General features: G+C 73.7%; 50 protein-coding genes and 4 tRNA genes (2 of these 54 running past the window's edge). 7 read left to right on the forward strand and 47 right to left on the reverse strand.

Annotation, left to right across the window (positions count from 1 at the left end; translation table 11 throughout):
- The 20 genes from ACI78R_RS00355 to ACI78R_RS00450 all read right to left on the reverse strand — a co-directional run.
- On the reverse strand, nucleotides 1-2552 hold the 5' portion of the coding sequence (locus tag ACI78R_RS00355; RefSeq protein WP_073421329.1) for a DNA-directed RNA polymerase subunit beta'. 1354 nt of this gene lie to the left of the window's left edge; only the first 2552 of its 3906 coding nucleotides appear in the window; it begins with the start codon at nucleotides 2550-2552; the stop codon falls past the left edge of the window.
- Between the two features lie 97 nt (nucleotides 2553-2649).
- On the reverse strand, nucleotides 2650-6159 hold the full coding sequence (gene rpoB / locus ACI78R_RS00360) for a DNA-directed RNA polymerase subunit beta (RefSeq protein ID WP_083628769.1): 3510 nt from the start codon (nucleotides 6157-6159) through the stop codon (nucleotides 2650-2652).
- A gap of 357 nt (nucleotides 6160-6516) precedes the next feature.
- Nucleotides 6517-7332: a hypothetical protein gene (locus ACI78R_RS00365; RefSeq protein WP_457039279.1), complete on the reverse strand. Its 816-nt coding sequence runs from the start codon at nucleotides 7330-7332 to the stop codon at nucleotides 6517-6519.
- 5 nt (nucleotides 7333-7337) lie between these two features.
- Nucleotides 7338-7967, reverse strand: coding sequence for a hypothetical protein (locus ACI78R_RS00370; RefSeq protein ID WP_457039280.1), 630 nt, complete (start codon nucleotides 7965-7967; stop codon nucleotides 7338-7340).
- Between the two features lie 58 nt (nucleotides 7968-8025).
- A complete protein-coding gene (locus ACI78R_RS00375; RefSeq protein WP_457039281.1) occupies nucleotides 8026-9294 on the reverse strand; it encodes an MCE family protein in 1269 nt (422 codons plus the stop codon).
- Entirely contained in the window at nucleotides 9291-10553 is a 1263-nt protein-coding gene (locus ACI78R_RS00380) for an MCE family protein (RefSeq protein WP_457039282.1), read from the reverse strand. The genes ACI78R_RS00375 and ACI78R_RS00380 overlap by 4 nt, the downstream gene beginning before the upstream one ends.
- Nucleotides 10550-11791, reverse strand: a complete 1242-nt coding sequence (locus ACI78R_RS00385) for an MCE family protein (RefSeq protein WP_457039283.1) — start codon at nucleotides 11789-11791, stop codon at nucleotides 10550-10552. Before ACI78R_RS00385 ends, ACI78R_RS00380 begins: the two co-directional genes overlap by 4 nt.
- On the reverse strand, nucleotides 11788-12822 hold the full coding sequence (locus tag ACI78R_RS00390) for an MCE family protein (RefSeq protein ID WP_457039284.1): 1035 nt from the start codon (nucleotides 12820-12822) through the stop codon (nucleotides 11788-11790). Before ACI78R_RS00390 ends, ACI78R_RS00385 begins: the two co-directional genes overlap by 4 nt.
- Complete coding sequence (locus ACI78R_RS00395; protein WP_457039285.1) at nucleotides 12822-13859, reverse strand: MCE family protein; 1038 nt, start codon at nucleotides 13857-13859, stop codon at nucleotides 12822-12824. The genes ACI78R_RS00390 and ACI78R_RS00395 overlap by 1 nt, the downstream gene beginning before the upstream one ends.
- Complete coding sequence (locus ACI78R_RS00400; RefSeq protein WP_457039286.1) at nucleotides 13856-15244, reverse strand: MCE family protein; 1389 nt, start codon at nucleotides 15242-15244, stop codon at nucleotides 13856-13858. Before ACI78R_RS00400 ends, ACI78R_RS00395 begins: the two co-directional genes overlap by 4 nt.
- 7 nt (nucleotides 15245-15251) lie before the next feature.
- On the reverse strand, nucleotides 15252-16121 hold the full coding sequence (locus tag ACI78R_RS00405; RefSeq protein WP_457039287.1) for an MlaE family ABC transporter permease: 870 nt from the start codon (nucleotides 16119-16121) through the stop codon (nucleotides 15252-15254).
- 4 nt (nucleotides 16122-16125) lie between these two features.
- Nucleotides 16126-16941: an MlaE family ABC transporter permease gene (locus ACI78R_RS00410; RefSeq protein ID WP_457039288.1), complete on the reverse strand. Its 816-nt coding sequence runs from the start codon at nucleotides 16939-16941 to the stop codon at nucleotides 16126-16128.
- On the reverse strand, nucleotides 16938-18053 hold the full coding sequence (locus tag ACI78R_RS00415; protein ID WP_457039289.1) for an ABC transporter ATP-binding protein: 1116 nt from the start codon (nucleotides 18051-18053) through the stop codon (nucleotides 16938-16940). The genes ACI78R_RS00410 and ACI78R_RS00415 overlap by 4 nt, the downstream gene beginning before the upstream one ends.
- A 223-nt stretch (nucleotides 18054-18276) precedes the next feature.
- Nucleotides 18277-18672 (reverse strand): 50S ribosomal protein L7/L12, encoded by a 396-nt coding sequence (gene rplL / locus ACI78R_RS00420; protein WP_073421315.1) that lies wholly within the window; start codon nucleotides 18670-18672, stop codon nucleotides 18277-18279.
- A 16-nt stretch (nucleotides 18673-18688) separates the two neighbouring features.
- Nucleotides 18689-19291 (reverse strand): 50S ribosomal protein L10, encoded by a 603-nt coding sequence (rplJ, locus tag ACI78R_RS00425; protein WP_073421313.1) that lies wholly within the window; start codon nucleotides 19289-19291, stop codon nucleotides 18689-18691.
- 342 nt (nucleotides 19292-19633) lie between these two features.
- Nucleotides 19634-20353, reverse strand: a complete 720-nt coding sequence (gene rplA, locus ACI78R_RS00430) for a 50S ribosomal protein L1 (RefSeq protein WP_073421311.1) — start codon at nucleotides 20351-20353, stop codon at nucleotides 19634-19636.
- A 117-nt stretch (nucleotides 20354-20470) separates the two neighbouring features.
- Nucleotides 20471-20902: a 50S ribosomal protein L11 gene (rplK, locus tag ACI78R_RS00435; protein WP_073421309.1), complete on the reverse strand. Its 432-nt coding sequence runs from the start codon at nucleotides 20900-20902 to the stop codon at nucleotides 20471-20473.
- Between the two features lie 89 nt (nucleotides 20903-20991).
- Nucleotides 20992-21900, reverse strand: a complete 909-nt coding sequence (gene nusG, locus ACI78R_RS00440; protein ID WP_457039290.1) for a transcription termination/antitermination protein NusG — start codon at nucleotides 21898-21900, stop codon at nucleotides 20992-20994.
- Nucleotides 21901-21943: 43 nt separating this feature from the next.
- Nucleotides 21944-22492: a preprotein translocase subunit SecE gene (gene secE, locus ACI78R_RS00445; protein WP_073421307.1), complete on the reverse strand. Its 549-nt coding sequence runs from the start codon at nucleotides 22490-22492 to the stop codon at nucleotides 21944-21946.
- Nucleotides 22493-22655: 163 nt separating this feature from the next.
- Nucleotides 22656-22728 (reverse strand) — tRNA-Trp (locus ACI78R_RS00450).
- A gap of 274 nt (nucleotides 22729-23002) precedes the next feature.
- Here ACI78R_RS00450 and ACI78R_RS00455 point away from each other — a divergent pair.
- Entirely contained in the window at nucleotides 23003-24247 is a 1245-nt protein-coding gene (locus ACI78R_RS00455) for a pyridoxal phosphate-dependent aminotransferase (RefSeq protein ID WP_336028222.1), read from the forward strand.
- On the opposite strand, the gene ACI78R_RS00460 is transcribed toward ACI78R_RS00455, so the two are convergent.
- The 7 genes from ACI78R_RS00460 to ACI78R_RS00490 form a co-directional block, all read right to left on the reverse strand.
- Nucleotides 24244-25704, reverse strand: a complete 1461-nt coding sequence (locus ACI78R_RS00460; protein WP_457039291.1) for a M1 family aminopeptidase — start codon at nucleotides 25702-25704, stop codon at nucleotides 24244-24246. The two genes, ACI78R_RS00455 and ACI78R_RS00460, sit on opposite strands and share 4 nt — an antisense overlap.
- Entirely contained in the window at nucleotides 25701-26129 is a 429-nt protein-coding gene (locus ACI78R_RS00465; RefSeq protein ID WP_457039292.1) for a MaoC family dehydratase, read from the reverse strand. The genes ACI78R_RS00460 and ACI78R_RS00465 overlap by 4 nt, the downstream gene beginning before the upstream one ends.
- Nucleotides 26126-26572 carry an FAS1-like dehydratase domain-containing protein gene (locus tag ACI78R_RS00470; RefSeq protein WP_457039293.1) on the reverse strand — a complete coding sequence of 149 codons (447 nt, stop codon included), beginning with the start codon at nucleotides 26570-26572 and terminating at the stop codon, nucleotides 26126-26128. Before ACI78R_RS00470 ends, ACI78R_RS00465 begins: the two co-directional genes overlap by 4 nt.
- A gap of 32 nt (nucleotides 26573-26604) precedes the next feature.
- Entirely contained in the window at nucleotides 26605-26769 is a 165-nt protein-coding gene (gene rpmG, locus ACI78R_RS00475; RefSeq protein ID WP_073421301.1) for a 50S ribosomal protein L33, read from the reverse strand.
- Between the two features lie 106 nt (nucleotides 26770-26875).
- Nucleotides 26876-26949, reverse strand: a tRNA-Met gene (locus tag ACI78R_RS00480).
- A gap of 45 nt (nucleotides 26950-26994) precedes the next feature.
- A tRNA-Thr gene (locus ACI78R_RS00485) sits at nucleotides 26995-27067 on the reverse strand.
- A gap of 70 nt (nucleotides 27068-27137) precedes the next feature.
- Nucleotides 27138-29678, reverse strand: coding sequence for a putative bifunctional diguanylate cyclase/phosphodiesterase (locus ACI78R_RS00490; RefSeq protein ID WP_457039294.1), 2541 nt, complete (start codon nucleotides 29676-29678; stop codon nucleotides 27138-27140).
- 529 nt (nucleotides 29679-30207) lie between these two features.
- Here ACI78R_RS00490 and ACI78R_RS00495 point away from each other — a divergent pair.
- Nucleotides 30208-30648: a pilus assembly protein TadG-related protein gene (locus ACI78R_RS00495; protein WP_457039295.1), complete on the forward strand. Its 441-nt coding sequence runs from the start codon at nucleotides 30208-30210 to the stop codon at nucleotides 30646-30648.
- 78 nt (nucleotides 30649-30726) lie between these two features.
- Here ACI78R_RS00495 and ACI78R_RS00500 read toward each other — a convergent pair.
- Nucleotides 30727-30808 (reverse strand) — tRNA-Tyr (locus tag ACI78R_RS00500).
- A 90-nt stretch (nucleotides 30809-30898) separates the two neighbouring features.
- Here ACI78R_RS00500 and ACI78R_RS00505 point away from each other — a divergent pair.
- Nucleotides 30899-31390 (forward strand): YajQ family cyclic di-GMP-binding protein, encoded by a 492-nt coding sequence (locus ACI78R_RS00505; protein ID WP_073421299.1) that lies wholly within the window; start codon nucleotides 30899-30901, stop codon nucleotides 31388-31390.
- A gap of 83 nt (nucleotides 31391-31473) precedes the next feature.
- The gene (locus ACI78R_RS00510) at nucleotides 31474-31956 is read left to right on the forward strand and encodes a GtrA family protein (RefSeq protein ID WP_457039296.1); all 483 of its coding nucleotides are present in this window, start codon (nucleotides 31474-31476) and stop codon (nucleotides 31954-31956) included.
- Between the two features lie 12 nt (nucleotides 31957-31968).
- On the opposite strand, the gene ACI78R_RS00515 is transcribed toward ACI78R_RS00510, so the two are convergent.
- Nucleotides 31969-32817, reverse strand: a complete 849-nt coding sequence (locus ACI78R_RS00515) for a M48 family metalloprotease (RefSeq protein WP_457039297.1) — start codon at nucleotides 32815-32817, stop codon at nucleotides 31969-31971.
- A gap of 236 nt (nucleotides 32818-33053) precedes the next feature.
- Here ACI78R_RS00515 and ACI78R_RS00520 point away from each other — a divergent pair, with 236 nt between their 5' ends.
- On the forward strand, nucleotides 33054-34982 hold the full coding sequence (locus tag ACI78R_RS00520) for a 2-oxoacid:acceptor oxidoreductase subunit alpha (protein ID WP_457039298.1): 1929 nt from the start codon (nucleotides 33054-33056) through the stop codon (nucleotides 34980-34982).
- On the forward strand, nucleotides 34979-36091 hold the full coding sequence (locus tag ACI78R_RS00525) for a 2-oxoacid:ferredoxin oxidoreductase subunit beta (protein ID WP_457039299.1): 1113 nt from the start codon (nucleotides 34979-34981) through the stop codon (nucleotides 36089-36091). Before ACI78R_RS00520 ends, ACI78R_RS00525 begins: the two co-directional genes overlap by 4 nt.
- A gap of 48 nt (nucleotides 36092-36139) precedes the next feature.
- On the opposite strand, the gene pdxR is transcribed toward ACI78R_RS00525, so the two are convergent.
- Complete coding sequence (gene pdxR / locus ACI78R_RS00530; protein WP_457039489.1) at nucleotides 36140-37552, reverse strand: MocR-like pyridoxine biosynthesis transcription factor PdxR; 1413 nt, start codon at nucleotides 37550-37552, stop codon at nucleotides 36140-36142.
- 90 nt (nucleotides 37553-37642) lie between these two features.
- Here pdxR and ACI78R_RS00535 point away from each other — a divergent pair, with 90 nt between their 5' ends.
- Nucleotides 37643-38302, forward strand: a complete 660-nt coding sequence (locus ACI78R_RS00535; protein ID WP_457039300.1) for a pyridoxamine 5'-phosphate oxidase family protein — start codon at nucleotides 37643-37645, stop codon at nucleotides 38300-38302.
- A gap of 118 nt (nucleotides 38303-38420) precedes the next feature.
- Here ACI78R_RS00535 and ACI78R_RS00540 read toward each other — a convergent pair whose 3' ends face one another.
- From ACI78R_RS00540 to ACI78R_RS00620, 17 genes are all read right to left on the reverse strand, one after another.
- Complete coding sequence (locus ACI78R_RS00540) at nucleotides 38421-39638, reverse strand: PQQ-dependent sugar dehydrogenase (protein WP_457039301.1); 1218 nt, start codon at nucleotides 39636-39638, stop codon at nucleotides 38421-38423.
- Nucleotides 39639-39681: 43 nt separating this feature from the next.
- On the reverse strand, nucleotides 39682-40737 hold the full coding sequence (locus ACI78R_RS00545; protein WP_457039302.1) for a polyprenyl synthetase family protein: 1056 nt from the start codon (nucleotides 40735-40737) through the stop codon (nucleotides 39682-39684).
- Nucleotides 40737-42284, reverse strand: coding sequence for an NADH-quinone oxidoreductase subunit NuoN (gene nuoN / locus ACI78R_RS00550; protein WP_457039303.1), 1548 nt, complete (start codon nucleotides 42282-42284; stop codon nucleotides 40737-40739). Before nuoN ends, ACI78R_RS00545 begins: the two co-directional genes overlap by 1 nt.
- The gene (locus tag ACI78R_RS00555) at nucleotides 42284-43987 is read right to left on the reverse strand and encodes an NADH-quinone oxidoreductase subunit M (RefSeq protein ID WP_457039304.1); all 1704 of its coding nucleotides are present in this window, start codon (nucleotides 43985-43987) and stop codon (nucleotides 42284-42286) included. The genes nuoN and ACI78R_RS00555 overlap by 1 nt, the downstream gene beginning before the upstream one ends.
- Nucleotides 43988-44024: 37 nt before the next feature.
- Nucleotides 44025-45929: an NADH-quinone oxidoreductase subunit L gene (gene nuoL, locus ACI78R_RS00560; RefSeq protein ID WP_457039305.1), complete on the reverse strand. Its 1905-nt coding sequence runs from the start codon at nucleotides 45927-45929 to the stop codon at nucleotides 44025-44027.
- Nucleotides 45930-45946: 17 nt separating this feature from the next.
- Nucleotides 45947-46246, reverse strand: a complete 300-nt coding sequence (gene nuoK, locus ACI78R_RS00565) for an NADH-quinone oxidoreductase subunit NuoK (RefSeq protein WP_073421291.1) — start codon at nucleotides 46244-46246, stop codon at nucleotides 45947-45949.
- Nucleotides 46243-47055 carry an NADH-quinone oxidoreductase subunit J gene (locus tag ACI78R_RS00570; protein ID WP_073421290.1) on the reverse strand — a complete coding sequence of 271 codons (813 nt, stop codon included), beginning with the start codon at nucleotides 47053-47055 and terminating at the stop codon, nucleotides 46243-46245. Before ACI78R_RS00570 ends, nuoK begins: the two co-directional genes overlap by 4 nt.
- On the reverse strand, nucleotides 47052-47690 hold the full coding sequence (gene nuoI / locus ACI78R_RS00575) for an NADH-quinone oxidoreductase subunit NuoI (protein WP_457039306.1): 639 nt from the start codon (nucleotides 47688-47690) through the stop codon (nucleotides 47052-47054). The genes ACI78R_RS00570 and nuoI overlap by 4 nt, the downstream gene beginning before the upstream one ends.
- Nucleotides 47683-49185, reverse strand: a complete 1503-nt coding sequence (nuoH, locus tag ACI78R_RS00580) for an NADH-quinone oxidoreductase subunit NuoH (RefSeq protein ID WP_457039307.1) — start codon at nucleotides 49183-49185, stop codon at nucleotides 47683-47685. Before nuoH ends, nuoI begins: the two co-directional genes overlap by 8 nt.
- The gene (locus ACI78R_RS00585; RefSeq protein WP_457039308.1) at nucleotides 49185-51644 is read right to left on the reverse strand and encodes an NADH-quinone oxidoreductase subunit G; all 2460 of its coding nucleotides are present in this window, start codon (nucleotides 51642-51644) and stop codon (nucleotides 49185-49187) included. Before ACI78R_RS00585 ends, nuoH begins: the two co-directional genes overlap by 1 nt.
- 11 nt (nucleotides 51645-51655) lie before the next feature.
- Entirely contained in the window at nucleotides 51656-52984 is a 1329-nt protein-coding gene (gene nuoF / locus ACI78R_RS00590) for an NADH-quinone oxidoreductase subunit NuoF (protein WP_073421288.1), read from the reverse strand.
- A gap of 3 nt (nucleotides 52985-52987) precedes the next feature.
- The gene (gene nuoE, locus ACI78R_RS00595; RefSeq protein ID WP_457039309.1) at nucleotides 52988-54007 is read right to left on the reverse strand and encodes an NADH-quinone oxidoreductase subunit NuoE; all 1020 of its coding nucleotides are present in this window, start codon (nucleotides 54005-54007) and stop codon (nucleotides 52988-52990) included.
- Nucleotides 54004-55326, reverse strand: a complete 1323-nt coding sequence (locus ACI78R_RS00600) for an NADH-quinone oxidoreductase subunit D (RefSeq protein ID WP_073421287.1) — start codon at nucleotides 55324-55326, stop codon at nucleotides 54004-54006. The genes nuoE and ACI78R_RS00600 overlap by 4 nt, the downstream gene beginning before the upstream one ends.
- Entirely contained in the window at nucleotides 55323-56060 is a 738-nt protein-coding gene (locus ACI78R_RS00605) for an NADH-quinone oxidoreductase subunit C (RefSeq protein ID WP_457039310.1), read from the reverse strand. Before ACI78R_RS00605 ends, ACI78R_RS00600 begins: the two co-directional genes overlap by 4 nt.
- A complete protein-coding gene (locus ACI78R_RS00610; RefSeq protein ID WP_073421285.1) occupies nucleotides 56057-56734 on the reverse strand; it encodes a NuoB/complex I 20 kDa subunit family protein in 678 nt (225 codons plus the stop codon). The genes ACI78R_RS00605 and ACI78R_RS00610 overlap by 4 nt, the downstream gene beginning before the upstream one ends.
- A gap of 34 nt (nucleotides 56735-56768) precedes the next feature.
- Complete coding sequence (locus ACI78R_RS00615; protein WP_425432421.1) at nucleotides 56769-57131, reverse strand: NADH-quinone oxidoreductase subunit A; 363 nt, start codon at nucleotides 57129-57131, stop codon at nucleotides 56769-56771.
- A gap of 153 nt (nucleotides 57132-57284) precedes the next feature.
- Nucleotides 57285-57671 carry the final stretch of a geranylgeranyl reductase family protein gene (locus tag ACI78R_RS00620; protein ID WP_457039311.1) on the reverse strand. Its footprint extends 903 nt past the window's final position, so the window shows 387 of its 1290 coding nt (coding positions 904-1290); its start codon lies off the right edge, out of view; its stop codon occupies nucleotides 57285-57287.

The following is a 57671-nucleotide window of genomic DNA, read 5'->3' on the forward strand; positions in this document are numbered from 1 at the left end:
CCGTGCGTGGAGATGAAGTACTCCAGCACGGACAGACCCTCCCGGAAGTTGGCCTTGATCGGCCGCGGGATGATCTCGCCCTTCGGGTTGGCGACCAGACCACGCATGCCGGCGATCTGGCTGATCTGCATCATGTTGCCTCGGGCGCCCGAGTTGACCATGACCCAGACCGGGTTGGTGGTCGGGAAGTTGTCCACCATCGCCTGGCTGACCTCGGCCCGCGCGCGGGTCCAGATCTCGATGAGCTCACCACGGCGCTCGGCGTCGGTGATGACACCGCGCTCGTACTGCTTCTCGATCTGGCGCGCCTCGTTCTCGTGGCGGTCCAGGATCTCCTGCTTGGCCGGCGGGGTGACGACGTCGTCGATGGCGATCGTGACGCCCGAGCGGGTGGCCCAGCGGAAGCCGGCCGACTTGAGGGCGTCCAGCGTCGCCGCGACCTGCACCTTGGGGTAGCGCTCGGCGAGGTCGTTGACGATCGCCCCGAGCTCCTTCTTCGGCACCTGGTAGTTGACGAAGCGGTAGTCCTCGGGCAGGGCCTCGTTGAACAGCACCCGGCCCAGGCTGGTCTCGACCAGCGCCGGGGCACCCGGGGTCCAGTCGGCGGGCTGCTCCCACGCGGGGTTGACCTTGCCGTTGTCGACGCCGAACACCTCGTCGAGGCGGATCAGCGCACGCTCCTGCAGGCCCAGGGCGCCCTTGTCGAACGCCATGATCGCCTCGGCCGTCGACCCGAAGGCCGCCGGACGGCCACCGTCGGCCTCGTACCGGCTCTGCACGAGGGTCGTCAGGTGGTACAGGCCGAGCACCATGTCCTGGGTCGGCGCGGTGATCGGGCGACCGTCGGCCGGGCTCAGGATGTTGTTGCTCGACAGCATGAGGATGCGGGCCTCGGCCTGCGCCTCGGCCGACAGCGGCAGGTGCACGGCCATCTGGTCACCGTCGAAGTCCGCGTTGAAGGCGGTGCAGACGAGCGGGTGGATCTGGATGGCCTTGCCCTCGACCAGCTGCGGCTCGAAGGCCTGGATGCCCAGGCGGTGCAGCGTCGGCGCCCGGTTCAGCAGGACCGGGTGCTCGGTGATGACCTCCTCGAGCACGTCCCACACGACGGGGCGGGCACGCTCGACCATGCGCTTGGCGGACTTGATGTTCTGCGCGTGGTTGAGGTCGACCAGCCGCTTCATGACGAAGGGCTTGAACAGCTCCAGCGCCATCTGCTTGGGCAGGCCGCACTGGTGCAGCTTCAGCTGCGGGCCGACGACGATGACCGAACGGCCGGAGTAGTCGACGCGCTTGCCGAGCAGGTTCTGGCGGAACCGGCCCTGCTTGCCCTTGAGCAGGTCGCTCAGGGACTTGAGGGGACGGTTGCCCGGGCCGGTGACCGGCCGGCCGCGGCGGCCGTTGTCGAACAGCGCGTCCACGGACTCCTGCAGCATCCGCTTCTCGTTGTTCACGATGATCTCGGGCGCGCCGAGGTCGAGCAGACGCTTGAGCCGGTTGTTCCGGTTGATGACCCGGCGGTACAGGTCGTTCATGTCGCTGGTGGCGAAGCGGCCACCGTCGAGCTGCACCATCGGGCGCAGGTCCGGCGGGATGACCGGCACGCAGTCGAGCACCATGCCCATGGGCGAGTTGCGCGTCTGCTGGAACGCCGCCACGACCTTGAGCCGCTTGAGGGCGCGCAGCTTCCGCTGGCCCTTGCCGTTGCGGATGGTGTCGCGCAGCGAGGCGGCCTCGGCGTCGAGGTCGAAGTCGGACAGCAGCTTCTGCAGGGCCGCGGCGCCCATGCCGCCCTCGAAGTACTCACCGAAGCGGTCGCGCAGCTCGCGGTAGAGGCCCTCGTCGGCGATGAGCTGCTTGACCTCGAGCTTGCGGAAGGTGTCGAGCACCTCCTCGAGGCGGTCGATCTCCCGCTGGGCGCGGTCGCGCAGCTGGCGCATCTCGCGCTCGCCGCCCTCGCGCACCTTGCGGCGGACGTCGGACTTGGCGCCCTCCGCCTCGAGCTCGGCCAGGTCGGCCTCGAGCTTCTGCTGGCGGGCCTCGACGTCGGCGTCGCGCCGGCTCTCGAGGTTGTGCTTCTCCGCGCTGATCTCGGCCTCGATGGTCGGGAGGTCGCGGTGGCGCGCCTCGTCGTCGACCGAGGTGATCAGGTAGGCGGCGAAGTAGATGATCTTCTCGAGGTCCTTGGGCGCCAGGTCGAGCAGGTAGCCCAAGCGCGAGGGGACGCCCTTGAAGAACCAGATGTGGGTGACCGGAGCGGCCAGCTCGATGTGACCCATCCGCTCGCGGCGGACCTTGGCGCGGGTCACCTCGACGCCGCAGCGCTCGCAGATGATGCCCTTGAAGCGGACGCGCTTGTACTTGCCGCAGTAGCACTCCCAGTCCCGGGTGGGACCGAAGATCTTCTCGCAGAAGAGACCGTCCTTCTCCGGACGGAGCGTGCGGTAGTTGATGGTCTCGGGCTTCTTCACCTCACCGTGCGACCACTGGCGGATGTCGTCGCCACTGGCCAGACCGATGCGGAGCTCGTCGAAGAAGTTGACGTCGAGCACTGAGTGGACCCCTTTCCCGGGGCTCGGTTGGTGCACTTCTAGCTGTTGTCGGAGGGGCGCCGGCCGGCCCCGTCACGCGGGGCCGGCCGGCCGCCGATCACACGTCCTCGACGCTGGAGGGCTCGCGGCGGCTGAGGTCGATGCCCAGCTCCTCCGCGGCCCGGAACACCTCGTCGTCGGTGTCACGCAGCTCGATCGCCTGCCCGTCGCCGGAGAGCACCTCGACGTTGAGGCACAGCGACTGCAGCTCCTTGAGCAACACCTTGAACGACTCGGGAATGCCCGGCTCGGGGATGTTCTCGCCCTTGACGATGGCCTCGTAGACCTTGACGCGGCCCAGGATGTCGTCGGACTTGATGGTCAGCAGCTCCTGCAGCGCGTAGGCCGCGCCGTAGGCCTGCATCGCCCAGCACTCCATCTCACCGAAGCGCTGACCACCGAACTGCGCCTTACCACCCAGCGGCTGCTGCGTGATCATCGAGTACGGGCCGGTCGACCGGGCGTGGATCTTGTCGTCGACCAGGTGCAGCAGCTTCAGGATGTAGACGTAGCCCACCGAGATCGGCTCGGGGAACGGCTCGCCGGACCGGCCGTCGAACAGCCGGGCCTTGCCGGTCTCCTGGACCATCCGGTCGCCGTCGCGGTTGGGGATCGTCGACCCGAGCAGGCCGATGATCTCCTCCTCGCGGGCGCCGTCGAACACCGGCGTCGCGGTCCGCGTGCCGGGGTCGGCCTGGCGCGCCTGCTCGGGCAGGTTGGCCGCCCACTCGGGGGTGCCCTCGACCTGCCAGCCGGACTTGGCGATCCACCCGAGGTGGGTCTCCAGCACCTGGCCGACGTTCATCCGGCCGGGGACACCGAGCGGGTTGAGCACGATGTCGACCGGGGTGCCGTCGGAGAGGAACGGCATGTCCTCCTGCGGCAGGATCTTCGCGATGACGCCCTTGTTGCCGTGGCGGCCGGCGAGCTTGTCACCGTCGGAGATCTTGCGCATCTGGGCGACGTAGACCCGGATCAGCTCGTTGACGCCGGCGGGCAGCTCGTCGCCGTCCTCGCGCGAGAACACGCGGACGCCGATGACCTTGCCGGACTCACCGTGCTTGACCTTCAGCGACGTGTCGCGGACCTCGCGGGCCTTCTCGCCGAAGATCGCGCGCAGCAGCCGCTCCTCGGGGGTCAGCTCGGTCTCGCCCTTGGGCGTGACCTTGCCGACGAGGATGTCGCCGGGGACGACCTCGGCACCGATGCGGATGATGCCGCGCTCGTCGAGGTCGGCGAGGACCTCCTCGGAGACGTTCGGGATGTCCCGGGTGATCTCCTCGGCACCGAGCTTGGTGTCGCGGGCGTCGACCTCGAACTCCTCGATGTGGATCGAGGACAGGACGTCGTCCTGCACGAGGCGCTGCGACAGGATGATCGCGTCCTCGTAGTTGTGGCCCTCCCACGGCATGAAGGCGACGAGCAGGTTCTTGCCCAGCGCCATCTCGCCCTGGTCGGTGCACGGGCCGTCGGCGATGACCTGGCCGACCTCGACGCGCTGGCCCTCGTCGACGACGGGGGTCTGGTTGATCGAGGTGCCCTGGTTCGAGCGGCGGAACTTCAGCAGACGGTAGGTCTGCCGGGTGCCGTCGTCGGCCATGACGGTGACGTAGTCGGCGGTGGAGTCCTCGACCACACCGGCCTTCTCGGCCACCACGACGTCGCCGGCGTCGACGGCGGCGCGCAGCTCCATGCCGGTGCCCACGAGCGGGGCCTCCGAGCGGAGCAGCGGCACGGCCTGGCGCTGCATGTTGGCGCCCATGAGCGCGCGGTTGGCGTCGTCGTGCTCGAGGAACGGGATCATCGCCGTCGCGACCGAGGTCATCTGCCGCGGCGAGACGTCCATGTAGTCGACGTTCTCCGGCGCCAGGTAGTCGACCTCGCCGCCCTTGGTGCGGACCAGGACGCGGTCCTCGGCGAAGCGGCCCTGCGCGTCGAGCGGCGAGTTCGCCTGCGCGACGACGAAGCGGTCCTCCTCGTCGGCGGTCAGGTAGTCGATCCGGTCGGTGACCGTGCCGTTCTCGACCCGCCGGTAGGGGGTCTCGATGAAGCCGAAGGCGTTGACCCGGCCGTAGGCCGACAGCGACCCGATGAGGCCGATGTTCGGGCCTTCCGGCGTCTCGATCGGGCACATCCGGCCGTAGTGGCTCGGGTGCACGTCGCGGACCTCCATGCCGGCCCGCTCACGGGACAGACCACCGGGACCCAGCGCCGACAGGCGGCGCTTGTGGGTCAGGCCCGCGAGCGGGTTGGTCTGGTCCATGAACTGCGACAGCTGGCTGGTGCCGAAGAACTCCTTGATGGAGGCGACGACCGGCCGGATGTTGATCAGGGTCTGCGGCGTGATCGCCTCGACGTCCTGGGTCGTCATCCGCTCGCGGACGACGCGCTCCATGCGGGAGAGGCCGACCCGGATCTGGTTCTGGATCAGCTCGCCGACGGTGCGCAGGCGGCGGTTGCCGAAGTGGTCGATGTCGTCGACGCCGTGGTCGGGCTCGCCGGCGTGCAGGCGCACGACGTACTCGATGGTGGCGACGATGTCGTCCTCGGTCAGCGTCGAGGTCGGCTGGGGCACCTCGACACCGAGCTTCTTGTTCACCTTGTAGCGGCCGACCTTCGCCAGGTCGTAGCGCTTCGGGTTGAAGAAGAGGTTCTCCAGCAGGGCCTGGGCCGACTCACGCGTCGGCGGCTCGCCCGGCCGCAGCTTGCGGTAGATGTCGAGCAGGGCCTCGTCCTGCCCGGCGATGTGGTCCTTCTCCAGGGTGGCGAGGACGGTGGGCGACCACTGGAAGTGCTCGCGGATGCGGTCCTCGGTCCAGCCCAGCGCCTTGAGCAGCACGGTGACCGGCTGGCGGCGCTTGCGGTCGATGCGGACGCCGACGGTGTCGCGCTTGTCGACGTCGAACTCCAGCCAGGCACCGCGGCTGGGGATCACCTTGGCGCTGAAGACGTCCTTGTCGGAGGTCTTGTCCAGCGTCTTGTCGAAGTAGACGCCGGGGCTGCGGACGAGCTGGGAGACCACGACGCGCTCGGTCCCGTTGATGACGAACGTGCCCTTGTTCGTCATGATCGGGAAGTCGCCCATGAACACCGTCTGCGACTTGATCTCGCCGGTGGTGTTGTTCATGAACTCGGCGGTGACGAACAGCGGCGCCGCGTAGGTCATGTCCTTGTCCTTGCACTCCTCGAGGGACGCCTTGACGTCCTCGAAGCGCGGGTTGGAGAAGGACAGCGACATCGAGCCGCTGAAGTCCTCGATCGGGGAGATCTCCTCGAGGATCTCGGCGAGGCCGCCGACGGCGGAGGCCTGCTCCTCGGGCGAGAGGGTGGCGCGCCACTCGGGGCTGCCGACCAGCCAGTCGAAGGAAGCGGTCTGCAGGGCGAGCAGGTCCGGGACCTCGAGGGGCTCGGAGATCTTCGCGAACGAGACCCGGAGGGGGGCCCCGGGGATCTTCTGCTGGTCGGCCTCACCGGTGCGGGGGCCGGCCTGGGGAGTCTGGTTCTGCTGGCCGTAGCCGCCGGACTCGGTGGTGCTGGGGGAGATGCTGGTGGGGCGAGAGCCTGCCAAGATGCGTCCTTCCAAGGACCTCACGACGTGCGGGCGGGGGTGCGGGTTCGTCCTGGGTCGTCGTCGGTTTCGGCGGGGCTGCCGACGGCGTCCGGCCCGCGCGGTCGACCGGGTGCCGGGTGATCCCGGGCACCCCACTCGACCCGGCTCGGCGGGCAGGCAGTCAGGGGGCAGCGCAACAGAGAACCCTACCCCTGCTCGTCAGCGCTGTCCACGTCGGGGGTGGGGGGACCCGCGCCACACTCCCGGGAAGGACAGCACCTCCGCAACACCGGCGGTGGGCCGCGGCACAGATGATGCCAGCCGGACCGCCCCGTTGTCTCCGCCACGCCGCACGGGGCCCGGGCGGCCCGGCGGTCAGCTGGTCGTGAGCAGCGTCAGGTCGCTGATCCGCCAGTCGCCGTCGACCCGGGTCATCGCGACCTGCACGGTCTGCGTGCACGACTGCGCGCCCTCGGGCGTCACGGTGCACTCCGACCCCTCGGGCGGGGCCTGGGTGCCGCTGGTGACCGACTCGACGACGTACTGGCCGAACACCACGACCGTGGCGGAGTCCTGGTCGTCGGAGACCTGCTGCAGGCCGACGTCGAGGACCTCGTAGCGCGTGGTGGCCGACACCTGCTCGTAGGTGTCGAGGATCCCGCCCTGGGAGAGGTCGCGCTCGTACTGGTCGCGCAGGTCACCGGTGAGGACGTCGAGCTTGCGCTCCACGCTGCCCTCGGAGTCCTGGTAGTCGTAGGCGTAGAGCGCCTGCACGTTCTCGCGGGCGGCGCTGAACACCGTGGCGGAGACCGTCGACGGCTCGGCCCGCTGCCAGGCGAGGACGGCGACCGCGGCGGCGGCGAGCACGCACAGCACCGCCAGGACGGCGACGAGGGGCAGCGCCCGGCGCCGGCGGGCCGGGGCGGCCTCGCGGGCGGGCCGGGTGCGCCGGGCGGAGGCGCCGGACCGCGCGGGGCGGCGCCCCTCCCCCGCCGGCGCCTCCGCCGGCGAGGTCGGCGCGGGAGCGACGGCGGCACCGGCCGCGGGACTCCCGGCCTCGGGGCTCTCGGGCGCCGGGCGGGGCTCGTCGCGGTCGCGGCGGCTCCCGGCCACGCGCGGCCGCGGCGACGGACGCGTCGCGGCGCGCGGTCGCGGCGTCGGGCGCGGGCGGTCCTCGGGGGTCTCGGGCACGCCGGTCACCTCCCCTGGATCCCGGACAGCACCCAGCGGCCGTCCTCGCGGACGAGCTCGACCTGGATGCGGTAGCGCAGCACCTGGGCCTGCGGGCTCGCGGTGCTCTGCTGGGTGGACTGGAGGACGAGCAGCACGGTGCCGCTGTCCTCGTCGGCGGCGACGACGCCGGCGCCGACGACCTCGGTCTGCACCACGGCCTGCGCGTCGACGAGCTCCTGCCGCCGGTCCTGCAGCTGGGCGAGGGACTCGTCGCGCAGGTCGCCGGTGGCCACGCGGCGGACCTGCTCGATGTCGTCGTCGATGGTGACCGCGTCGAAGGAGGTCAGGTCGACCACGCCGGAGCGGGCCGCCTGCAGGACCTCGACGTAGGTGTCGGTGCGCACCGGGGAGTCGGTGTCACCGCGGAACAGCGGCAGCGCCAGCCAGACGCCGGCCGCGACCAGCGCGAGCAGCAGGACGGCGAGCACCGGGACGAGCGGCAGCGACGGCCGCCGGCGCCGCGGCGCGGTGTCGTGGACCGACGAGCCCTCGGCCTCGGGGGCGGCGTGGCGGGACCGGCGCCGTGCGCCGCGGCCATCCTCCACCGGGGACGCGACGGTCCCCTGCTCCGAGTCCTGCCCCGTGCGGGTCACCGCGTCCTCCTCTCGTCCTGTACCGGCTCGGTTCCTCTGGGTGACGAGCATGCCTGACCTAGCCCTGGGTCCGTGCGAAGGGGGAGGCGCCGAGCAGCCCGCCGACGACGTCGTCGAGCACCGCGGCGCCCGGTGCGCCGGCGCCGGGCTGCCCCTGCGGGCCGGGCGACCCGACGCCGCCGTCGCGGCCGATGTTCTGCTCGCCGCGGATGTTGGAGCCGCTCTCGTCCACGCCGTCGCCCGGCGAGGGGTCGACGCCGTCGACGACGTCGCAGCCGACCGCGTCGACGTCGACGGTGGCCACCGAGCCCGGCGTCGGCGTCTGCCCGGTGGAGACGTAGCCGCTGGTGCAGGCGCGCGGGTCGTCGCTGCCCAGGACGAAGCCGAAGTGGGCGCGCAGCGTGCCGCCGTCGTTGCGGACGACGCTGAAGCCGCCGCTGACGACGTCGGGGTAGGTGACCAGCAGCTGCTCGACGCCGTCGAGGCGCGGGATCGTCACGCCGTTGAGGACGTCGAGGCCCCGCACCAGCGACCCGAGTCCCGGCCCGGCGTCGTCGACGAGCCGCTGCAGCGCGGCGCCGGCGTCGGGGGCGTCGACCACCAGGCCGCGCAGGTCGGGGTCGATGTCGACGAGGGTGTCGCTGACGGCGCGCAGGTCGGCGGCCCACTGCTCGATCGCCGAGCGGCTCGCGGCCTGCGTCTCCAGCACCGTGCGCCCGTCGGTGATGAGCCGCAGCGTCTCGGGCAGCGACTCCTCGGCGCGGGCGAGCAGCAGGTCGCCGTTGTCGATGAGGCGGGTCAGGTCGTCGCCGGCGCCGGCGAAGGCCCGGCCGAGCTCGTCGACCACCACCCGCAGGTCCTCCGCGTCGAGCGAGGTGACGAGCTCGTCGACGTCCAGCAGCAGCTGCTCGACCGGGAGGGGGATCGCCGTGCGCGACTGCGGGATCACCGCGCCGTCCTCGAGGTACGACCCGTCGGCGGTGGCCGGTCGCAGGTCGAGGTACTGCTCGCCGACGGCGCTGCGGGTGGCCACGACCGCGTCGGTGTCGGCCGGGATCGGGTCGGCGCCGGGCTCGATGGTCATGGTCACGCGGACGCCGTCGTCGGTGAGCTGCATGTCGCTGACCCGGCCGACCGCGACGCCGCGGTGGGTGACCTCGGCGTTGACGAAGATGCCGCCGGAGTCGGCGAAGTCGGCGGAGACGTCGTAGCCGCTGCCCAGCAGCACCCGGTCCAGGCCGACGTAGGTGAAGCCGACGTAGGAGATGCCGAGCAGCGCCACCGTCGCGAAGGCGAGCAGCTGCAGCCTGACCCTGCGGGTGATCACGAGCCGCTCCCGGGCACCGGCGGCAGGCCCACGAGGCCCCCGTCCGCGGGCTGCCCGCCGGGGACGGTGCCGGCCAGGCCGCCGAGGACCGGCGCCGGCGCCGGCGCACCCGGTCCGGCGGGTGCGGCGCCTCCCGCGGCGTTGGACGGCGGGGTGCCGGGCGTGCCGCACTCGGCGCCCACGAGGTCCTGCGGCTCCAGCGTCTCCAGGCCGCCGGTGACCGGGTCGACCACGTAGCGGCAGAGCAGCTCGGACAGGTCCAAGTCCAGGTTCGCGGTCATGTTGGTGAACAGGCCGTACCCGCCGGTGCGGGCGTCGGGCCGGTACTGCAGCGCCGACAGCGAGCTGGCCGGGAAGGGGTAGGTGAGCAGCAGGTCCAGCGACTCGGCGAGGTCGGGCCCGGCCGCGGCGAGCTGGGACAGGATCGGCTGCAGCAGCTGCAGGTCGGCGACCGTGTCCGCCCCGGCCTGCTGGATCACCCGGGTGCCGACGTCGCCGAGGCGGGCCAGGCTGCCGAGCATCGACACGAGCAGGTCGCGCTGCTCGGTGATCACGTCGAGGCCGGGGCCGATGGTGTCCAGCGCGGTCTCGATCGTGCCGGTGCGCGCGGCGAGCGACGCGGTGAGGGCGTCGACGCTGTCCAGCGCCCGGTCGATCTCCTCGCGCTGGTCGTCGAGGCCGGCGATGAACGTGTCGAGCTCGGTGAGGGTCCGCCGGATGGCGTCCTCGCGGCCCTCGAGCGCCACGCCGAGCTCGCGGCTGATGGTCTGCAGCTGCGCGAGCCCGCCGCCGTTGAGGACCAGCGACAGGGCGCCGAGCAGCTCCTCGACCTCGACGTTGCGGTTCGTGCGGTCCAGGCCGATGCGCGCGCCGTCGGCCAGCCGGCCGGCGGGCTCCTCGCCGCCGGGGGCGGCGAGCTCGACGTACTTCTCCCCGAGGAGCGAGGACTGCTGGACCATCGCCACCGCGTTGGCCGGCAGCTCGACGTCGCCGTCGACCTCCACGGTGACCACCGCGGTCCAGTCCTCGCCGAGCGCGATGTCCTCCACCCGCCCGACGGGGACGTCGGCCACCCGGACGCCGGCCTGCGGCACCAGGTCGAGGACGTCGAGGAACTCGATCTGCACGGTGTAGGGGTCCTCGCCGGTGTCGGCGCCGCCGGGCAGGTCGAGGGAGTACGCGCCGCGGAAGCCGCAGCCGGACAGCAGCAGCGCACCGGCGGCCAGCGCGGCCGCCCGGCGGCGGGCGGGGCCGCTCACCGCTGGCCCCCGACCGGCGGCAGGCCGACCAGCGGGGTGCCGCCGGCGGCGGGGGTGGCGGCGGACCGGCCGAACAGGGTGCCGAGCAGCTCCTGCAGGTCGGGCACGCCGTTGCCGTTGAGGTCGTCGAGCTGCCCGTCGTTGCCCGGGTCGCCGGAGAGCAGCCGCACGCAGATCTGCTCGGTGGGCGGCAGCTGCAGGAAGGCGGTCAGGTCGGTCAGCGCCACGCCGCCGAGCTGCAGCCGCCCGGCCTGCGCCAGGAGCTGGCAGACCATGACCTCCGGGTTGGTCGAGCCGAGCGAGTTGTCCCGGGTGTCGAGAGTCCCGTAGTCGGGGTTGTAGGCGTGCGCGATGTTGCCCAGGGCAGCGGGGGCGACGTCGAGCACCTCGGCCAGCGCCTGGCGCTGCTGCACGAGGGTGAGGGTGACGTCGGCGAGCCGGTCGACGTTGGTCGTCAGCAGCGTGGTGTTGGTCTGCACGAAGCTCGCGATCTCCCCGAGCGCCTGCGAGAGCAGGGCGACGGCGGCCGCGAGGTCCTCCCGCTCGCCCTCGAGCTGGGCGGCGACCGCGGCCATGTCGGCGTTGAACTGGCCCACCTGGGCGTCGATGGAGGCCAGGGCCGAGGTGAAGGTCTGCAGGTTCTCCACCGACCCGAACAGGTCGTCGCGGTTCTCCGACAGCGTCCGCACCGCCTGGGAGAAGCCGGTGAGCGTGCGGTCCAGCGCGCCGCCGTTGCCCTCGAGGTTGTCGGCGCCGACGGCGAGCAGGTCCGACAGGGCGCCGTCGGCGTTGGCGCCGGTGGGCCCGAGCGCCGCGGAGAGCTGGTCGAGGGCGCCGTAGACCGCGTCGAGCTCGACCGGGGTGGCGGTGCGCGAGAGGTCGAGCTCCGCGCCGTCCTCCATCGTCGGGCCGCCGTCGTAGACCGGGGAGAACTGCACGTACCGGTCGCTGACCAGCGAGGGCGCGAGGACGACGGCGTCGGCGTCGGCCGGGATGTCGTACTGCTCGTCGACGAGCATGTCGACGCGCACCCGGTCGCCCAGGGGGACGACGGCGGTGATCTCGCCGACGTCGATGCCGAGGACGCGCACGTCGCCGCCCTCGTAGACGCCCACGGCCTGGCCGAAGTAGGCGGTGACCCGCATCTGCCCGGCCGGGCGCAGGACGGTCCAGCCCAGCGCGGCCACCAGGACCGCCGCGGCCGCCAGCGCCACGCCGCGCTGCAGGGTGCCGCTCACCGCCCCTCCCCGCAGGAGACGAGGCCGCCGGGCGCCTGCGCCGCGCCGCCGCACAGCACCGAGCCGACGGCGCCGGGCAGCAGGTTCTCGACGAAGCTGTCGAACCAGCGGCCGTTGCCCAGGGTGTTGGTGAAGACCCGCACGAACGGCGCCAGGTTCGCCACCGTCTCCCCGAGCGCCTGCCGGTTGCGCGACAGGATGTCGGTGACCGTGGCCAGCTGCTGCAGCGCCGGGGTGAGCGCCTCGCGGTTGTCGGCGACCAGGCCGGTCAGCTGCGCGGCGAGCGTCTGGGTGTTCGTGAGGATCGCGTCGATGAGCGCCCGGCGCTCCTGCACCTCGGTGAGCAGGGTGTTCGAGTCGAGGACGAGCCGGGTGAACTCGCCGTCGCGGTCGGCCAGGACGCGGGTGACGTCCTCGGTGGCCGACAGCAGCTCGCGCAGCTGCGCGTCGCGGGAGGCGATGGTGTCCGAGAGCCGGGCCAGGCCGTCGAGGGAGGTGCGCACCTCGTCGGGTGTGTCGGCGAAGGTCTCCGCGAGCACCTCGAAGGAGCCGGCCAGCTGGGCGGTGTCGATCTCCCCGACCGTCGTGGACAGGTCGGCGAAGGCCTCGACGACGTCGTAGGGCGAGGCGGTCCGGGTGAGCGGGATGCGCTCCTCGGGGTCCAGCGGGGACGCCCCGCGCGGCACGAGCGCCAGGTACTTGGCGCCGAGGACCGTCTCGATCCTGATGGCCGCCTCGGAGGCGTCGCCGACGAAGGCGTCGCGGACCCGGAACGCCACGGTGACCGCGCCGTCCTCCAGGGACAGGCTCTCGACCTGCCCGACCTTGACGCCGGCCACCCGGACCGGGTCGTCGGGGCGCAGGCCCGCGGCCTCGGAGAACTGGGCGCGGTAGACGGTGCCGCCGCCGATGAGCGGCAGGTCCTTGGCGTTGAAGGCCAGCAGCACCAGCAGCGCGATGAGGGTGAGGCTGACCGCGCCGATGACCACCGGGTCCCGGTCCCGGAAGGGCGTGCTCGCGCGGCGGGCCATCAGCAGCCCCTCGCGCCGGAGGACAGCCCGCCCGCGGGGACGGTGCTCGGCTCCGCGGACCCGGGCAGGGTCACCGAGCCCGACGCCCCGCACAGGTAGAAGTTGAACCAGGAGCCGTTGACGGCGGTCCGCGTGATCAGGTCGATCTTCGACGGCGCGAGCTGCAGGAACTCCTCCAGGACGTCGCCGGAGTCGGCGAGGTTGCCGGCCAGGCTGCCGAGCTGCTCGACGTCGGCGGCCAGCGGGGCGCGGGCGTCCTCGAGCAGGCCGGCCGTGCTGACCGCCAGCCCGTCGATGGTCTGCAGCGAGTCGAAGATCGCGTCGCGGTCCTGCGCCAGGCCGCTGACGAACTGCTGCAGCGAGACGACGAGCGAGGACAGCTGCTCGTCGCGCGCCGCGACGGTGCCCATGACGGTGGTCAGGTTGTCGATGACGCTGCCGATGACGGCGTCCTCGTCCGCCAGCGACGACGTCAGCGAGGCCACGTGCCCGAGCAGGCTCTCGACGGTGCCACCCTCGCCCTGGAACACCTGGATGACCTCGTAGGACAGCCGGTTGACGTCCTGCGGGGACAGCGCCTGGAACAGCGGCTGGAACCCGCCGAACAGGGTGGTGAGGTCCAGCGCCGGCCGCGTCTGCGCGAGCGGGATGGTGGCGCCCTCCGCGAGGGTGGCCCCGGCCGAGCCCTCCCCCTCGGTGAGCGCCACGTAGCGCTGCCCGACGAGGTTGCGGTAGCGGATGGTGGCCTGCACCGAGGTGGGCAGCGGGACCTCCGCGTCGACCTCGAGGGACACCTCGGCCACCGGGCGCTCGGTCCGGTCGGAGAGCCCGATGCCGGTCACCTGGCCCACCCGGACGCCGGCGATGCGCACCTCGTCGCCCTCGACCAGGCCGGCGACGTCGCTGAACTGGGCGCGGTAGCCGAGGGACTCGCCGTACCCGGCGTTGGTGATGGTGGTGACCAGGACGTAGCTGGCCAGCACGGTGACCAGCGCGAAGACGGCCAGCTTGGTCAGCGGCGCGGCGAGGCCCCTCATCGCAACGCCACCTGGGTCCCGCGCAGCAGCGGCGCCATGGTCGAGGCCGCGAGGTCGGAGACCCGCGCCGGCTCGGTGCCGGTCTGGTACCCGAGGATGCTGCGCACCAGGTCGAGCTCGGCCGTCGACCCGGGCAGCGCGCCGGGCAGCGCGTCCCCGAGGGAGGCGGCGACCGCGTTCGGCTCGCCGGAGCCGGCGGGGACGTCGGCGGGGCCGCGCCCGCCCAGGCACGTGGGGTTGCCGCTGGAGGGGTTGTCGGCCGAGTCGACGCCGTCCTGCGGCGGCGCCGGGCAGTAGTACTCGCCCCGGTCGGCCGCGGCGATGATGGCGTCGATGTCGTCGAGGCCCTGGCAGTCGGGCCCCGACCGGTCGAGGTAGGCCGGCTGGTCGCCGGGCTGGTAGGCGTTGCGCGGCGGCAGCGTCACGACGATGTCCAGGTTCAGAGCGGGGTCGCCGTCGCCGCCGAAGGCCTCGGTGATCATCGGCGTGAACCGGGCGAGCCCGTCGAGCAGGCAGGGGTAGACCGGCGAGTACTCGGCGAAGGTGCCGAGCACCGGCCGGGAGGTGGCGGCCAGCGAGATGAGGCTGCGCTCGTTGGCCTCCAGGAAGCCGGCCGCGGTGGCCGAGGAGCCGCCGACGACGGTGAACGTGCGCCGCAGCTGCTCGGACTGGTCGACCAGCGTCTGCGACGTCACCGCCAGGTCGTCGAGGACCGCGAGCAGGTCGTCGGCGGCCGAGTCGTAGGTGTCGGCGACGTCGGCCAGGCCGCTGATGTCGGCCTGCAGCTCGGGCAGCACGGTGTTCAGCTCGCCGACGTAGCTGCCGACGGCGGCCAGGTTCTCGCCCAGGCGCTCGCCGCGGCCGCGCAGCGCGGAGGCGACGGCACCGAGCGTGTAGCTGAGGTCCTGCGGCTCGACGGCGCGCAGCAGCGGCAGCAGGTCGTCGATCACCCGCTGCAGTTCGACCGCGTTCTCCGTGCGGTCCTGGCCGATCTCCGCGCCGTCGGCCAGCCGCTCCGGGGAGGGCTGGTCGGGCACCACCAGCGACACGTAGCGCTCGCCGAACAGCGTCTTGGGCAGCAGCCGGGCGGTGACGTCGGCGGGGATCTGCTCGAGGAACCGCGGCCGGATGCCCAGCTCGATGGTGGCGCCCTCGGCGCTCGCCTCGACCGAGCGGACCTCGCCCACGATGACGCCACGGACCTTGACGTCGGAGGTCTCCTGCAGCTGGTTGCCCACGGTGTCGGCGCGCAGCACGACGCGGGCGGTGTCGGTGAACGCCTTCTGGTACAGCGCCACGGTCAGGGCCAGCAGCAGCGCCAGGACGACGAGGAACGCCACGCCCTGGAGACGGCGGCGGACGACCGCTCCCCTGCCCCCGGTCACCGGCCGCTCACCCCGCGATCCGGACGGTCGTCGTCGAGCCCCAGATGGCCAGCGACAGGAACAGGTCGATGACCATGACCGCGACGATCGAGAAGCGCACCGCCCGGCCCACCGCGAGGCCGACGCCGGCGGGGCCGCCGCCGGCCCGGTAGCCGTAGTAGCAGTGGCTCAGGATGATCACGACGGCGAACACGAGCACCTTGGCGAAGGACCAGAGCACGTCCTGCGGCGGCAGGAACAGGGTGAAGTAGTGGTCGTAGGTGCCGGCCGACTGCGCGTAGGCCTGCGTGGTGATGGTCCGTGTGGCGAAGTAGCTGCTCAGCAGGCCGATGACGTAGAGCGGGACGACCGCGACGAAGCCGGCGACGATGCGGGTGGTCACCAGGAACGGCAGCGAGGGCACGCCCATGACCTCGAGGGCGTCGATCTCCTCGTTGATCCGCATGGCGCCGATCTGGGCGGTGAACCCGCAGCCGACGGTCGCCGACAGGGCGAGCCCCGCGACCAGCGGCGCGATCTCGCGGGTGTTGAAGTACGCGGAGAGGAAGCCGGTGAACGCCGAGGTGCCCAGCTGGTCGAGGGCCGCGTAGCCCTGCAGCCCGACCTCGGTGCCGGTGAAGAACGACAGGAAGGCGATGACGCCGACCGTGCCGCCGATGACGGCGAGCGCGCCGGTGCCGAAGGTGACCTCCGCGAGCAACCGGAGCGTCTCGCGCTTGTAGCGGCGCAGGGTGCGCGGCGTCCAGCCCAGCGCCCGGCCGTAGAAGGACAGCTGGTCGCCGAGGTCCTCGAGGGTGTCCATCGGCCGGCCGTACACGCGGCGGACCAGCCGGCGTGCGCCGACGCGGACCCGGTCGACCGGGGAGAGGAGTGCCACGGGGTCACTGCCCCTTCGGCGGGACGAGCTGGAAGTAGATCGCCGTCATCACGAAGTTCACCGCGAACAGCAGCAGGAAGGTGATGACGACGGACTGGTTGACCGCGTCGCCGACGCCCTTGGGCCCACCCCCGGCGCGCAGCCCCTTGTAGGAGGCGACGATCCCGGCGATGAGGCCGAAGACCAGGGCCTTGAGCTCCCCGGACCAGAAGTCCTCGACCTGGGCGAGCGCGCCGAACGACGCCAGGTAGGCGCCCGGGGTGCCGCCCTGCAGGACGACGTTGAAGAAGTAGCCGCCCGCGACGCCGACGACGCTGACCAGGCCGTTGAGCAGCGTGGCGACCACCATCGCGGCGAGCACCCGCGGGACGACGAGGCGCTGGATCGGGTTGATCCCGAGCACCTCCATGGCGTCGATCTCGTCGCGGATCTTGCGGGCGCCGAGGTCCGCGCAGATGGCCGAGCCGCCGGCCCCGGCGATGAGCAGCGCGGTGACGATCGGGCTGGCCTCGCGCAGCACCGCGAGCACCGACGCCGAGCCGGTGAACGACTGGGCGCCGAGCTGGCGGGTCAGCGACCCGAGCTGCAGGGCGATGACCGCGCCGAACGGGATGGCGACCAGCGCCGTCGGCAGGATCGTCACGCTGGCGACGAACCAGGTCTGCTGGACGAACTCCCGCAGCTGGAACGGCCGCCTGGGCACCGCCCGGACGGTGTCGAGGGCGAAGGCGAAGAGGTCCCCGCTCGCGCGCAGCGGCCGCGTCGGGGACAGCTTCCCGTCGAGCAGCCCCGGCACCTCGGGCTTCCCGGGAGCCGTCACCGGCCGTCCCGGGGCCCGGGCAGGACGCCGATGGCCTGCGTGCCCTCGGCGGCCCAGTGCCGCCCGCCCGCGGGAGGTGTGAGGACGCCCGCGTCGGCCTGGGCGAGCAGGTCGGCGGGCAGGCTGGCGCGGATGGCGTCGGCGGTGGCCGGGTCGAACTCGTGCAGCATCCGCGCGACGCGCTCCTGGCGGCGGCGCTGGGCCCGGCGCTCGGGCAGGCCCGGGGACGGGTCGAGCTGCGGCGGGACGGCGTCGCCGCCGACGGCGCCCTTGGGCCCGACGCCGTTGTGCCGGTCCCCGCCGCGCGCCTGCAGGGCGGCCATCTCGGCCTCGACCTGGGCGACGTCCTTCTCCTCGCTCATGCCGATCGGGCCCTCGCGGCGGCCGTTGAGGAACTGCTGGACGACCGGCTCCTGCGAGGTCAGCAGCTGCTCGCGCGGGCCGAACATGGCCAGGTGCTTGCGGTAGAGCAGGCCGAGGTTGTCCGGCACGGTGCGGGCGGTGCCGATGTCGTGCGTGACGATGAGGAAGGTGGCGTCGATCTGCGCGTTCAGGTCGACGATCAGCTGGTTGAGGTAGGCGACGCGGACCGGGTCGAGGCCGGAGTCCGGCTCGTCGAACAGGATGATCTCCGGGTCGAGCACCAGCGCGCGGGCGAGGCCGGCGCGCTTGCGCATGCCGCCGGAGATCTCGCCGGGCAGCTTCCGCTCGGCGCCCTGCAGGCCGACCATGTCCATCTTCTCGAGGACGATGCGGCGCACCTCGGCCTCGGTCTTGCGGGTGTGCTCGCGCAGCGGGAAGGCGATGTTGTCGAACAGGTCCATCGAGCCGAACAGCGCGCCGTCCTGGAAGAGGACGCCGAAGAGCTTGCGCACGTCGTAGAGCCGGGACTCGCTGCACCGGACGATGTCGGTGTCGCTGATGACGATCGAGCCGCGCTCGGGCTTGAGCAGGCCGACCAGGGACTTGAGGAAGACCGACTTGCCGGTGCCGGACGGGCCGAGCAGCACCGAGATCTCCCCCGGCGGCAGCGTCAGCGTGACGTCGCTCCAGATGTTCTGGCTGCCGAAGGACTTGGTCAGCCCCTCGACCTCGACGGCGACGCCCACCACGACCCCCTCGTCCGGCTCCGTCGCCGGTCGCACCCCGGTGTGCGTCCGGCTCTACTGACGGGTAACGAGGACGCCTCCGGGAGGTTACGGAGATCACTCGCCTCGCGTGACACGGATCGCTGTCGCATCACCCGGAGACGCGACAGGGGCCGCCCTCCCGGAGGAGGACGGCCCCTGTGTGGTGCGGGGTGGTGCAGGTCCCCGGCTCAGGCCGGGGACGGCGTCACTTGACGGTGACGGTGGCGCCGGCGCCCTCGAGGGCGGCCTTGGCCTTCTCGGCAGCGTCCTTGGCGACCTTCTCCAGGACCGGCTTCGGCGCGCCGTCGACCAGGTCCTTGGCCTCCTTGAGGCCGAGCGAGGTCAGGCCGCGCACCTCCTTGATGACCTGGATCTTCTTGTCACCGGCGCTCTCGAGGATGACGTCGAACTCGTCCTGCTCCTCGGCGGCGGGGGCGCCACCGTCGCCGGCACCACCGGCGGCCGGGGCGGCCGCGACGGCGACCGGAGCAGCGGCGGTGACCTCGAAGGTCTCCTCGAACTGCTTCACGAAGTCGGACAGCTCGAGCAGCGTCATCTCCTTGAACGCGTCGAGCAGCTCCGTGGTGGACAGCTTGGCCATGATCTCTCCTTGGGGGTCAGTCGGTGCCGGCCGCGGCGTCGGCGGCGTCGGCGGAGTCGGTGGTGGTGTCGGCAGCAGCGGTGTCGGCGGCCGGAGCGTCGCCCTCGGCGGGCTTCTTCTCCTGCAGCGCGGCGGCCAGGCGGGCGACCTGCGACAGCGGGGCCTGGAACAGGCCGGCGGCCTTGGTCAGGTTGCCCTTCATCGCGCCGGCCAGCTTGGCCAGGAGCACCTCGCGGGGCTCGACGTCGGCCAGAGCGGTGACCTCGGCGGGCGTGACCGTGCGGCCCTCGACCACGCCGCCCTTGACGACGAGCAGCGGGTTGGCGCGCGCGAAGTCACGGATGGCCTTGGCGGCCTCGACGACGTCGCCCTCGATGAAGGCGATCGCGGTCGGGCCGTTCAGCAGCGGGCCCAGGTCGGTGTGCCCGACCGAGTCCGCCGCCCGCTTCGTCAGGGTGTTCTTGACGACGGCGTAGCTGCTGCCCGCACCGAGGGAACGGCGCAGCTGGGTCAGCTGCGCCACGGTCAGCCCGCGGTACTCGGTGAGCACGGCCGCACTGGAGTTCTGGAACCGCTGGGTGATCTCGTCGATCACCACGGCCTTCGCCTGCGTGGGCATGGGCCTCCTCTCGTCTGTCGGGCGACCGCTCGTGCGTCGTGCGGGAGCGGGCGATCGGGCCCGGAGACGAGGAACGCCCCGGCGCAGGGCGCACGGGGCGAGGGGCGGGCGCGCGCGGCGCCGCCGATCGGACCGTCCTCCTGCGCGGGCCGCCCGGGGATCCGGGACCTTCGATCGCACGCGGACGTGCGACGACCAGCGGTCATGGGTGAACGACGACGAGCATACGCGATCCCGCGGCGGAGGCGGCGGCCGGTCAGGGGTGGTGGAGGCGGCGGCCGGTCCGGGAGACGACGGAGGCCCCGCCGCGCGGGTGCGCGGCGGGGCCTCCGGGGCCTGCGACTAGGCGGTGGGCTCGTCCACCGTCAGGTTGCGGGTGCGGTTCGGGTCGACCGGGATGCCCGGGCCCATCGTCGTGGAGATGGTGACCTTCTTGACGTACCGGCCCTTGGCGGCGGCCGGCTTCGCGCGCAGCACCTCGTCGAGGGCGGCGGCGTAGTTCTCGACGAGCTTGGTCTCGTCGAAGGAGGTCTTGCCGATCACCAGGTGCAGGTTGGCCTGCTTGTCGACGCGGAAGTTGATCTTCCCGCCCTTGATGTCGTTGACGGCCTTGGTGACGTCGGGGGTCACGGTGCCGGTCTTCGGGTTCGGCATCAGGCCGCGGGGGCCGAGGATGCGGGCGATCCGGCCGACCTTGGCCATCTGGTCGGGGGTGGCGATCGCCGCGTCGAAGTCCAGGAAGCCGCCCTGGATCCGCTCGATGAGGTCGTCGCTGCCCACGACGTCGGCGCCGGCGGCCTCGGCCTCGGCGGCGCGGTCACCGGTCGCGAAGACGATGACGCGGGCGGTCTTGCCGGTGCCGTGCGGCAGGTTGACGGTGCCGCGGACCATCTGGTCGGCCTTGCGCGGGTCGACGCCCAGGCGCATGGCCACCTCGACGGTGGCGTCGTACGCGGTCGGCGAGGTCTGCTTCGCCAGGCCGGCCGCCTGCAGCGGGCTGTAGAGGTTCTCGCGGTCGACCTTCGCCGCTGCCTCGCGGTACTTCTTGCCGTGCTTCGCCATGGTGGTTCCTCTCCCCCGCCGCGCGGGCGGGGATCTCGTGGTGTGCGGGCCTGGCGGGGCCCTCCCACTGGTGACGTGCTGGTGCGGCCCGGTGGGCCGCCGGTGCCGTCGGGGGCGTCAGCCCTGGACGGTGATGCCCATCGACCGGGCGGTGCCGGCGATGATCTTCTCGGCCTCGTCGAGCGAGTTGGCGTTGAGGTCGGCCATCTTGGTCTGGGCGATCTCGCGGACCTGGTCACGCGTGACGGTGGCGACCTTGGTCTTGTGCGGCTCGCCCGAGCCCTTCTCGACACCGGCGGCCTTGAGCAGCATGCGCGCGGCCGGCGGGGTCTTGGTGATGAAGGTGAACGAGCGGTCCTCGAAGACCGAGATCTCGACCGGGACGACGTCGCCGCGCTGCGACTCGGTCGCGGCGTTGTACGCCTTGCAGAACTCCATGATGTTGACGCCGTGCTGGCCGAGCGCCGGACCGACGGGCGGCGCGGGGGTGGCCGCACCGGCCTTGATCTGGAGCTTGATGACCGCGGTCAACCGCTTCCTGGGGGGCATGACTTCCTTCTCCGTGACGGGGTGGGACGGCCGCGTCGCAGGGTCCCGCCGTCGATTCTACGAGCGGCGGGGGGCGACCCGGTCCGTCGTCAGATCTTGGCGACCTGGGTGAACGACAGCTCGACCGGCGTCTCCCGGCCGAAGATCGAGACCAGCACCTGCAGCTTCTGCTGCTCGGCGTTGATCTCGTTGATGGTGGCCGGGAGGGTGGCGAACGGGCCGTCCATGACGGTGACCGACTCGCCGACCTCGAAGTCGACGACGGCGACCGGCGACGCGGCCGCGGCGGCCGGCGAGGCCGCCTCGGCGGTCTTCGCCGCCTGTGGCGGGGCGTCGGGGACGAGCAGGTTCACGACCTCGTCGATCGACAGCGGCGAGGGCCGCGAGGTGGCGCCGACGAAACCGGTGACGCCGGGGGTGTTGCGCACCGCGCCCCAGGACTCGTCGTTGAGGTCCATGCGGACGAGCAGGTAGCCGGGGAGCTTCTTCCGGTTGACCTGGGTGCGCTTGCCGTTCTTGATCTCGGTGACCTCCTCGGTGGGCACCTCGATCTGGAAGATGTAGTCCTCCATGTCCAGCGACTGGATGCGGGACTCGAGGTTGGTCTTCACCTTGTTCTCGTAGCCCGCGTAGGAGTGGATGACGTACCAGTCGCCGAACTGCGTGCGCAGGGTCCGCTTGAGCGTCTCCCGGGGGTCCTCGTCCTCCGCCTCGGCCTCGGCGAGCGCCTCGGTCACGATCGGGTCGTGGTCGGGCGCCGGGGCCGCGAGCGGGTCGCCGACGAGGGCGTCGCGCCCGCCGCCCTCGACCGCCGGGGTGACGTCGGCGACGCCGGTGGCGGTGTCCTGATCGGCGGTGTCGCCCGAGCCCTCGGCGGCACCCACCTCGTCGGCGCCGGTCTCGACGTCGACGCTGCCGCGCACGTCCATGCGGGCGTCGTCGAGGTCGATGTCCTCGACGTCGCTGTCGGTGTCGAACGGCTCGCGGGGGTCGGTCACGGCTTCTCTTCCTTCTCGGGTGGCGGGCGGGCGCAGGGGGCGGTCAGCCGAAGACGGCGAGCACGCCCTGCGCGAAGAGGACGTCCAGGCCCGCGACCAGCGCGACCATGAAGGCCACGAAGAGGATCACGACGGTCGTGTAGGTGATCAGCTCCCGGCGGCCCGGCCAGATGACCTTGCGGAGCTCGGCGACGACCTCGCGGAGGAACCGGCGCAGGTTGCGGCGCTGGCGGACCTCGTCGGCCCGGGCGCGCTGGGCGGCGGCGCGGGAGCGGGTGGCGCCGCCCTCCTCGGAGCGGCCGGCGGGGCGGCTCGCGGCGCGCTCGCGGGCGGGACGGCGGGTGCGCGGCGCGGCCGGCTCGTCGTCCTCGTCGTCGTCGCCGGCGGTGATCCGGCCACCGCGGCGGCGTGCCGGGGCGGGGACGACCTTGTCCTCCTCGGCCTGCGCCTCGGCGGCGACCTCGTCCTCGGCGGCCTCGAGCTCGGCGGCGTCCTCGACGCCCGGGGCCTCACGGTCGAGCTGCTCGTCGGTCAGCTCGGCGTCGGAGGCGGAGCGGGGGTCCTCCCCGCGGCCCGGCTTCTCGTCGCTCACTGCGCCTCGCTCGCGTCGTGGTGGTGGCCGCTGTCGTCGGGCCGTCTGCCGTCGTGCCCCCGGGGCCGCGCGGGCCCCGGGCCGGCACCGGCCGCGCCGGCGCTGCCGGGACACGGGGCGGTGCCGGGTCGTGCTCGTCGCCGGCGCACACCGGCGGCACGGGCAGGGGTGACAGGACTTGAACCTGCAGCCTGCGGTTTTGGAGACCGCTGCTCTGCCAGTTGAGCTACACCCCTAGTGCCCGGGACCGAGGTCCCGAGCGAGCCCCGGGACGGCCGCTCCGCCGGTCCGGCGCCGTCCCAGGAGATGCTCCGGGGCACGCCGGTGGCGGGGTCGATCGCCCCAGGGTTGCCAGTGTACGGGACCGTGCCCGGCGCCCGTGACTCCGCTCCGGAGCGTGCCCCGGACGGGGTGCGCGCGGCCGGCTCCCGCCCCCGGGACCGCGACCCGGCCTGCGGCGACCCGGAACGGGGCAACCCGGACGGCGGTGCTCCTGACACGATGGGGCCCATGACCGCCGTCTCCCCGTCGGAGCCCGCCGCCCAGTCCCCCGCCCGGTCGCGCGTCTCGCGCCGCGTCGCCGCCATCGCCGAGTCCGCGACGCTCGCGGTCGACGCGAAGGCGAAGGCGCTCAAGGCGGCCGGCAAGCCGGTGATCGGCTTCGGCGCCGGGGAGCCGGACTTCCCGACGCCGGACTACGTCGTCGAGGCCGCGGTCGCCGCGTGCCGCCAGCCGGCCATGCACCGCTACACCCCCGCGGGCGGCCTGCCGGTGCTCAAGGAGGCGATCGTCGCCAAGACCGCCCGCGACTCGGGGCTGGCGCTCACCCCCGCGCAGGTGCTGGTGACCAACGGCGGCAAGCAGGCCGTGTACGAGGCCTTCGCCGCGATGCTCGACCCGGGCGACGAGGTGCTCGTGCCGGCGCCGTACTGGACCACCTACCCGGAGGCGATCCGGCTGGCCGGCGGCGTCCCGGTGCCGGTGGTGGCCGACGAGGAGAGCGGCTACCTGGTGTCGGTCGCGCAGCTCGAGGCGGCCCGCACCGAGCGCACGAAGGTGCTGCTGTTCGTGTCGCCGTCCAACCCCACCGGCGCGGTCTACCCGCCCGACCAGGTGGAGGCCATCGGCCGCTGGGCGGCCGAGACCGGCCTGTGGGTGCTCACCGACGAGATCTACGAGCACCTCACCTACGGCGGGGCCACCGCGCCGTCGATGCCGGTGCTCGTGCCCGAGCTGGCCGACCGCTGCGTCGTCGTCAACGGGGTCGCCAAGACCTACGCGATGACCGGCTGGCGGGTGGGCTGGATCGCCGGGCCGGCCGACGTCGTCAAGGCCGCGACCAACCTGCAGTCGCACGCGACGTCGAACGTCGCCAACGTGTCGCAGGCCGCGGCGGTGGCCGCGCTGACCGGCGACCTGTCGGCGGTCGACGAGATGCGCACCGCCTTCGACCGGCGCCGCAAGACCATCGTGTCGATGCTGCGGGAGATCCCCGGCGTCGCCTGCCCCGAGCCGCAGGGCGCCTTCTACGTCTACCCCTCGGTCAAGGCGCTGCTCGGCCGGCCGATCAACGGGCGCACGGCGTCCTCGAGCGCGGAGTTCGCCGAGATCGTGCTGGAGGAGGCCGAGGTCGCCGTCGTCCCCGGGGAGGCGTTCGGCACCCCGGGCTACGTGCGGATGTCCTACGCGCTGGGCGACGACGACCTCGCCGAGGGCGTCGGCCGGCTGCAGCGGCTGCTCGGCCCGGCCGGCTAGTCCGGGCGGTCGCCCTCGTCGAGGGCACCGGCCGCCACGAGCACGTCGAGGGCGGCCGGCAGGTCGGCGAGGGCGGCCGCGACGTCGTCCGGTGTGGCGATCGTCCAGGCGTTGACCTGCACGTAGCAGCGCAGCGCGGCGTCGAACGGGCCCTCGCCGGCCGCCTGCCGCGCGGCGAGCAGGGCGGCGCCGCCCTTGCCGTAGACGGCGTCGAAGTACTCCTCCGTGCCCGCGAACTCGTCCATCGCGCCGCCGACGTCGCCCGGGGCGGCCAGGGCGCGGTCGAGGGACTCCTGCGACACCTGGCCGTCGACCCGCTCGGCGTAGGTGGCGAACGCCTCGTCGAGCCACGGGTCGCGGAACTGCGAGTCGCCGACCATCCCGTAGAACCACATGTGCGCGACCTCGTGCTCGAGCACCGACCGGTCGGCGCCGGCCATGAGGATCGAGCTCGGGTACTCGATGCCGCCGCCCTCGGCCGGCAGGAGCGGCACGGTGAGCGTGTCGTAGGGGAAGGCGCCGAGGCGGTCGGCGAGGTCGGTGACGGCCTCGCTGGTCCAGTCGGCGAGCTCGCCCGGGCCCACGTCGGCGCCGTCGAGCACGCCGGTGGTGATCTCGACCCCGCCGGGCGAGGTGAGCGTGGCCGTGCGGAACGGGCCGGCGGCGACGCTGACGTCGCGGGCGACCGGCTCCCGCGAGGTCCAGGTGCGCCGGCCGTCGTCGGGCGCCGAGGGCTCCTCCTGCGCGCCGGTCATCAGCACGGTGAGGTCCTCGGGCGCGTCGACGGTGACCGTGGTGTCGGCGACCGGGCTGCTCGCGGTCTCGCCCAGGACGTCGACGAACGGGTCGCGCGCCCAGCCGGCGCCGGGCTCCCACGCCAGCAGGGGGAAGCCGCTGGCCCACCAGGCGGTGCCGTCGGCCGTGCCGAGGCGCTGGAGGCCGTCACCCCCGCCGAGCGACAGGGTGAAGTCCAGCTCGACCTCGGTCGGGTCGCCCGCGGCGAGCTCGTCGTCGAGCTGCAGCACGTACAGCCCGCCCGGCGACCGCGCGCCGGCGTCCTCGTAGCCGCCCTCGCGGACGTCGTCGCCGCGCACGTCGTCGACGGTCAGCCGGCTGCCGAGCTCGGTACCGCCGGGGCCGTTGGGCACCAGCCGGAACACCATCTCGTCGGTGTCCTCGTCGGGGGTGAAGACGACGGTCTCGGTGCCGGTGACGGTGCGCAGGTCCTCCGACAGCCGGAAGGACAGGTCGACGACGGGCCGGTCGGGGTCGGGCTCGGCGCGCGGGGCGGGGCATGACGCGTCGCCGTCGCCGCTGCCGTCCCCGTCGTCGGTGGGCGCCGGATCCGACGGCGCGGCGGCCGACGGGGCGTCCTCCGCGGCGACGGTCTCGCTGAAGGAGGTGCAGCCGGAGACGAGCAGGACCGCGGCGGCCAGGGCCGCGCGCCGCAGGGTCATGCCAGGGCGACGGTGGCGCGGGCCAGCGAGAGGACCTTCTCGCCGCCGCTGGTGACCGTGAGGTCGACGCGGACCCGGCCGCCGTCGAGGACCGCCCCGACCTTCCCGCGGACGGTGACCTCGGCGCCGGTGTCGTCGTCGGGCACGACGACGGGGCGGCTGAAGCGCACCTGGTACTCGACCAGCGCGCCGGGGTCGCCGGCCCAGTCGGTGACGGCCCGGGCGGCCAGGCCCATGGTCAGCATCCCGTGGGCGATGACGCCGGGCAGGCCGACGCCGGTGGCGATCCGGTCGCTCCAGTGGATGGGGTTGAGGTCGCCGGACGCGCCGGCGTAGCGGACCAGGTCGGCGCGGGTGACGCGGTGGACCTGCTCGGGCAGCTCGGTGCCGACGGCGACGTCGGCGGCCGCCGGACGGGCGCTCACGCCGTCCCCCGGGCGACGAGGAGGGAGGTGGCGGTGCAGACGGCCTCGCCGTCCTCGGTGGCGACGTCGACCCGGGTGGTGAGCATGTCGTTGCCGGCGACGCTGCGCACGGCCTCGATCGTGGTGGTGCTGACCAGCCGGTCGCCGGCCCGGATCGGGCGGGTGTGGGTGAAGCGCTGCTCGCCGTGCACGACGCGGCTGTAGTCGAGGGCCACGTCGGGGTCGGCGATGACGACGTCGGCGGCGCCCATGGTGACCACGATGGCGAAGGTCGGCGGGGCGATCACGTCGGGGTGCCCGAGCGCCCGGGCCGCCTCGGCGTCGGTGTGCGCCGGGTCGGTGGCGCCGACCGCGGCGGCGAACTCGGCGATCTTCGCGCGGCCGACCTCGTAGACGGCGGAGGGCGGGTAGCTGCGCCCGACCAGTCCTGCGTCCAGCGCCACTCCCGCCCTCCCTGCTCCGTCCGGGACCTGCGTCAGCGGGTCTCGCGGTGGACGGTGTGCCGCTTGTCCTTGGGGCAGTACTTCTTCAGCTCGAGCCGGTCGGGGTCGTTCCGCCGGTTCTTGCGGGTGATGTAGTTGCGGTTCTTGCACTCCTGGCAGGCCAGGGTGATCTTCGGACGGACGTCGGTGGCTGCCATGGAGGCTCTCCTCGCCTTGTCTGGACCGGCCCGCCACGGGCCGGTGTGCCGCGGCGGCGGGTGCCGACACGGCGACGGACCCCGGAGGTCCGGGGTCCGTCTGGAGTAGCGGTGACCGGACTTGAACCGGTGACACAGCGATTATGAGCCGCTTGCTCTACCAGGCTGAGCTACACCGCCGGGATGACCGTGCGGCCCGGTCTGGCGACTGGACCGGCTGGTCGGAGCCCCTTTACGGAATCGAACCGTAGACCTTCTCCTTACCATGGAGACGCTCTGCCGACTGAGCTAAAGGGGCGTGCTCTGGGAGCCGTCGAGAACGATACACGACACCTCCGGGGCCTCCCGGCAGGGGTCGCCGGGGCTCCTCAGGCGCGGACGAACAGCCGGCGGTGCTGGGCGCCGGGCGCGGCCGAGCGCACGCCGGTGCGGGCCAGCAGCCAGCTCTCCAGCCGCTCGTCGGGCAGCGGCCGGCTGACCAGGAAGCCCTGCAGCTTGTCGCAGCCCATCTCGGTGAGGAGCTTGCGGGTGAGCTCGTCCTCGACGCCCTCGGCCACCACGCGCAGGCCCAGGTTGTGCGCCAGCTCGATGATCGAGCGGGCGATGAACGACTCCCCCTGGCTGGTGGACATCCCCAGCACGAAGGACTTGTCGATCTTCACCTCGTCGATCGGCAGCTGCCGCAGCTGGGACAGCGACGAGTAGCCGGTGCCGAAGTCGTCCATCGACAGCCGCAGGCCCAGCGCGTGCAGCTCGGCGAGGACGGTGCTCGAGCGCACGGAGTCGTCGACGACGCTGCCCTCGGTCAGCTCGAGGATGAGCAGCTCGCCGGGGACGCCGTGCAGCCGCAGCGCACGCTGGACGCGCTCGACGAGGTCGGGCTCGGACAGGCAGCGCGCCGAGAGGTTCACCGCGACCGACAGAGCGATGTCCTGGTCGAGCCACCGGCGGCAGCGGGCCAGGGCGAGGTCCAGCACGTGGTCGGTGAGGTCGCCGATCCGGCCGATCTGCTCGGCGAGGTGGATGAAGTCGTCGGGCGGGATGGCGCCGAAGCGCGGGTGCGCCCAGCGCACCAGCGTCTCCACCGAGACGATGTCGGAGGTCCGGGCGTCGATGATCGGCTGGAAGACGACGCTGATCTGACCGTCGGCCATCGCCTGCTCGAGCTCGGTGCCCAGCTGCAGGCGGCGCAGGCTCTGCTGGTCGAGGACCTGGTGGTAGCTGGCCACACCGGGACCGTCCGCGGCCGCGAGCAGCGCGACGTCGGCCCGCTGCATGAGCATCCCCGAGTCGGTGCCGTGCACCGGCGCGGCGGCCACGCCGATGGTCAGCGTGACCTCCAGGTCCAGCCCGGCGACGCGGGCGCGGGTGGAGGTGGCCTCGCGCAGCCGGCGGGCGGCCCGCTCGGCGGCGTCCAGGGACAGGCCCGGGAGGAGGACGGCGAACTGCTCGCCCTCCATGCGGGCCACGAGGGCGTCCGGCGGGGCGTGCTCGCGGAGCAGGCCGGCGGTGACCAGGAGCAGCTCGTCGGCGGCGGCGTGGCCGAGGGTGTCGACGATCTCGGTGAGGTTGTCCAGGCTGGCCAGCACCAGGCCCGCGCGGGCGCCGACCGGGTCGGCGGCGAGCAGCGTGTCGATCTCGACGGCGAGGCGCTGGCGGTTGGGCAGGCCGGTGAGCCGGTCGTGGTCGGCGTCGTAGCGGATCTGGGTGAGCAGCTGCTGGGCCCGGATGGCCGCGTTGACGTGGGTGAGCATCGAGTCCAGCGCCGCGCGGTCACCCTCGGAGAAGGAGATGACGTCGCTGCGCCGGTCGCAGACCTCGAGGTAGCCGGGCTCGCCGGCGGCAGTGGCGACCGGGGCACCGAGCACCTCCTGCGCGCCGCGGCGGGCGAGGGCGGCCGTCTCGGCGGCCGAGGCCCGGCCGGCGAGGACGAGCACCGGGCCGTCGGAGCCGGGCTCCAGCGCGCGGCGGCGCACCAGGTCGTCGGGGTCCCCCGGGCCGTCGTACCAGCCGGCGCCGCCGTCGGCCGCGACCACCAGCCGGGGCGCCTCGTCGAGGTAGGGCGGGAGCCACAGCGCGACCTTGTCGGCGTTGAGCAGCTCCTTGACCGCCATGGCGATCTCGAGCGACCCGTCCTCGCGCCCGGACACCGCCTCGATCCGCCGGGCGAAGTCGTAGATGCGCTCGAGTCCCTGGCCGGCCCGGGACACCTGGGCGAAGCGGCGGAAGAGGGCGATGACCGCCGCAGCGGCAGGGGCGATGAGGACGGCCGCCCAGCCGGTGAGGGTGCTGAGGAGGATGGCCACCAGCCCGACGGACACTGCGAAGGGCGCCACCACGCCGATGGGGAGCAGCAGCTCCTTCCAGAGCCGACGACTGGGGTTGCCGCCGCTGAGACGGATGGCGGCGAAGACCAGCGGCGTCCCCACGAGGTTGGCGACCATCACCGCGACGAGCAGGCACAGCCAGCTGACCGGGTCGGCGAGCGCTCCGAACGGGAGCACCCGGAGGACCGTGACGGCCGCAGCGACCTCGACGACCGAGACCGCGAGGTTGTAGACGACCTTGGCCCAGGAGTAGCGCTGCCAGGCCATGCTCGCGCCCAGTCCCAGGACACGGGCGACCGCGGCCCAGACGCCGCCGACCTCGATGAGGGCGATGGTCAGCGCGAACTCGCTCACCGACCACGCCCACGTCTGACGCCGGAACTCGACGTGCAGCGACACCATGTCCGTGACGAAGAAGGCCACGACCACGACCAGGAAGGGCACGAGCCGGAACTCGGTCGGGGCACCGGGGAAGGCCAGGACGCCGACGACGACCGCCAGGATGACACCGGCAGTGGCGATGACGCCCAGGGGTAGCGGCGTGCCGACGCGACGGGGCGTGACACGCGCGCGACTCGCCAAGGTCACCCAGTCTGTGAGAGGAGGTACGGGGCGCCGAGGCTAACAGCGCCGACGCCCCTCCCCTAGATGACCCGACCCCTCAGAGGGAGGGGGCGCGCCGGTCTCTGTGAGGACCGGCGCGGCCCGGCAGATCAGCCGTGGGTCAGGCCCACTTGGAACCGCGCGCCCACTTGGAACCGCGCGCCCACTTGGAACCGCGTGCCCACTTCGAACCCCGTGCCCACTTCGAACCGCGCTCGTTCATGACGCCTCCTCAGGCATGAAAGACAGCACTCAGACGTGCGGCTGTCACCCAGGCGCGGGGGCAGAGCGTCGTTCGTGTACGGACCGCGCCCGAGACACTCATGCCCTCACCCGGGCGAGGCAAGCACGGAGGATCACGGACGGGTGACGGCCCGTTATGTCGTCACTGACAGTCCAGATTGATCATCGGAGCGTCACCGAAACGGGTGAACGGTGTGTCGCGTGGGACGGACGGCCCTGGGGACGGGCAGCCTGCGGGAGGCTGGACGGCCCTACGCTCCGCGCCGTGCCGGCGAGGACGGACCCCGACGAGCTCGATGTCGAGCGGGGCTCGGCGCTGCCCTTCGTCCTGGTCTGCTGGCTGGTGGCGGCGGTCATGGCCCTCGGCGCGATCGCGGCGTCGGACGCCTTCCTCGAGCATCGCGACGTCCAGGCGGTCTGCGACGGCGCGGCGCTGGCCGCGGCCAACCGCGCCGACGAGGGCCGCGTCTACGCCGCCGGCGTCGGCGAGGCGCTGCCGCTGACCACCGAGACGGCCCGGGCGGCCGTCGCCGACCACCTCGCCGACGGTGGGACGGCCCTCGACTCCTGGTCGGCCGAGACCGACGGCACGGAGGTCACCGTCCGCTGCGGCCGCTCGGTGCAGATCGCCTTCGGCTGGCTCTTCCTCGGCGGCCGGCCGCTGGAGGTCGCGACCGTCGCGGGCGCCCGCGCACCGGCTCTCTGAGCACCGCCGCTCCGAGCACCGGTCCCGGACACGACAGCGGCCCCCGACCTGCTGGTCGGGGGCCGCTGCGCGTGGGTGTGGCGGGTGAAGGATTCGAACCTTCGTAGGCTAAGCCGACGGATTTACAGTCCGCTCCCATTGGCCACTCGGGCAACCCGCCGTGGTGCCACGGGAGAAGAGTACAAGACGGGCCGACGCCGGCCCGACGGGTCCCGCCCGGGCCACCCCCGCGCGGGAGGGAGGAGCAGACATGGCCGACTCGTCGTTCGACGTCGTCAGCAAGGTCGACCGCCAGGAGATCGACAACGCGCTCAACCAGGCGGGCAAGGAGCTCTCCCAGCGCTTCGACTTCCGCGGCACCAACGCGCGCATCGCCTGGGCCGGTGAGGACGGCGTCCTCCTGGAGGCCGACACCGAGGAGCGGGTGACCGCCGCGCTGGACGTCTTCAAGGACAAGCTGATCAAGCGGGGGATCTCGCTCAAGGCGCTCGACGCCGGCGAGCCCGCGGCCTCGGGCAAGGCCTACAAGCTCTCGGCGCGCATCAAGCAGGGCATCGAGTCCGACACCGCGAAGAAGATCGCCAAGATCATCCGCGACGAGGGCCCGAAGGGCGTGCAGGCGCAGATCCAGGGCGACCAGCTGCGGGTCAGCGGCAAGAAGCGCGACGACCTGCAGGCCGTGCAGCAGCTGCTGCGGGGCAAGGACCTCGACGTCGCCCTGCAGTTCGACAACTACCGCTGAGGGTCCGCCGTCCGGCACGGATCAGGGGGTGACCAGGGTCCTCCCGGATGTGCCGGACGGCGCCCGCGCGGGAGCGTGGACCCGTGCCCGCGACCGTGCTCGACGCCCCGCCCGCGCCGGTGCGCGCGGACGCGGCCGGGACGCGCCGGCCGACCGCGCCCGGCGACCGCCCGACCGTCCAGTTCGTGTGCTTCGTCCTGGTCGGCGGGTCGGCCAACCTCGTCTACGCCGCGTTGTTCCTGCTGTTCGGCCGCTTCGGCGACCAGTCGGCCAACGTCGTGGCGGTGCTGGCGTCCACGGCGCTGGCCAACGAGCTGCACCGGCGGCTGACCTTCCGCGCCGGGGACCGGGTGGGCTGGGCGACGGCGCAGTGGGCCGGCGGGGGCATCGCCGCGGTCGGGCTGGCCGTCTCCAGCCTCACGCTGGCCGCCGTCGAGGTCTGGACCGACTCCGCCGGGCCGCTGGTGTCCATCGCCGCGGTGGTCGCCGTCAGCGGCGCCGTGGGCCTGGCGCGCTTCGTCGGGCTGCGCTGGGTGCTGGTCCTGCGCCCGGGCGCGCGGCCCTGACGCCCGGCCGGCTCAGCGGCCCTCGCGGGCCATCTGCTCGAGCCGGGCGATCCGCTCCCCCATCGGCGGGTGGGTCGCGAACAGCGCCGCGAGGCCGCCGCGGCGGCAGGGCGGGGCGATCATCAGGTGGCTCTGCGCGACCAGCTGCCGCTCGGGCGGGAGCGGCCGGGCCGCCGCCTCCGCGGCGATCCGGCGCAGCGCGTCGGCCAGCGCCTGCGGGTCGCCGCACAACCGGGCGCCGTCGGCGTCGGCCTCGTACTCGCGGCCGCGGCTGACCGCCATCCGCACCATGCCCGCGGCCAGCGGGCCGAGGAGCACCAGGAGCAGGGCGCCGAGCAGCCCCTCGCCGTCGCGCTCGTCGCTGCGGCCGCCGAGCAGCGCGCTGAACGTGGCCAGGTGCGCCAGGTAGGTGACGACGGCGGCCAGCGCGCCGGCGACCGACCCGAGCAGCACGTCGCGGTTGTGCACGTGGGACAGCTCGTGGGCGAGGACGGCGCGCAGCTGACGCCGGTCGAGCAGCTCGAGGATCCCCTGCGTGCAGCACAGCGCCGCGCGGCGCGGGGTGCGGCCGGTGGCGAAGGCGTTGGGCTGGTCGGTGGGGCTCACGTACAGCCGCGGCATCGGCTGGCGCGCCTGGGTGGCCAGCTCGCGGACCACCGCGTAGAGCCCGGGCGCCTGGGTCTCGGTGACCGGGAAGGCCCGCATGGCGCGCAGCGCGAGCCGGTCGGAGCGGTACCAGGCCCAGCCGTTCACCCCGAGGGCGACGACGAGCGCCACGAGCAGCCCGGCGCGGCCGCCGACCAGCGCCCCGGCGGCGAGGACGAGACCGGCCATCAGGCCCAGCAGGAGGGCCGTCCGCACCCCGTTGTCCCAGCGCCGCACCCCTCGTGAACGGAACGACCGGGACCGCCGTTCCCCGCTCCCTCCTGCGAGGTGGCTCACGGACGGCGGCGTCCGGAATGGCGGCCGCCCGGGCCGGGTTGCGCTGGGAGAGACCCGCACCCCCGCTGGGCGCGTCGACCACGCTCCGTGATCCGCCTCACGGGACCGGCCGCGTCACCGCCACGTAACCTCGCCTGCTGGAGGTAACACGCCTGATGACTGCTCTGGACCCGTCCACCACGCCCGGCAGCTCGGCCCCCGGTGGGCTCGTGAAGAGCGTCGTCGAGCTCGACCGCGTCGTCATCCGGCTGGCCGGCGACTCGGGCGACGGCATGCAGCTGACCGGTAACCGCTTCACCAGCGAGACCGCGTCCTTCGGCAACGACCTGTCGACGCTGCCCAACTTCCCCGCCGAGATCCGCGCCCCCACGGGGACCCTGCCGGGTGTCAGCTCCTTCCAGCTGCACTTCGCCGACCACGACATCATGACGCCGGGTGACGCACCCGACGTCCTGGTCGCGATGAACCCGGCCGCGCTGCGCGCCAACCTCGCCGACCTCCCCGGCGGCGGCCTGGTGATCGCCGACAGCGACGAGTTCACCCCGCGCAACCTGGCCAAGGTCGGCTACGCCACCAACCCCCTCGAGGACGGCTCGCTCGACGGCTGGCAGGTCGTCGCGGTGCCGCTGACGAGCATGACGCTCGAGGCGCTCAAGGACTCCGGCCTGGGCAAGAAGGAGGCCGAGCGCAGCAAGAACATGTTCACCCTCGGCCTGCTGAGCTGGATGTACCACCGGCCCACCGAGGGCACCGTGCGCTTCCTCGAGCGGCAGTTCCGCCGCAAGCCCGAGATCGCCGCGGCGAACATCGCGGCCTTCCGCGCCGGCTACAACTACGGCGAGACGACGGAGGCCTTCGCGGTCTCCTACGAGATCAAGCCGGCCCCCATGGCGCCGGGCCGCTACCGCAACATCTCCGGCAACCAGGCGCTGGCCCTCGGGCTGGTCGCCGCCGGGCAGCGGTCGGGCCTGCCGGTGTTCCTCGGCGCCTACCCGATCACCCCGGCGTCGGACATCCTCCACGAGCTGTCCCGGCACAAGTCCTTCGGCGTGCGCACCTTCCAGGCCGAGGACGAGATCGCCGGCATCGGCGCGGCGCTCGGCGCCTCGTTCGGCGGTGCGCTGGGCATCACGACGACGTCGGGCCCCGGTGTCTCGCTGAAGTCCGAGACGATCGGCCTGGCCGTGATGACCGAGCTGCCGCTGGTGATCGTCGACGTGCAGCGCGGCGGCCCGTCCACCGGCCTGCCCACCAAGACCGAGCAGTCGGACCTGCTGCAGGCGATGTTCGGCCGCAACGGCGAGGCGCCGCTGCCGGTGATCGCCCCGCGCTCCCCCGGCGACTGCTTCGACGCGGCGCTGGAGGCGTCCCGGATCGCGCTCAAGTACCGGACGCCGGTCATGCTGCTGTCCGACGGCTACCTGGCCAACGGCGCCGAGCCGTGGGCGATCCCCGCCGCCGACGAGCTCCCCGACCTGCGGGTGGACTTCGCCACCGAGCCCAACGGCACCGCCGCCGACGGGACGCCGGAGTTCCTCCCCTACCTGCGCGACCCCGAGACGCTGTCCCGCCCGTGGGCCATCCCGGGCACCGCGGGCATGCAGCACCGCATCGGCGGGCTGGAGAAGGCCGACAAGAGCGGCAACATCTCCTACGACCCGGCCAACCACGACCTGATGACCCGGCTGCGGCAGGCCAAGGTCGACGGGATCGCCGCCGACATCCCGCCGACCGACGTCGACGACCCGGACGGGGACGCCCGCGTGGCCGTCATCGGCTGGGGCTCCACCTACGGGCCCATCGGGGCCGCGGTCCGCCGGATCCGGCGGTCGGGCCGGAAGGTCGCCCAGATCCACCTGCGCCACATCAGCCCGTTCCCGGCCGACCTCGGCGACGTCCTGCGCCGCTACGACCGGGTCGTGTGCCCCGAGATGAACCTCGGGCAGCTCTCGCTGCTGCTGCGCGCCAAGTACCTCGTCGACGTCCAGAGCCACACCCAGGTGCGCGGGCTGCCCTTCCGGGCCGCCGAGCTCGCCGCCGTGGTCCAGGACGTCATCGACTCCACCCCCGGAGGCCAGAAGTGACCACCTCCCCGCACGTCCACGAGCTCGGCATGCCGGGCAGCCCGATCGACGCGCGCATCCAGCAGGCGATCGCCGACTCCGTGGCCACCCAGGGCGAGAAGCAGACCGCCCTCAAGGCCAAGGACATGAAGACCGACCAGGAGGTGCGCTGGTGCCCCGGGTGCGGTGACTACGTCATCCTCAACGCGGTCCAGAGCTTCCTGCCCTCGCTGGGCATCGCCCGCGAGGACATGGTCATCGTGTCGGGCATCGGCTGCTCGTCGCGCTTCCCGTACTACATGAACACCTACGGGATGCACTCGATCCACGGCCGCGCCCCGGCCATCGCCACCGGACTGGCCGCCTCCCGGCCGGACCTGTCGGTGTGGGTCGTGACCGGCGACGGCGACGCGCTGTCGATCGGCGGCAACCACCTGATCCACGCGCTGCGCCGCAACGTGAACATGACGATCCTGCTGTTCAACAACCGGATCTACGGGCTCACCAAGGGCCAGTACTCGCCCACCAGCGAGGTCGGCAAGGTCACCAAGTCCACCCCGATGGGCTCGCTGGACCACCCGTTCAACCCGGTGTCGCTGGCCATCGGCGCCGACGCCACGTTCGTGGGCCGCGCGATGGACTCCGACCGCAAGGGCCTCACCGAGGTGCTGCGGCAGGCGGCCGAGCACGAGGGCACCGCCCTGGTGGAGATCTACCAGAACTGCAACATCTTCAACGACGGCGCGTTCGACCTGCTCAAGGACTCCTCGACCGGCCCGATGTGGACCATCCCGCTGGTGCACGGGCAGCCGCTGGTGTTCGGCCCGGACGGCGCCTCGTGCGTGGTCCGCGACGAGTTCGGCGGCCTGCGGATCGCCGAGACCAACCAGGTCGACGCGGGCGAGATCGTCGTCCACGACGCCACCCGCGAGGACCCGTCGTACGCGTTCGCGCTGTCGCGGCTGTCCAGCCAGGACCTGCGGTACACCCCGATGGGCGTCTTCCGGTCGGTGCGCAAGCCCACCTACGACCGGATGATGGCCGACCAGCTCGCCGACGCCCGCACCGAGGGCGCCGGCGACCTGGACACGCTGCTCGCGGGCAGCGACACCTGGACCGTCTCGGCCTGACGAAGGACCTCCCTGCCCCCCCACCGCTCGCACGCTCGCGGCGGGCCCCTACAGGGAGGCCACGGCCGGCCCGTCTCCCCCCGGGGAGGCGGGCCGGCCGCGTTCTGCCAGGACCCCGGCCAGCACGGGCAGCGCCCGCCGGAGCTCCGCCCGCGCCGGCGCGGCGAAGCCCAGGACCAGGCCGGCGGGCGGGTCGTGCGGACCCGGTCCGGCGAGGTGCCGGGCCAGCCCGTCGACGGCGAGCCCGCGGGCGGCGGCCGCGGCGACCACCGCCTCCTCGGCCGCGCGGTCGGGCAGCGGCACGAGCACGTGCGCGCCGGCCGGGTCGCCGGTCACCGGCACCCCCGCGCCGGCCAGCGCATCCACCACCAGCGCGCGCCGGTGGGCGAGCTCGCGCCGTAGCCGCCGCAGGTGCCGGGCGAGGTCCCCGGAGGTGGCGAGCGCGGCGAGCACCCGCTGGCCGGCCCGGCCGGGGCGGGTGCCGGTGGCGGTCCGGGCGGCGGCGACGGCGGTGCGCACCTCCGGCGGGGCCACGAGCCACCCGACGCCGAGGGTGGGGCTGAGGACCTTGCTGCTGGTGCCGAGGTGCACGACGACGTCGGGTGCGAGGGCGGCCAGCAGGGGCAGCGGGGCGACGTCGTAGCGCAGCTCGCCGTCGTAGTCGTCCTCCAGCACCCACCAGCCCTCGGCGCGCGCCCGCGCGACCAGCGCGACGCGGCGGGCGGCCGACAGCCGCCGGCCCAGCGGCCACTGGTGCGCCGGGGTGCAGTAGACGGCGGCCAGCCCGGGCGGGACGGCGTCGACGACCAGCCCGTCGCCGTCGACCGGGAGGGGCACCACCTCGACCCCGGCGGCCCGCAGCGCGCCCACGGCCCGCAGGTAGCCGGGGTCCTCCACGCCGACCCGCGCGCCGGGCGGCAGCAGGCGGGCCACCTCCGCCACCGCCGCCGACGTCCCGCCGGTGGCGAGGACCTCCTCCGGCGCGGCCGGCAGGCCGCGGTGGCGCAGCAGGTGCTCGGCGACGGCGGCCTGGAACGCCGGGTCGGCGGCGGGCTCGGGGCCGGGGTCGGGCGGGCGGTCGCCGGCGGCGCGCCAGGCCCGCCGCCAGGCGGCCGGGTCGAGGACCTCCAGGCACGGCGAGCCGGCGCGCAGGTCGACGGCCGGCCGCTCCGGCGCCGCCCGCGGCGTCCCCCGCCGGGCCGCCGCGGTGCCCGCGGGGGCCAGCCCGACGACGTAGGTGCCGGCGCCGCGGCGGCCCTCGGCCCAGCCCTCGGCGACGAGCTGGTCGTAGGCGGCGGCGGTGACCGTGCGGCTGACCCGCAGGGCCGCGGCGAGCTCGCGGGTGGAGGGCAGCCGGTCGCCCGGGCGCAGCACGCCGCCGGCGGCCGCGGTGCGCAGCGCGTCGGCGAGCTGCACGGCCAGCGGGCGGCCGGTGGCGCGGTCGAGGACCAGCGGGGGCATGTCCACGCGCGGCTCCATCCTCGAGTGGCCTGGTTGAACGGCAGGCTACTGGCCCTTACGGCAGGCCACTCCTCCGCGCAGGCTGGGACCGTGACCACCTCGACGCCCCTGTCCCCGACCCCGCGCAGCACCCTGCGGCGGCTCTCCGACCGCGCCCGCACCGACCGGGCCGACCTGTACGCCGTCCTCGACGCGGGCCTCGTCGGGCACCTCGGGATCGTGCTGGGCGGCGCCCCGGTCGTGCTGCCGACCGGCTACGGGCGCGACGGCGACACCTTGTACCTGCACGGGTCCACCGGCGCGGCGACGCTGCGGGCCGCCGCGGGCGGGGCGCCGGTGTGCTTCACGGTCACCCACCTCGACGGGATCGTGTACGCGCGCTCGGCCATGCACCACTCGATGAACTACCGCTGCGCCGTCGTGCACGGGACCGCCCGGCCGGTCACCGACCCCGACGAGCGGCTGCGCGCCTTCGCCGTGCTCACCGAGCACCTGGCGCCGGGGTCGTGGGCGGCCACCCGGCAGCCGTCGCGGAAGGAGGCCGCCGCGACGGCGGTGCTCGCGCTGGACCTGACCGAGGCCAGCGTCAAGGTGCGCACCGGCCCGCCCGGCGACGACGAGGCCGACCTGGCGCTGCCCGTGTGGGCCGGCGTGCTGCCGCTGCGCACCGTCGTCGGCGAGCCCGAGCCCTGCCCGCTGCTCCCCGAGGGGACGCCGGTGCCCGACCGCGTCCTCAGCCGGCGGGCGTGACGCCATGACACCGTCGGCCTACCGGCCGACACCGCGGCCAGGTGCCGTCCCCCGGCCGCGCTGAGCCGGACCCGCCGCGCCTGCGCGGACCCTCCGGGCCCACTCGGCGCGGCGACCGCTACGCGGGTGTGACGCGGAGGAGGCGGTCGTCGCCCTCGCCGTTGTCGGTCGTCAGGTAGAGCGCGCCGTCGCCGCCGAGCACGGGGGTGCGCACGCGCCCGTAGGTGTCCTCGAGCTCGGGCACCCGGAACTGCTCGACCAGCCGGCCGTCGTCGACCCGCAGCGCCAGCACGCCGGTGTCCTTCTGCACGCCGACGACCAGCACGCCGTCGTAGCCGCCCCACTGCGGGCCGCTGAGGAACTCCGCGCCGCTGGTGGCGATCGTCGGGTCGCCGGAGGACCAGACGGCGGCGAGCGCGCCCGGGATGCCCGGGTCGGTCATGGGCACGCTCTCGTCGTACCCGCCGCCGGCACCGTCGGGGTCCCAGCCGTAGTTGCCGCCGGGCACCGAGAGGTTGACCTCGTCGTCACGGTCGGAGCCCTGCTCGGCGGTGTAGACGGCGCCGGTGCCCGGCTGGACGGCGATGCCCTGCACGTTGCGGTGCCCGTAGCTGAGCACCAGCCGGGTCTCGGGGTCGGCGTCGCCGGCGAAGGGGTTGCCCGCGGCCGGCCCGCCGGTGGACGGGTCGACCCGCAGCACCTTGCCGGCCAGCGTGCCGAGGTCCTGCGGGTTGCCGCCGACGGCGTTGTCGCCGGTGCCGACCAGCAGTGCGCCGGTCGGGTCGAAACGCACCCGGCAGCCGCCGTGCCGGCCCGAGGACTCGTTGACCGGGATGTCGCCGACGAGCGGGTCGGCGACGCGGGTGGCGCGTGTCCAGGAGTCGTCGACGGTCCAGGCGACCACCTGGATCTCCGCGCCGCCGTCCTCCTCGACGCCCTGGCAGGTGTAGAAGCGCCGGTCGTCGGCGAAGGCGGGGCTGAGCACCAGGCCCATCAGCCCGGTCTCGCCGTCGGCGAAGAGGTCGGAGAAGTCGGCGTCGAGCCCGCGGGCGGTGCCGTCGGGCAGGACGGCGGTGAGGCCGCCGCCGCGCTCGTCGAGCAGCAGCGTCCCGTCGGGCGCCCGGGCGACGTCCCAGGGGTGGTCGAGGCCGTCGAGGACGGTCTCCACCTGCAGCGCGGGGAGCGCCGCCGGGCTGGGAGCCCCGGCGTCGGGGACGTCGGTGGCCCCCTTGTCCTCCTGCCCGCCGGGCAGGTCGCCCGTCCCTCCGGTGTCGCCGGCGGAGCAGCCGGCGAGCACGAGGACGGCGGCCAGCAGCGCGGCGCGGGGAGACCTCACCCCGCCGAGCATCCCCGGGAACGGCGGACGACGCCGTCCGCGCTCAGCTGGTGCGGGTGACCACGTAGTCGCACATGGCCGCGAGCGCGTCGCGGACCTCGCCGGCCGGCACGCCCGCCAGCGACGCCTGCGCCCGGTCGGCGTACTCGCGCAACACCCCGCCGGCCCGCTCCAGGGCCGCGGACGAGCGCAGCAGCGCCAGCCCCTCGGCGTGCTCGCCGTCGTCGGACAGCGGGCGGGAGACCAGCTCGCGCAGCCGCGCGTCGGCCGGGTCGTTCCCGGCCAGCGCGATGAGCGCCGGCAGCGTGGCGATGCCCTCGCGCAGGTCGGTGCCCGGCGACTTGCCCGAGGTGCCGTCGGTGACGATGTCGAGCAGGTCGTCGGAGAGCTGGAAGGCCACGCCGACCTCCTCGCCGAAGCGGGTCAGCGCCTCGACCAGCCCGGGCTCGACGCCGGCGAAGCTCGCACCGAAGCGCGCGGAGGTGGCCACGAGCGAGCCGGTCTTGTCGGCCAGCACCTCGAGGTAGTGCGCCACCCGGTCCTCGCCGGGCCTGGCGCCGACGGTCTCCCGGATCTGACCGGTGACCAGCCGCTCGAAGGTGCGCGCCTGGATCCGCACCGCCTCGGGGCCGAGGTCGGCGAGGATGTCCGACGCGCGGGCGAAGAGCAGGTCGCCGGTGAGGATGGCCACGCTGTTGGTCCAGCGGCTGTTGGCGCTCTGCGCCCCGCGGCGCACGTCGGCCTCGTCCATGACGTCGTCGTGGTACAGCGTCGCGAGGTGGGTGAGCTCGCAGACGACGGCGGCCTGCACCACCTCGGGCGCCCGCGCGTCGCCGAGGTGCGCGGCGAGCAGCGCCAGCATCGGCCGGAACCGCTTGCCGCCGGCGGCCATCAGGTGCCCGGCGGCCTCGGAGACGAAGGGGTGCTCGCTGGCGACCGCGGTGGCCAGGGTGGCCTCCACGCGGGACAGGCCCTCGGCGAGGGACTCGCCGAGGGCCCCCGACGGGAGCCAGGGGCCCATCGTGGAGGCGGGGGTCGCGATGCGGTGCCAGACCTCGGCCGGGGCGATCCCGTCGACGGCGGCACGGGGTCCGGTCATCAACCGACGAAGATAGCCGCCCGATCGGCCAGTCCGAGCACCGCCCCGGGGACGACGCCCAGGACCAGCGTGGCCGCGGCGGTCACCGCGAGCACGATCGTCGTGGGCATGCCGGGCACGCCGACCGTCGGGCCGTCGGCCGCCGGCTCGGAGAAGTACATGAGCACGATGACCCGCAGGTAGAAGAACGCCGCGATCGCGCTCGCGAGCAGCGCCACCAGGGCCAGCGGCCAGGCGCCGTCCTCGATCGCCGCCCGGAACACCGCGAACTTGCCGGTGAAGCCGCTGGTCAGCGGGATCCCGGCCAGCGCCAGCAGGAAGAGGCTCATGACGGCGGCGGTGAGCGGCGAGCGCTGCGCCAGCCCCGCCCACTGCGACAGGTGGGTGGCCTCGCCGTCGCCGCTGCGGATCAGGGTGAGGACGGCGAACGCGCCGAGCGTCGTCGTCCCGTAGGCCAGCAGGTAGAACAGCACCGCCGGCAGCCCGGAGCCGGCCGGGTCGCCGGCGGCCGGGAAGCCCACGACGCCGACGAGCAGGAACCCGGCGTGCGCCACCGACGAGTAGGCGAGCATCCGCTTGAGGTCGGTCTGGGTGAGGCCGAGCACCGCGCCCACCACCATCGACACGATCGCGACGCCGTAGACCAGCGGCCGCCACGTCCACTCCTCGGTGCCGAAGGCGACGTAGAGCAGGCGCAGGATCGCCCCGAAGGCCGCGACCTTGGTGCAGGCGGCCATGAAGGCGGTGACCGGGGTGGGAGCGCCCTGGTAGACGTCCGGCGTCCAGGTGTGGAAGGGCGCCACGCTGGCCTTGAACAGCAGGCCCACGACCAGCAGCGCCAGCCCGAGGACCAGCAGGGTGTCACTCTGCCCCGCGCCCACGGCGTCGCGGACGGCCGACAGCCGCACGCTGCCGGTGGCGCCGTAGACCAGCGCCAGGCCGTAGAGGAAGAACGCCGACGCGAAGGCGCCGAGCAGGAAGTACTTGACCGCCGCCTCCTGCGACAGCAGCCGCCGCCGGCGGGCCAGGCCGCTGATCAGGTACAGCGGGAGGCTGAGCACCTCGAGCGCGACGAACATGACCAGCAGGTCGTTCGCCGTGACGAACAGCATCATGCCGCCGACGGCGAAGGTGGCCAGCGGGTAGACCTCGGTCTGCACCCGCTGGACGGTCAGCAGCTCCCGGTCGCGGGCGCTGCCCGCCGGCACCGCCGCCGACACGACGAACGCCGACCGCGCGGGGTCGAGGTTGCGCTCGGCGAACAGCAGCACCGACAGCGCGCCCAGCCCGGCGATGGTCGCCTGCAGGAACAGCCCGGCGCCATCGACGGCGAGCGCGCCGCCGGCGGTCACCTCCCGGGTGCCGGCCAGCAGCAGCGTGGTGACCAGCCCGCCGAGCATGCCGACCAGCGCGACGCCGACCTGCACGGGATGGCGGCTCTCGCGCGGGCCGAACGCCTCCACCAGCACGCCGACGCAGGCCGCGCCCAGGACGAACAGCAGCGGCGCCAGCGCGGCGAAGGACAGGTCGGGTGCCTCGATCGGCATCAGTCGGTCCCCTCGGACGGTGCGGACCCGGCGCCGACGTCGCTCATCGTCGCGGCGACGGCGGGCTCGATCAGCCGGATCAGCGGCTGCGGGTAGACGCCGAGGACGAGGACCAGCGCCACCAGCGGGGCGACGACGAGGGTCTCGCGGCGGGTGAGGTCGTACATCCGCGAGGCCCCGCCGGACCGGGCCGGGGCGGGCGCGGTCAGGGTCGCCGTCGCGCCGTGGGCGCCGTGGCCGCCACCGGCCGGGGCCGCCGTCGCGCCGTGCCCGGCACCGGCCGGGGGCGCCGTCGCGCCGTGCGGGGCGGCTCCGCCCGCGGCGCCGTCCGCGGCGTCGTCGGCGGCGTCACCGGCCGGGAACAGCACGCCGCGCGGCGGGCCGTGCATCGTCCGTTGGTAGAGCAGCAGCACGTACAGCGCGGCCAGGATGATGCCGACGGTGGCCAGCACGGTGAACACCGGCCGGGTCGGGAACGAGCCGATGAGCACCAGGAACTCGCTGACGAAGCTGTTGGTGCCCGGCAGGGCCAGCGAGGCGAGACCGGCGACCAGGAAGACGCCGGCCAGCTTCGGCGCCCGCGAGGCGACGCCGCCGTAGTCGCCGACCAGCCGCGAGCCGCCGCGGGCGATGAGCATCCCGACCACGAGGAACAGCAGGCCCGTCGCGATGCCGTGGTTGACCATGTAGAGCACCGCGCCGGTGCCGGCCTCGGTGGTGAAGGCGAAGACACCGAGCGCGATGAACCCGAAGTGGGCGATCGAGGTGTAGCTGACCAGCCGCTTCATGTCCGTCTGCCCCATCGCGAGCAGCGCCGCGTAGAGGACGCCGGCGACGGCGAGCACGAGCACCAGCGGGGCGAACTCCCGCGACGCCTCCGGGAACAGCGGCAGGCAGTAGCGCAGGAAGCCGAAGGTGCCGACCTTGTCGAGCACGCCGACCAGCAGCACCGCGCCGCCGACCGGGGCCTCGGCACCGGCGTCGGGGAGCCAGGTGTGCAGCGGCACCAGCGGCGCCTTGATCGCGAAGGCGACGAAGAAGCCGAGGAACAGCAGCCGCTGCACGCCGGGGTCGATGTCGAGCTGGCGCAGCGACTCGAAGGCGAAGGTGCCCTCCCCCGCCGCCTCGCTGACCACGTACAGGCCGATGACCGCGGCGAGCATGACCAGCCCGCCGACCAGGCTGTAGAGGAAGAACTTCACCGCCGCGTACTGCCGGCGTGGGCCGCCGAAGCTGCCCACGATGAAGTACATCGGGACGAGCATCGCCTCGAAGAAGACGTAGAAGAGGAAGACGTCGGTGGCGGCGAAGACGCCGACCATGCACGCCTCGAGCAGCAGCAGCCAGGCGAAGAAGGTGCGCATCGACCGGTTGGGCGGCGCGGTGTCCTCCCACGAGGCGAGCACGACGACCGGCACGAGGACGCCGACCAGCAGCAGCATCACCAGCGCGATGCCGTCGACTCCGAGGGCGAAGTCGACGCCGAAGCCGGGGATCCAGGGCACCGAGGTGGTGAGCTGGAACCGGTCGCCGCCGGGGTCGAACGCGACGGTGGCGAGCACCGCCAGGACCAGCACCACCAGGCTGACGCCCAGCGCGAGCTGCCGGGCGGTCGCCGTCCGGTGCTTCGGCAGCCCGGCGACGACGGCGGCGCCCACCGCGGGCACCACCACCATCGCCACGAGCAGCAGCGAGTCGCTCACGCCGTCTCCCCCTCCAGGGCCGTGGACCTGCGCCCGCTCATCCCGCCGTCACCGCCAGCAGCGCCCCGGCCACGACCACCGCGCCGCCGAGCATCCCGAGCGCGTAGGAGCGCACGAAGCCGGTCTGCGCCCGGCCCAGCCGCGACGACGACCCGCCGAGCGTGGCGGCCAGGCCGTTCACCGCGCCGTCGACCCCGCGGTTGTCCACCCACACCAGCGCGCGGGTCAGCCACTGTCCCGGGCGCATGAACACCGCCTCGTTCACCGCGTCGGCGTACAGCGACCGCCGGGCCGCGCGGGTGACCGGCGAGACGCGGACCGGCGCCACCTCGGGCACCTCGCGGCGGCCGACGAACAGCCAGGCCGCGAGCACGCCCACCGCCATCACCGCGGTGACCACCACCCCGACGACGGCCGGCGCGACGACGTGCTCGGCCTCCTCGGGGACGCCGAACACCGGCTCGAGCCAGTCGCCGAGCGGCGCGGCGACGACGAGCAGGAAGCCCGCGGCCACCGACCCGATCGCCAGCAGCACCATCGGCGCGGTCATCACGGACGGCGACTCGTGCGGGTGCTGCCCCTCGGTCCACCGCGGCCGGCCGAGGAACGTCATGATCATCAGCCGGGTCATGTAGAACGCGGTCAGCCCGGCCCCGAGGACGGCGACCCCGCCGAGCAGCCAGCCCGCCCAGTCGCCGCGGTCCAGCGCCGCCTCGATGATCGCGTCCTTGGTCCAGTAGCCGGACAGGAACGGGAAGCCGATCAGCGCCAGGTAGCCCAGGCCGAACGTCACGAAGGTGACCGGCAGCTTGCGCGCCAGCCCGCCGAAGCGGCGCATGTCCACCTGGTCGCCCATCGCGTGCATGACCGACCCGGCGCCGAGGAACAGCCCGGCCTTGAAGAAGCCGTGGGTGAGCAGGTGCGCGATGGCCGCCGCGTAGCCGACGGGGCCGAGCCCGACGGCCAGGAACATGTAGCCGATCTGGCTGACCGTGGAGTACGCGAGCACCTTCTTGATGTCGTCGTACGCGCAGCCGACGATCGCGCCGTAGAGCAGCGTGACCGCGCCGACGGCGAGGACGACGGCCCGGGCGGTGGGCGTGAGGTCGTAGATCGGCGCGGACCGGGCGATGAGGTAGACGCCGGCGGTGACCATGGTGGCGGCGTGGATGAGCGCCGACACCGGCGTCGGGCCCTCCATGGCGTCGGGCAGCCACGCCTGCAGCGGGACCTGGCCGGACTTGCCGCACGCGCCGAGCAGCAGGAGCAGGCCGAGCGCCGTCAGCGTGCCGCCGGCCAGGGCGCCCACCCCGCCGAAGACGCCCTCGTAGGAGACCGTCCCGAGCTGGGCGAACATCACGAAGATCGCGATCGCCAGGCCGACGTCGCCGACCCGGTTCATCACGAACGCCTTCTTGGCGGCGGTGGCCGCGGCCGGGCGGTCGTGCCAGAAGGCGATGAGCAGGTAGGACGCGAGGCCCACGCCCTCCCAGCCGACGTAGAGCGCCACGTAGTTGTCGCCGAGGACGAGCAGCAGCATCGCCGCGACGAACAGGTTCAGGTAGGCGAAGAACCGGCGGCGGCGCGGGTCGTGCGCCATGTAGCCGATCGAGTAGACGTGGATGAGCGCGCCCACGCCCGTGATCAGCAGCATGAAGGTCGCCGACAGCGGGTCGACCAGCAGGCCGGCCTCGACGTCGAGCGACCCGGCCGAGACGAAGGTGAACAGGTCGACGTCGACGACGCGCTCGTCGAGCCCGGCCAGCTGCACCGTGCACAGCAGCGCGAGGACGAACGCGGCGACGACGGTCGCCGTCCCCAGCAGGTGGCCCCAGCGGTCGGTGCGCCGCCCGCCGAGCAGCAGCACCGCGGCGCCGAGCAGCGGCAGCGCGATGACCAGCCAGGAGGACGACAGCAGCCCCGAGGCCGCGACGGTGTCCATGGGTGCGCCGGCTCCCGTCAGTACTTCAGCAGGTTGGCGTCGTCGACCGACGCCGACCGGCGCGTCCGGTAGATCGACATGATGATCGCGAGCCCGACGACGACCTCCGCCGCGGCGACGACCATGACGAAGAACGCCATGATCTGGCCGTCGACGGTGCCGGTGGCCCGCGCGAAGGTGACCAGCGTCAGGTTGACCGAGTTGAGCATCAGCTCGACGCACATGAACACGACGATCGCGTTGCGGCGCACCAGGACGCCGACCGCGCCGATGGTGAACAGGATCGCCGCCAGCACCAGGTAGTGCGTGAGGGTCATCGTTCGGTCTCCGGGCTGCCGAGGGCGGCGTCGGGGCTGCCGAGCTGGGCCCGGCCGGTGGGGCGGGGCATCTGGTCGGCCTCCTGCGCCTCGATGCCGGTGGCCAGGCTGTCCTCGGCCGTGCGGCCGTCGGGCAGCAGCGCGCCGACGGCGACGGAGTTCGCCCGCGCGAACACGCCGGGGCCGGGCAGCGTCTGCGGCCGGTCGCCGAGGAAGCGGGCCCGCGAGAGCTCCTTCTGCGTCTGCCGGGTGCCGGGCTCCCGCTCGATGTGGGCGAGCACCATCGCGCCGACCGCGGCGGTGATCAGCAGCGCGCTGGTCACCTCGAAGGCGAGCAGGTAGCGGGTGAACAGCAGCTCGGCGATCGCCTCGATGTTGCCCACGCCGCCGGCGTCGGCCAGGCCGCCGGCGGGGATGTCCTCGGTGGCCCGCGCGATGCCCGCGCCGACCAGCCCGGCGAAGCCGACGCCGAGCACGGTGGCGGCGACCCGCTGCCCGCGCAGCGTCTCGACCACCGAGTCGGAGGAGTCGCGCCCGACCAGCATGAGCACGAAGAGGAACAGGATCATGATCGCGCCGGTGTAGACGATGATCTGCACCGCGCCGAGGAACGGCGCCTGCTGGACGACGTAGAAGACGCCGAGCGCCAGCATCGTGTTGACCAGCCACAGCGCCGAGTGGACGGCGTTGCGGCTGAACACCATCCCCAGCGCCCCGGCCAGCGCGACCGGCCCCAGGATCCAGAAGACGACGGCCTCGCCGGTGCCCAGCTGCGTGGTGGTGTCCGCCGCCGCGGCGAGCACGCTCATGCCCGCTCCGCCGTGACCGGCTCGGCGGCGGACCCGGCCTCGGGCTCGCGCACGTAGTACGCCTTCTCGTCGTCGCCGAGGCGCATCGCGTGCGGCGGGGCCTCCATGCCGGGCAGGAGCGGCGCCATGAGCTGCTCCTTGGTGTAGATGAGGCTCTGCCGGTCGTCGTCGGCGAGCTCGAAGTCGTTGCTCATCGTCAGCGAGCGGGTGGGGCAGGCCTCGATGCACAGCCCGCAGAAGATGCAGCGCAGGTAGTTGATCTGGTAGACGGCGCCGTACCGCTCCCCCGGCGAGTAGCGGGCGTCCTCGGTGTTGTCGCCGCCCTCGACGTAGATGGCGTCGGCCGGGCACGCCCAGGCGCACAGCTCGCAGCCGACGCACTTCTCCAGGCCGTCGGGGTGCCGGTTGAGCACGTGCCGGCCGTGGTAGCGCGGCTTGGTCACCTTCGGGACCTCGGGGTACTGCTCGGTGGTCACCTTCTTGAACATCTGGGCGAAGGTGACGCCGAAGCCCTGCCCGGGCGCGGGCAGCAGGCTGCGCCGGGCGGGCGCCGCGCCGCCGTCGCGGCCGGCCCGCTCGACCTCGCCGCCGGGGCGCCCGGCCGCGCCGGCCCCCGCGGGGGTGGGCTCAGTCATCGCTGTCCTCCTGTGGGCTGGTGGCGGTGGCGCCCGCGGTGCCGCCGGCTCGGCGGCCGGTGCCGACGACCCCGCCCTCGGACCGGCGGGCGCCCACGGGCGCGGCGCGCCGCAGCCGGGGCGACGGCGGGACGGTGAGGTCCATCGGCGGGACCGGGAACCCGCCCTCGGCGCGGGCGGGCCCGGTGCGCTGCGCCGGGCGGGTGCGCGGCCCGGCCGGCGGCAGCACGTCGGGCTCGGGGTCGACGGCGTGCACCCCGCCGGCCGCGGCCTCCTCGGCCATGAGCCGGGTGTCGCGGTTGCTGGCCCGGCTGGCGATCGACAGGCCGAGCAGCACCACCAGGGCGATCGGCACGCCGACGAAGACGGCCACCTCGCCGGTGGACAGGTCGGCCTCGCGGGAGACGGTGCGCATCGTGGCGACGGCGAGGATCCACACCAGCGCCGTCGGGACGAGCACCTTCCACCCGAACCGCATGAACTGGTCGTAGCGGAGCCGGGGCAGCGTGCCGCGCAGCCAGATGAAGACGAACAGCGCCAGGCAGACCTTGAGGAAGAACCACAGCATCGGCCACCAGCCGGAGTTGGCGCCGTCCCAGATCGACAGCGGCCACGGGGCCCGCCAGCCGCCGAGGAACAGCGTCGCGGCCAGGGCCGAGACGGTGACCATGTTGATGTACTCGGCGAGGAAGAACAGCGCGAACTTCAGCGACGAGTACTCGGTGTGGAACCCGCCGACCAGCTCGGACTCGGCCTCGGGGAGGTCGAAGGGCGCCCGGTTGGTCTCGCCGACGACGGCGATGGCGTAGATGACGAAGCTGACCGGCAGCAGCACGGCGTACCAGCCGGGGCCGGTGAACTCGAAGCCGAAGAAGGACAGCTGCGTGCCGTCGGCCTGCGCCGCCACGATCTCCGACGTCGACATCGTGCCGGCGTAGAGGAACACCGCGACGATCGACAGCCCCATCGCGATCTCGTAGCTGACCATCTGCGCGGCGCTGCGCAGGCCGCCGAGCAGCGGGTAGGTGGAGCCCGACGCCCAGCCGGCGAGCACGATGCCGTAGACGCCCATCGCCGAGCAGGCGAGCACGACGAGCACGCCGATGGGGGCGTCGGTGAGCTGCAGCGGCGTGCGCTCGCCGAAGATGCTCACCGTCGGCCCGAGCGGGATGACCGAGAAGGCCAGGAACGCCGGGACGGCGGCGATCACCGGGGCCAGGAAGTACACCGGCTTGTCGGCGAGCGCCGGCATGATGTCTTCCTTGAAGGCGAGCTTCAGCCCGTCGGCGAGGCTCTGCAGCGACCCGCGCGGCCCGACCCGGTTGGGGCCGACCCGCTGCTGCATCCGCGAGACGACCTTGCGCTCGAAGACGATCGCGAACAGCGTCATCAGCACGAGCACGACGAAGACGCCGACGATCTTGATGAGCACGATCCACCAGACGTCGGACCCGAAGTCCTCGAGCGTCGGCTGGTCGGGTGCGGCGAGCAGCATCAGGCCGCCCCTCCGGTGCCGAGGCGGACCAGGCCGCCGGGGGCGGTGCCGAGGCCGGCGCGGACCTCGCTGCCGGGTGAGCGCATGGGCAGCCACACGATGCCGTCGGGCATCTCGGTGACCAGCACCGGCAGCGTCACCGAGCCGGTCGCGCCGGTGACGGTGAGCGGGTCGCCGTCGGCCAGGCCGAGCCGGGCGGCCGCCTCCGCGCCGATGCGGGCCACCGGCGGGCGGGCGGTGCCGGCGAGCTCGGGCTCGTCGCGCTGCAGGGTGCCGACGTCGAGCAGCTGCCGCCACGAGGCCAGCAGCGCCTCGCCGTCGGCGGGCTCGGGCGCCACGGCGGGGGCGACGTCGAGACCGGCGCCGTCGGCGCGGGTGCCGGTGTCGCCCAGGGCGGCGAGCTCCGCGCGGGCCGCCTCGGGCGTGGGCAGCCGCAGGTCGGCGTCCATGAGGTCGGCCAGGCCGTGCAGCACCCGGCCGTCGGGCAGCTGCCCGGTTCCGTGCAGCGTGGCGTCGAAGGACCGCACCCGGCCCTCCCAGTCGAGGTAGCTGCCGGCCTTCTCGGGCGCCGCGGCCACCGGCAGGACGACGTCGGCGTGCTGGGTGACGGCGGAGGGCCGCTGCTCGAGGCTGACGACGAAGCCCGCGGCGGCCAGCGCGGCCTCGGCCAGCGCCGGGTCGGGCAGGTCGGCGGGGTCGACGCCGCCGACGAGCAGGCCGGCGAGCCGGCCGTCGCGGGCGGCGGTGAGGATCCCGGTGGTGTCGCGGCCCGGCGTGGCCGGCAGGTCGGCCGGGTCGACGCCCCACAGCGCGGCGACCTCGGCCGCGGCCACCGGGTCGGCGACCGGGCGGCCGCCGGGCAGCAGCCCCGGCAGCGCGCCGGCCTCCACCGCGCCGCGCTCGCCGGCCCGCCGCGGCACCCAGGCCAGCCGGGCGCCGGTGGCGCGGGCGAGGGCGGCCAGCGCGGTGAACGCGCCGGGCACCTCGGCCAGGCGCTCGCCGGCCAGGACCACCGTGCCGGGCAGCCGCAGCGCCTCGACCGCCGGGCCGCCCCAGCTGCCCTCGGCCAGCGCGCCGAGCGCGCGGGCCTCGTCGCCGGGTCGGGTGACCAGCACGGTGGCCTGGAGCTTCTGCGCCGCGCGGGTGGCGAACGGCGCGAGGTCGTAGACGGTGAGCGACCCCGTCCGCACGGCCTTGCGCAGGCGCAGGAAGACGATGGGCGACTCCTCCTCCGGCTCGAAGCCGGCCAGCAGCACCGCCGGTGCGGCCGCGAGGTCGTCGTAGGTGACCGCGTCCCGGCCGGGGCCGGTGCCCGCCACGTGCGCGGCCAGGAACGCCTGCTCCTCGGGCGAGTGCGCGCGGGCGCGGGCGTCGACGTCGTGGGTGCCCAGCACCACGCGGGCGAACTTCGCGTAGGCGTAGGCGTCCTCGACCGTCAGCCGGCCACCGGGCAGCACGCCGACGCCGCCGGCCGCGCGGGCCGCGCGCAGCCCCTCGGCCGCGGCGGCCCAGGCCTCCGGCCAGGACGCCGGCTCCAGGACCCCGTCGCGGCGGACCAGCGGGGTGGTCAGCCGGTCGTTGCTGGTGGCGTAGCGGTACGCGAAGCGGCCCTTGTCGCAGGTCCACTCCTCGTTGACCGCCGGGTCCTCGCCGGCCAGCCGGCGCATGACCTTCCCGCGCCGGTAGTCAGTGCGCATCGAGCAGCCCGACGAGCAGTGCTCGCAGACCGACGGCTCGCTGCGCAGGTCGAACGGCCGCGAGCGGAACCGGTACTGCGCGCTGGTGAGCGCGCCGACCGGGCAGATCTGCGTGGTGTTGCCCGAGAAGTAGGAGGAGAACGGCTCGTCCTGGTCGACGGCGACCTGCTCCAGGGCGCCCCGCTCGAACAGCTCGATGAACGGGTCGCCGGCCACCTGCTGGGAGAACCGGGTGCAGCGGGCGCACAGCACGCAGCGCTCGCGGTCGAGCAGGATCTCGGTGCTGATCGGCAGCGGCTTGGGATAGGTCCGCTTGACGTCGACGAACCGGGTCTCGCCGCGGCCGTTGCTCATCGCCTGGTTCTGCAGCGGGCACTCGCCGCCCTTGTCGCAGACCGGGCAGTCCAGCGGGTGGTTGATCAGCAGCAGCTCCATCGTGCCCTGCTGCGCCTTGTCGGCGACCGCGCTGGTCAGCTGCGTCTTCACCGCCATGCCGTCGGTGACCGGCATGGTGCAGGAGGCCACCGGCTTGCGCTGGCCCTCCACCTCCACCAGGCACTGCCGGCAGGCGCCGACGGGGTCGAGCAGCGGGTGGTCGCAGAACCGCGGGATCTGGATGCCGACCATCTCGGCCGCCCGGATGATGAGCGTCCCCTTGGGCACGGCGACGTCGAAGCCGTCGATGGTGCAGTGGACGGCGTCGGGCGGGGTGTGCGGTCCGGGGACGCCGGGCGGGACGGCCGCCGCGGGCTCCGGGCTCACGGGGATCACGGTCACGAGGCGACTCCGACGGGCTCGAGGCGCAGGGAGCGGCCCAGGCGGGCCTGCTCCTCGGGCGGCAGCAGGGCGACGTAGTCGTCGCGGAAGTACTTGAGCGAGCTGGTGATGCAGCTGGTCGCGCCGTCACCGAGGGCGCAGAACGAGCGGCCGAGGATGTTGTCGCAGGTGTCGGTCAGCAGGTCGAGGTCGGCGGCGGTGCCGGAGCCGTCGACGAGGCGCTGCAGCACCTGCACCAGCCAGTAGGTCCCCTCGCGGCACGGGGTGCACTTGCCGCAGGACTCGTGCGCGTAGAACTGGGTGAACCGCAGGGTGGCCTCGACGATCGAGTCGGTCTCGTCGAACACCATGAGCGCGGTGGTGCCGAGCATGGAGCCCGCGGCGGCCACGGAGTCGAAGTCGAGCGGGACGTCGAGGTGCTCGGCGGTGAAGTACGGCGTCGACGAGCCGCCCGGCGTCCAGAACTTGAGCTCGTGCCCGGCGCGCACGCCGCCGGCCATCTCCAGCAGCTCGCGCATGGTGGTGCCCATCGGGGCCTCGTACTGGCCGGGGCGGTTCACCCGGCCCGAGAGCGAGTAGATCTTCGGCCCGGGCGACTTCTCCGGCCCGAACTCCTTGAACCACTCGGCGCCGCCGCGGACGACGAACGGCACGGTGGCCAGCGTCTCCACGTTGTTGATCACCGTCGGGGCGCCGTACAGGCCGGCGACCGCGGGGAACGGCGGCTTGAGCCTCGGCTGGCCGCGGTAGCCCTCGAGCGAGTCGAGCAGCGCCGTCTCCTCGCCGCAGATGTAGGCACCCGCGCCGGCGTGCACGACCAGCTCCAGGTCCCAGCCCGAGCCGAGGACGTCGCTGCCGAGGTAGCCGGCCGCGTAGGCCTCCTCGACGGCGGACACCAGCCGCCGGTGGGCGTGCACGGCCTCGCCGCGGACGTAGATGACGGCGAACCGGCAGCGGATCGCGTACGCCGAGATGATCACGCCCTCCACCAGGGAGTGCGGGTCGGTCATCATCAGCGGCAGGTCCTTGCAGGTGCCCGGCTCCCCCTCGTCGGCGTTGACCACGAGGTACTTGGGCATCGCGGCGGGCCCCGTGGGCGTCTCCCCGGGCTTGGGCTGCGGGATGAAGCTCCACTTCATGCCGGTGGGGAAGCCCGCGCCGCCGCGGCCGCGCAGGCCGGAGTCCTTGACCAGGGAGACCAGCTCGTCGGGCTGCATGGTCAGCGCGGTGCGCAGCGCCGAGTAGCCGCCGAGGGACTCGTAGGTGGACAGCCGCCAGGGCTGGTCGGCGCCCCAGCGCGAGGTGAGGACGGGGGTGAGGGGCATGGGTCAGGCCTCCCGGGTCGCGGGCCCCTGGCCGGAGGTGCCCGGCTCGGTGCCCGCGGGGGTGTCGGGGGTGGGACGGGGGCCGCCGGGGGTGCGGCGGCCGTACTCGGTGCCCTCGTCGGGGTGCGCCTGCGCGGCGCCGGCCCGCTCGGCGGGGTTGTCGGCCGCGGCGACGCGGGCGTCGGCGGCCTCCTTCTCGGGCGTCTCGCCCGTGCGGCCCGACGGCGCGACGGTGTCGGCGGGCTCGCCGGCGTCGGCGGGCTCCGGCTCGGGGCCGGTCATCGGCGGCGCGGACTCGCCGCGCTCGGCGGCGAGCCGGACGCCGGCCAGCGTCGGGCCCCACTCCCCCGGCGCGTCGACGGCGGCCGCGGCGGCCGTGGCGTCGGCGTGCTGGGAGAAGCCGGCGAGCTGGCGGGAGACGCCGCGGAAGTCGGTGAGCGGCGCGCCCCGGGTGGGGTGCGGCTTCTCGCCGCGCCGCAGCGCCGCCACCAGCGCGCGGGCGCTGTCGACGTCCTGCTGGTCGTAGAACTCGTAGTCGACGGTGACCACGGGCGCGTAGTCGCAGGCCGCCAGGCACTCGGCGTGCTCGAGGGTGACCGACCCGTCGGCGGCGGTCTCGTCGTGGTGGACGCCGAGGTCGTCGGACAGGGCGTCCATGATCCGCTGCCCGCCGAGGACGGCGCACAGCGTGTTGGTGCAGACGCTGACGATGTGCCGGCCGGTCGGGCGGCGCTTGTACATCGTGTAGAAGGTCGCGACCGCGCCCACCTCGGCGCGGGTCAGGCCGAGCTCCTCGGCGCACAGCCCGATGCCCTCGGGGCTGACGTAGCCCTGGTAGCTCTGCACCAGGTGCAGCATCGGGAGCAGCGCCGAGCGCGGCTGCGGGTAGCGGGCCATGATCTCCCGCGCCTCGAGCCGGGTCCGCTCGGTCAGCGGCGGCAGGTCGGCGGCCGCGGGGGCGACGGGGCTGTCGACCAGTCCCGTCGTCGCCGCGCCCTCCGCCGATCCGGGCAGGGCGGTCACCGGTCGACACCTCCCATCACCGGGTCGAGCGAAGCGATCGCGGCGATGACGTCGGCGATCATGCCGCCCTCGCTCATCGCCGCGGTGGCCTGCAGGTTCACGAAGCTGGGGTCGCGCACGTGGACGCGCCACGGGCGGGTGCTGCCGTCGCTGACCACGTGGTAGCCGAGCTCCCCGCGCGGCGACTCGACCGGCACGTACACCTGCCCGGCCGGCACCCGGAAGCCCTCCGTGACCAGCTTGAAGTGGTGGATCAGGGCCTCCATCGAGGTGCCCATGATGTGCCGCACGTGGTCGAGGGAGTTGCCCATGCCGTCTGCGCCGAGGGACAGCTGGGCGGGCCAGGCGATCTTCCTGTCCTCGACCATGACCGGGCCGGGCTCGAGCCGGTCGAGGGCCTGCTCGACGATCCGCAGCGACTCGTGCATCTCCGCCATCCGGACCAGGAAGCGGCCCCAGGCGTCGGAGGTGTCGGCGGTGGGCACCTCGAAGTCGTAGGTCTCGTAGCCGAGGTAGGGCTCGATCTTGCGCAGGTCCCAGGCCAGGCCGGTGGCGCGCAGCGGCGGCCCGGTGACGCCGAGCGCCAGGCACCCGGTGACGTCGAGGTACCCGACGTCCTTGAGCCGCCGCTGCCAGATCGGCTGGGCGGTGAGCATCTGGTGGTAGCCGGCCAGCTGCCCGGGCATGACCCGGAGCCACTCGCGGATCGACTGCTCGGCGCCCGGTGGCAGGTCCTGCGCGACGCCGCCGGGGCGGATGTAGGCGTGGTTCATCCGCAGCCCGGTGATCTCCTCGAGCAGGTCGAGGCACATCTCCCGCTCGCGGAAGCCGTTGGTCATGCCGGTGAGCGCGCCGAGCTCCATGCCGCCCGTGGCCAGGCACACCAGGTGCGAGGCGATCCGGTTGATCTCCATGACCAGCACGCGGATGGTCTGCGCCCGCTGCGGCACCTCGATGCCGAGGAGCTTCTCGACGGCCATGCAGTAGCCGGCCTCGTTGAACAGCGGGGACAGGTAGTCCATCCGCGTCACGAACGTCGTGCCCTGCGTCCAGGTGCGGTACTCGGTGTTCTTCTCGATGCCGGTGTGCAGGTAGCCGATGACCACCCGCGCCTTGGTCACCGTCTCGCCCTCGAGGTCGAGCACCAGCCGCAGCACGCCGTGCGTGGAGGGGTGCTGCGGCCCCATGTTGACGACGAGGCGCTCCTCGCCGGTGAGGTCGCTGCCGAAGGTCTGGTCCCAGTCGCCGCCGGTGACCGTGTAGACGCGGCCCTCGGTGGTCTCGCGCGACCCGGCGTACGGGTCCTGCGTGGCGGTCACCGGTAGCTCCGGCGGGTGTCCGGCGGCGGGATCGTGGCGCCGTGGTACTCCACCGGGACGCCGCCGAGCGGGTAGTCCTTGCGCTGCGGGTACCCGTCCCAGTCGTCGGGCATCAGGATCCGGGTGAGCGCGGGGTGGCCGTCGAAGACGATGCCGAACATGTCGTAGGTCTCCCGCTCGTGCCAGTCCGCCGTCGGGTAGATCCCGGACACCGACGGGACGTGCGGGTCCTCGACGGTCACGGCCACCTCGAGCCGGACCCGGCGCCGGTAGGTCATCGACGTCAGGTGGTAGACGACGTGCAGCCGCGGCCGGCCCGGCGTCGTCACCGGACCGCCGCTGCCCTCGTAGTCGACGCCGGAGACGCTGCTGCACAGCTCGAAGCGCAGCGCGTCGTCGTCGCGCAGCGCCCGGACCAGGGTGAGCAGGTGCTCGCGGGCGACGAAGTAGGTGATCTCCCCGCGGTCGACCAGCACCCGCTGGACGGCGGCGGCGTAGGTGGCCTCGCCGACCGCCTCGGCCAGCGCGTCGGTGACCTCGTCGAACCAGCCGCCGTAGGGTCGCTCCGTGGAGTGCAGCGCGACCGCGCCGCCGGGCTCGACGCGGACCAGGCCGCCGAAGCCGGAGGTGTCGCCGCTGCCGGAGACCCCGAACGCGCCCTTGCGGAAGCCGCCGGACGGGGCCGCGGCGCCCTGGCTCGCGTCGGCGCCGCTGCGGTCGCCGGGGCCGGTCACCGGGCGCCGCCGTACTGCTCGGGGAGCAGGACGGCGTTGCCGCCGCGCCGCTCGATGAGGAACTGGCCGGTGCGGCCGGCCGCCGCGGCCTCCTCGTAGGCCCGCCGGGCCTCCTTGTCGGCGCGGATGCTCGAGGGCATCTCGACCAGCAGGTCGCGGGCGCGGCCCTCGGCCCGGTCCTGCTCCAGCTGGCGGGCCCGCCGGGCGCCCAGCGGCTCGTTCTGGATCTTGTGGTGGAGCTTGAGGATCGCGTCCATCAGCATCTCCGGGCGCGGCGGGCAGCCGGGCAGGTACATGTCGACGGGGACGACGTGGTCCACGCCCTGCACCACCGCGTAGTTGTTGAACATGCCGCCGGAGCTGGCGCACACGCCCATGGCGAGCACCCAGCGCGGCTCGGGCATCTGGTCGTAGATCTGCCGCAGGACCGGTGCCATCTTCTGGCTCACCCGGCCGGCGACGATCATCAGGTCGGCCTGGCGCGGGGAGGCCCGGAAGACCTCCATGCCGAAGCGCGCGAGGTCGTAGCGGCCGGCGCCGGTGGCCATCATCTCGATGGCGCAGCAGGCCAGGCCGAAGGTGGCCGGCCACAGCGACGACTTGCGCGTCCAGTTGACGAGCTTCTCGACCGTGGTGAGCAGGAAGCCGCTCGGCAGCTTCTCCTCGAGACCCATGTGTGTCAGCTCCTCGCCGTCGGGGTCACGCCCGTCAGTCCCACTCGAGGCCGCCGCGGCGCCAGACGTAGGCGTAGGCGAGGAAGACGGTGGCGATGAAGACGACCATCTCGACCAGGCCGAACAGCCCCAGCGCGTCGTTGGCGACGGCCCACGGGTAGAGGAAGACGATCTCGATGTCGAAGACGATGAACAGCATCGCCGTCAGGTAGTACTTGACCGGGAACCGGCCGCCCTGCAGCGGCTGGTCGACCGGCTCGATGCCGCACTCGTAGGCCTCGAGCTTCGCCCGGTTGTAGCGGCGCGGGCCGACGTACGGCGCGACCGCCACGGAGAACAGCGCGAAGGCCGCGGCGAGCGCGAACAGACCCACGATGGGGACGTAGGCCGACAGCACCGGCGCCTCCCTCGGCGACTCGAACGCTTGTGAAGAATTTCACAAACTGGTGCATCGAGCCTATGCCGCGACCCCGGGGGATGGAAGCGCCGGGGGTGAGTGAGTTCACATCGGGCGGTCACGGTCCGGTCACGGACCGCCGCGACGGCCGGGTCAGACCGAGGGCGTCAGCCGGGTGAGGACGGCGACCGCGCGGTCGAACCGGTCGCCGTCGCGGCCGTCGGAGAGGTTGCCCATGAGCCGCAGAGCCGCGTTCACCATCGCCGGGCGCTTGAGCCCGTGCGCGGTGGCGAAGCGGACCAGGCCGGGGCGGTCGAGCAGCGCCAGGAAGGCCGTGCCGAGCCGGTGGTGGCGGCCGTAGGCCTCGCGCAGCCGCTCCGGATAGGCGCGCAGCACCGCCTCGCGGGCCGGGCCCTCGGGTGCGCGCAGCGCGGCGGCCGCCGTCTCGCCGGCCATCCGGCCGGTCTCCAGCGCGTAGCTGATGCCCTCGCCGTTGAACGGGTTCACCACGCCCGCGGTGTCGCCGGCCAGCAGGAGCCC

It is taken from the genome of Geodermatophilus sp. SYSU D01106, from assembly GCF_054049995.1.

Coding starts and splice junctions, on each gene's coding strand:
- ACI78R_RS00390 (WP_457039284.1), bottom strand. CDS start 12,822: ATGGCCCGCCGCGCGAGCACGCCCTTCCGGGACCGGGACCCGGTGGTC.
- ACI78R_RS00395 (WP_457039285.1), bottom strand. CDS start 13,859: ATGAGGGGCCTCGCCGCGCCGCTGACCAAGCTGGCCGTCTTCGCGCTG.
- rplL (WP_073421315.1), bottom strand. CDS start 18,672: ATGGCCAAGCTGTCCACCACGGAGCTGCTCGACGCGTTCAAGGAGATG.
- rplJ (WP_073421313.1), bottom strand. CDS start 19,291: ATGCCCACGCAGGCGAAGGCCGTGGTGATCGACGAGATCACCCAGCGG.
- rplA (WP_073421311.1), bottom strand. CDS start 20,353: ATGGCGAAGCACGGCAAGAAGTACCGCGAGGCAGCGGCGAAGGTCGAC.
- rplK (WP_073421309.1), bottom strand. CDS start 20,902: ATGCCCCCCAGGAAGCGGTTGACCGCGGTCATCAAGCTCCAGATCAAG.
- ACI78R_RS00455 (WP_336028222.1), top strand. CDS start 23,003: ATGACCGCCGTCTCCCCGTCGGAGCCCGCCGCCCAGTCCCCCGCCCGG.
- ACI78R_RS00460 (WP_457039291.1), bottom strand. CDS start 25,704: ATGACCCTGCGGCGCGCGGCCCTGGCCGCCGCGGTCCTGCTCGTCTCC.
- rpmG (WP_073421301.1), bottom strand. CDS start 26,769: ATGGCAGCCACCGACGTCCGTCCGAAGATCACCCTGGCCTGCCAGGAG.
- ACI78R_RS00505 (WP_073421299.1), top strand. CDS start 30,899: ATGGCCGACTCGTCGTTCGACGTCGTCAGCAAGGTCGACCGCCAGGAG.
- ACI78R_RS00520 (WP_457039298.1), top strand. CDS start 33,054: ATGACTGCTCTGGACCCGTCCACCACGCCCGGCAGCTCGGCCCCCGGT.
- pdxR (WP_457039489.1), bottom strand. CDS start 37,552: ATGCCCCCGCTGGTCCTCGACCGCGCCACCGGCCGCCCGCTGGCCGTG.
- ACI78R_RS00545 (WP_457039302.1), bottom strand. CDS start 40,737: ATGACCGGACCCCGTGCCGCCGTCGACGGGATCGCCCCGGCCGAGGTC.
- nuoN (WP_457039303.1), bottom strand. CDS start 42,284: ATGCCGATCGAGGCACCCGACCTGTCCTTCGCCGCGCTGGCGCCGCTG.
- nuoL (WP_457039305.1), bottom strand. CDS start 45,929: ATGGACACCGTCGCGGCCTCGGGGCTGCTGTCGTCCTCCTGGCTGGTC.
- nuoK (WP_073421291.1), bottom strand. CDS start 46,246: ATGACCCTCACGCACTACCTGGTGCTGGCGGCGATCCTGTTCACCATC.
- ACI78R_RS00570 (WP_073421290.1), bottom strand. CDS start 47,055: ATGAGCGTGCTCGCCGCGGCGGCGGACACCACCACGCAGCTGGGCACC.
- nuoI (WP_457039306.1), bottom strand. CDS start 47,690: ATGACTGAGCCCACCCCCGCGGGGGCCGGCGCGGCCGGGCGCCCCGGC.
- nuoH (WP_457039307.1), bottom strand. CDS start 49,185: ATGCTGCTCGCCGCACCCGACCAGCCGACGCTCGAGGACTTCGGGTCC.
- nuoF (WP_073421288.1), bottom strand. CDS start 52,984: ATGCCCCTCACCCCCGTCCTCACCTCGCGCTGGGGCGCCGACCAGCCC.
- ACI78R_RS00610 (WP_073421285.1), bottom strand. CDS start 56,734: ATGGGTCTCGAGGAGAAGCTGCCGAGCGGCTTCCTGCTCACCACGGTC.